Genomic DNA, 57,671 nt, shown 5'->3' with positions numbered 1-57,671 from the left:
CGCTAATTCGTTTTCAGCATCACGAGTTTTCACTTTCAGTTCTGCGTCTTTCTCGATCAATAAACGCTCTGCTTTTTCTTTCGCTGCGTCTTTTTCAGCGCGCGCCGCAACAAGTAACTCGAGTTGCTTCGCTTCTGCAATGGCTTCAGCCTCAACCATAGAAACGCGCTTCTTACGGTTAACTTGCTCATTGACACGCAAGTTTTCAGTCTCTTCCTCTTCACGTGCAATCTTTCTTTCAATTTCTACGCGTTGTGAACGAGTTTCAGCGACGGATTTAAGTGCTTCTTCGACAGATGTTTCTTTTTCCATCTCTTTTTGTACCACTTCAGAAGAAGTGCGAACTTTTTCAGTTTCCACCGCACGGCTTAGCTCTTCTTCTTGAATCGCTACCTGACGCTTATTCGCGATACGCGTCATTTCGACTTCCATCTCTACGCTTTCACGTTTCTTAGAGACTTCTTCTTCGGTTTCTAATTTCGCGAGCTGAGAGACACGTTGGTATTCTTGGCGCTTCTCTTCAGAAAGTGCATTTTCTTGCGCTTCAATAATTTCAATTTCACGCTGAGTACGTGCAATGCTTTCTTTTTCTTGCTTGTCTAGTTGAAGGCGGTTTGCTTCTGCTTCAACGTCTTTTTTCTTGATGGTTGTGCGCTCGTCTTGGCGGATCGCATTGGTTTCCGTGTTCTTCTGAGCAGTGATAGAAGAAATTTTGCGGATACCTTCAACATCTAGAATGTTATCTGGGTTGTGGGCTTCAAGTGATGTTTGGTCAATCTTATCTATAACCACATCATAGATTTTGAAACCATCCATTTCGCTACCGATAACTTGAACAACAGCATCACGGAATGTGCGTCGGTTGGTCAACAGCTCTACAAATTCAAACTGCTTAACCGCTGTTTTCAGTGCTTCAGAGAATTTAGGTTGGAAGTGTTCTTTAAGGCGGTCGAGATTAGAGGCTTCATTCGCTGTGAAAAGTTTCGCTACGCGAACAATATCGTCTTCTTCATGGTTAACACCAATATAGAAATCCACTTTCAAGTCAGCACGGATATTATCGCTGCAATGCAAACCTTCGTATTCTTCGCCTTCTTGGTCTTTACGACCACTGCGAACAACCGATATTTTCTTACGTGTGATATCCATATATTCGAATCGGTTCACAACCGGCCAAACAAAGGTACCCGTTAGCGATGCTCTTGTTCTGTCGATGCCATTTACGATTAAGGCTTCACCTTCAATTCTGACTTTTTTATAGCGAGAAGTAAGAAAAATAAGAACCATTAAAAATAGCACGACACCGGCTAATATGAACACCATACTGGGTGATAAAACCATGACCAACTCCTTAAAGGGTTTTAATTGTATTTATGCTTTCGCAACGAAGTAGCGCTGCGATTCATTATCTTTAGACACGATGACCACTTCATCGCCATATTGAATGTCTTGCTGACTGCTGGATAGCACATCCAACAATACTTCATTGCCGTTATGCAGAATAATGACCTCTCCACCAACATCTTGGCTGACTTGGCTACTGTGCACTTTTGCTCTGAGCCCAATGTAGTCAATCTTGGCAAAGGCGTTTTCTTTGTTAAAAAACGGAGCCAAGGGTTTAAGCAAGATCGAGGCTATGTATAAGGCTATGTAAGCAACAATCGGCAATGAAATAACACCAAAGACAATAGACAGCGTATCGGACAAAGAAGAAAGTAGAAGCGTATCGAGGTAGTACTCGATAATCGTTGCGACAAACAGGCTAACGCATAACGCAATAGGTAGTGGAACTTTGGTTAATATGGGAGGCAAAATGAGACTGCCACCTGTCATATTATCCAAGTCAACGATATCCAGTTCACCCAATAAACCTTCAAATACATCAAAGACCAAATCAATGAGCATGATGACAAAGAAGATGATAAAAGGAATAAAAAAGACGTTCGTCGGAAACGAGAGTAGTACCGACAAAAACAGTTCAAAAGCCATGCGTTTATCCAATTTGTTGTTAGTCACTGCCTAGCCGGGCTAATGCTAACGTTTATCTATTTAAGATTTATTTTCAAAACGATACAGAACGACCTATTAAAATAAAAGTCAGTTACAGGGTTTATTGATGCGCTTCAAAAAAATACATTGAATTTACTATCAATGAGAAATCGGTTCAGAATTCCTATTGAAGAATTGCTATCCCATGGAACGAAATCGTGTTCCATTTAAGCTCGCGTTAAAATCTATTTTTCTCATCCTGTCTGTTGGATTACAACCAAGCCCAAAACGCCATTGCTTTCTGGCTGGCTGGTTAATATCATTTACGCCACATTTTTGTCTGATAAGACAATCAAAAAGGAAAAACCAGTGACAACCAGCACCGCTACGCAAAAACACACGCCGATGATGCAGCAATACATGAGGCTCAAGGCGGAAAACCCTGACATCTTGCTTTTTTATCGCATGGGCGATTTTTACGAACTCTTTTATGATGATGCAAAGCGGGCGTCTCAGTTACTGGATATTTCTCTGACGAAACGTGGTGCCTCTGGCGGTGAGCCTATCCCTATGGCGGGGGTTCCTTTCCACGCTGTAGAAGGCTACTTGGCAAAACTGGTTCAACTCGGTGAGTCGGTAGCGATATGTGAGCAAATTGGCGACCCTGCCACCAGCAAAGGACCGGTAGAGCGTAAAGTGGTTCGTATCGTAACACCGGGTACCGTCACAGACGAAGCCCTTCTTGCTGAACGAGTCGATAACCTCATTGCCGCCATTTACTACCACAATGATAAATTTGGGTACGCAACACTCGATATGACATCGGGCCGTTTTCAGCTCATGGAACCCGATACAGAAGAAGCCATGGCGGCAGAACTGCAGCGTACCACCCCTAAAGAATTGCTTTTCCCAGAGGATTTTGAACCTGTTCATTTGATGGCAAGCCGAAATGGTAACCGCCGTCGCCCTATCTGGGAATTTGAATTGGATACCGCAAAACAGCAGCTTAATCAGCAATTTGGTACGAAAGACCTGGTTGGCTTTGGTGTTGAAAAAGCGGAGTTAGGCTTATGTGCCGCGGGATGTCTGATTCAGTACGTAAAAGACACGCAGCGTACCGCTCTGCCACACATTCGATCATTGACTTACGACCGACAAGATCACTCAGTGATCTTAGATGCCGCCACTCGACGTAACCTAGAAATCACTCAAAACTTGGCAGGCGGGTCGGAAAATACTCTCTCGGAAGTGCTCGATTATACGGCAACTGCAATGGGTAGCCGTATGCTCAAACGTTGGCTGCACCAACCGATGCGTCAGTTAGATACCTTGAACCAGCGATTAGATGCGATTTCTGAAATAAAAGAGAGCGCACTGTTTGGTGAACTGCACCCTGTGCTAAAACAGATCGGTGACATAGAACGAATTTTGGCAAGGCTGGCTATTCGCAGCGCGAGACCACGGGATCTAGCTCGCCTTCGCCATGCAATGCAGCAACTTCCCGAGCTTTCAGAGATCCTCGAAAGTGTGGCTCATCCTTACCTTAAAAAGCTTGCCGGTTTTACCTCTCCTCAAGATGAACTGTGTGAATTACTTGAGCGTGCCATTAAGGAAAACCCACCAGTGGTTATTCGTGATGGTGGTGTGATTGCGCAAGGCTACAGTGTTGAACTTGATGAATGGCGTGATCTTGCTGATGGCGCAACAGAGTACTTAGAAAAACTCGAAACTGAAGAACGTGATCGACATGGTATCGATACACTCAAAGTCGGCTATAACAATGTTCACGGTTTTTTCATTCAAGTGAGTCGTGGTCAAAGCCACCTTGTTCCACCTCACTATGTTCGCAGGCAAACATTGAAAAATGCCGAACGTTACATCATTCCTGAGCTAAAAGAGCATGAAGACAAAGTTCTGAGTTCGAAATCTAAAGCGCTTGCGATAGAGAAAAAACTTTGGGAAGAATTGTTCGATCTACTTCTACCTCACCTTGAAGCAATGCAAAACCTTTCCTCTGCATTATCACAGCTGGATGTTTTGCAAAACTTAGCCGAGAGAGCAGAAAGCCTAGACTATTGCCGCCCGACGTTGAAAGACGAAATTGGCATACACATTCAGGCAGGTCGTCATCCAGTGGTTGAGCAAGTGATGGATGATCCCTTTATCGCCAACCCGATTGTTCTGGGTGAAGAGCGTAAAATGCTGATCATTACCGGTCCTAATATGGGTGGTAAATCCACCTATATGCGTCAAACTGCGTTAATCACGCTACTGGCGCACATTGGTTCTTATGTGCCTGCTGAATCTGCTGTTATCGGGTCAACAGATAGAATCTTTACCCGAATTGGCGCATCGGACGATTTAGCCTCTGGTCGCTCAACCTTCATGGTCGAGATGACTGAAACAGCCAACATTCTCCACAATGCCACGGCACATAGTTTGGTGTTAATGGATGAGATTGGACGCGGAACCAGCACCTATGATGGCTTATCGTTAGCATGGGCAAGTGCGGAGTGGCTGGCAAAAAACATTGGCGCGATGACTTTATTCGCGACACACTACTTCGAATTGACCGAACTACCAAACCAGTTGCCAGCATTGGCTAACGTACATTTGGACGCCGTCGAGCATGGTGACACCATTGCGTTTATGCATGCTGTTCAAGAAGGTGCCGCGAGCAAATCTTATGGTTTGGCGGTTGCGGGTTTAGCTGGTGTGCCAAAAACTGTCATTAAGAATGCACGAGCCAAATTGAACCAGCTGGAGCAGTTGAGCAACCAACAACCCAATTCACCTAACCAAGTGGATGTGGCAAATCAGTTGAGCTTGATTCCGGAACCAAGCGATATTGAATTAGCACTTTCGGATATCGACCCAGATGACCTTACCCCAAGACAGGCTTTGGATGCGCTGTATCGACTGAAGAAAATGTTGTGATTGAAAAATCTGTTGCGACTTAGCAATTAAAAAGGGCGTGAATTTTCTCGCCCTTTTTCACATTTATTATTCGAAAGAGAGATTTACCTTGTTTGTCACCCCTCTTTCAATGTCTACGTAACCTGTTGCAACAAGTTTGTTTCCTGCATAGGCTTCCGCTTTTACATAGTAGCGACCGCTATTGACAACCGCCAAAGCACTCATTCTGAAGAAGGTCACTGGCTTATCAACGATATAACCTTCAGACGTAATTGGGAATAGGTACATCTTCGCATCCAATTCCCCTCCACTATCCAAATGTATCGCTTTACCAATTTTCACTTCTGTTAACCCTTTTGGATTTTTCGCTTTAGATACAGACACCTTGCCAAAATCTGGTGAATGAACGGTTGCATCGGTGATGTAAAACGACGTCTTTTTAGTGGAACGTGTTTCTGTAATCGCGTTATCTGTTGATGACGAAGAACCACCAAACACCGCATCAATCGTTGAGTTACTAATATCCTTAACAATTTGATTTTGTTGTGTAGAAGAACATCCTGTTAGAACTAAAGCCGATACAATCGTGGGGAGAATTAAGCGTTTCATTGAAGTCCTTTGAATATTTTTAATAATATCGCGAAACATTTTGCTTAAAAATCACACTTAGATCAAACATACATTTAATAAATACATTAAGAGTGTTAACAAAATAAGACGACTTAGATCCCAAAAATACAAATTCTATGCACAAACAAAAAGAGCTGCCGTTGGCAGCTCCTCCTTCACATTTCAACGCCTAGTCGTTTTCGACATTAAATAGCGATTCCATGTTCAGACCTTGTTTCACTAAGATCTCTCTTAAACGGCGAAGCCCTTCAACTTGGATCTGACGAACGCGTTCACGAGTTAGATTGATTTCTCGCCCTACTTCTTCCAAAGTGGATGGTTCATAGCCAAGAAGACCAAAACGTCGTGCAAGCACTTCTTTCTGCTTAGGGTTTAGATCATCAAGCCAGTCAATTAAAGAATGTTTTATATCGTCATCCTGCGTACAAACTTCAGGATCAGAATTATTGATGTCTGGAATGATGTCGAGTAGTGCTTTTTCACTTTCGCCGCCAATTGGCGTATCCACAGAACTGACTCTCTCATTAAGACGAAGCATCTTACTCACGTCATCAACAGGTTTATCAAGTTTTTGTGCGATTTCTTCAGCCGTCGGTTCGTGATCAAGCTTCTGAGAAAGCTCTCGAGCTGTTCTAAGATAAATATTCAGCTCTTTTACAACGTGAATAGGCAGTCGAATGGTTCTTGTTTGATTCATCAACGCCCGTTCAATGGTTTGACGGATCCACCAAGTTGCGTAAGTTGAGAATCGGAAACCTCTCTCTGGATCAAATTTCTCTACTGCACGGATTAAACCTAAATTACCTTCTTCGATAAGATCGAGCAGTGCAAGACCACGGTTACCGTAACGGCGTGAAATTTTCACAACTAATCGCAGGTTACTTTCGATCATTCGTTTGCGGGCAGCTTCGTCACCGCGAAGTGCGCGACGCGCATACAAAACTTCTTCTTCGGCGGTAAGCAGTGGAGAAAAACCAATCTCTCCTAGGTAAAGTTGAGTGGCATCTAAGCTTTTCGACGTGACTTCAAAGTCTTCTTTTTGCTCAGATTGTTTTTCAGGTGTCAGAGCTCTTGTTTCTGCGGCAGGTTGTTCCATTGCAACCGCTTCAACTTCAAACTCTTCTTCGACTTTCGTTACTGCATTGCTGATACTCATAGTGCCTCCCCCTGGCGAGTTCGCAAGACATTACTACTATCAATGTCGTTGAATTGTAACTAGGGCAAGTAGCGCTTAGGATTCACTGACTTTCCCTGATAGCGAATTTCGAAGTGTAAACGAACACTGTTGGCGCCAGATGAACCCATTGTTGCGATTTTCTGACCAGCTTTTACACTTTGTCCTTCTTTTACTAGCAAGCGTTCATTATGGGCATAAGCACTGAGATAGTTGTCATTATGTTTGACGATGACAAGATTGCCATATCCGCGCAGCGCGTTACCTGAATAAACGACTGTTCCTTCCGCAGTAGAGACTATGGATTGACCTCGCTGTCCCGCAATGTCTATCCCTTTATTTCCCTGCTCTCCTGTGGAAAAACCTTTTGTGATTCGACCCTTAGTAGGCCATAACCACTTAGAAATCTTAGTATTATTCTTTTTTGTTGTCTTAACAGGTTTGTTAACAACCTGTTTACTTTTATTTTCAACATACTCCTTTGATCTGGATTGATCAAGCTTCTTTGTTGATTCTTTTTTAACCTGTGACTTTTCTTTCTTTTTCGGCTCACTCACTTTTGATTTGGGAACACTCGCAGCTGTCGCTGTTGCAGCCCCTGCTGTCGCCACCGTTGCTGCCGATGCAGTAGTCACTGCCGCTACTTTAACGGAGTCAGAACCCGAGCCAGCTAAATCTGGTGCGACATAAGCAGGTTGCCATAATCGGATTTTTTGACCGGGGTGAATCGTGTAAGGAGAGGAAAGTCTATTGTATTTAATGAGTTGATTAACGTCTTTGCCCGTTACATAAGCAATGAAATATAGGGTGTCACCTTTTTCGACTTCGTAATAACTACCACGATAGCTGCCACGTTCTACTTGCTCATAATTCTTCCCTAAGCTAGAAACTGGTGCAGGGCTGTGCGCTGCACACCCTACCAGTGTAGTAGCGAGAATTATTTGAAAAAGCGAAGCTGTTATTTTCAGTGACACTCAATACCCTTTAAGCTAAATCACCTGCAACCAATGGTACAAATCTAACTATTTCAATTACTTCTGTAACTATCTCATTGTTAAATTTTTGTACTTTGATCAAGGTTTGTTCGGCTTCGCCGACAGGGATCACTAAGATCCCACCTTCATTTAACTGGTCCACTAGTGCTGTTGGCACTTCACTGGCTGCCGCTGTAACAATAATGGCATCAAATGGCGCTTTTGCTGTCCAGCCTTTCCAACCATCACCATGCTTGGTTGAAACATTATAGATATCCAGTTGCTTCAACCTGCGTTTCGCGTCCCACTGCAATGACTTGATACGCTCAATAGAATAGACATGCTCCACCAGCTGGGCCAATACTGCAGTTTGATACCCCGATCCCGTCCCCACTTCAAGTACCTTACTGTCAGTACGAAGATTTAAGAGTTCGGTCATTTTTGCCACAATGTAGGGCTGAGATATTGTCTGTCCTGCTCCAATGGGCAACGCGTTGTTGTCATAAGCCTGATGCATCATTGCTTGTGAAACAAAGGACTCTCTTGGCAATCGTCGAATAGCATCCAATACATTGATATCTTGGATACCCATTCCCTGCAAAAATTCAATTAATTTATTGGCTTGTGGATGACTCATCTACTTATTCCCCTTTAACCAATGCTCCATGCTTGGTAAAGATTCATGCGCCGTCAAATCTACTTGGAGCGGCGTTATAGACACTAATCGATTTGAAATTGCATGGAAATCGGTTCCTTTCCCTGCATCCTGTTCTTTTCCAGGAGGACCTAACCAATAAATTTCATGTCCTCTTGGGTCCTTTTGCTTAATCATGTCTTCGGCATGATGGCGAGCCCCGAGCCTTGTTACTTTGAAAGGCTCAAGATCATGAATCGGAATATCTGGAACATTCACATTAATCAGTCTGTTGGTCGGAATAGGATGGATAAGATGCTGCTCAACCAATTGTTTTGCGACATATGCAGCGGTTTCAAAATGATGTTTGCCCGCCAACGATATTGCAATCGACTGAACCCCAAGAAAGTGCCCCTCCATCGCTGCTGCGACAGTTCCTGAATACAGGACATCATCACCTAAGTTTGCACCATGGTTTATCCCCGAGACAACAAGGTCTGGCTTATCCTCTTTCAACAGTTCATTCAACGCAAAGTGCACACAGTCCGTTGGTGTTCCTTGCACTGAATACACGTTTTTTTCTAGTTCAATGACTCGTAAGGGTGTTTCAAGCGTCAGGGAGTTAGAAGCACCGGAACGATTCCGATCTGGAGCAACAAGAATAACGTCAGCAATATCTGACAGTGCACGCTTTAGTTCATGTATGCCTTGAGCATGAACACCATCATCATTGCTCAATAATATTTTCATCTATATCTCTACCCAATACCGAAAGGGTTAATACGCTACAAAGATTATACGCTTTTAAGGTTATGTACTTTCTCTGTTAAGTGCTTTCTAGATTAAGTACTAAGAAGGCGAAAATTGACGCTCTTCTTCCTCAGCATTCACCAATTCACGCATAATAGAAGTAGCAAAACATCCGGAAGGTAACCAGAATTTGAGTGCGATCTCATTATCCTGTACATCCCACGCTAATTCTTTAGGGAAAAGCTGCACTGCCCGACGTTCATGTCGCATTCTGTTGCCGCGAATAAGTGCCATCAAATCAGGCTCAGCTTCCATGCAAGGCTGCTCTATATTCAGTGCAGCATCGGATGTTGGCAGTGCGTTATCACCAGCCATTGCCGCTGTTATTTCGGCTTTTCCGTTAGAGACAAGTTGCTCGCTGTCTGCAAAGTTGTCCTCTGTCACTTTAAGCGTGCCTTCTGCATTTAAAAGGATGTCGCCAATCAGTGGAGATTGCCACACGCCCGATTCAATTCGCTTGGAAAGAATGTGATTGAATATCCACGAACGTGCACTAGAAAGATACAAGCTGCGCTTGTTTTGATTGCGAGTGCGCACATTTTCTCGTCCCCAACGTCGAGCCTCTTCTACGTTGTTCCCATCACGCCCGAAACGTTGTGCACCAAAATAGTTTGGCACACCATGGCGAGTAACATTCTCCAAGCGTGATATCACACTCGGAATATCCGTCACTTGAGTCAGTGTTATCTCAAAGAAATTGCCTTTCAAATCGCCCGGTCTTAATTTTTTGTTATGGCGGGTTATATCGAGAATTTCGATGCTGGGATACTGCGTTAAAAATGCAGAAAAGTCGGGAGTATCGCCTTTGGGCAAATGGATACTTAACCATTGTTCAGTCACGGCATGTCTATCTTTTAAGCCTGCCCAGCTGACGTCTTTTGATTTCACGCCACATGCTTTAGCCAATTCATTCGCAACAAAACTGGTATTTTCACCCGTTTTTCGAATTAGCAGCATTAAGTGCTCTCCAGCACCTGTAAATGAAAAACCCAAGTCTTCTTTCACAACAAAATGTTGCGGCTGTGCTTTTAACTTTGCCTCTGCTTGAGGCTTTCCATTTGAATACGCAAATGGGGTGAGAATATCGTTCATAATTTACTTCTTGATGATTAAAGCCACTGCTTCTGTCGCAATGCCTTCTTTTCTACCAGTAAAACCAAGACGTTCAGACGTCGTCGCTTTCACATTAACGTTGCTGATCTCGGTTTCTAGATCTTCTGCTATGGATTCACACATTGCGTTAATGTGAGGTGCCATTTTAGGCGCTTGAGCAATTATCGTGACGTCGACATTGCCAATGACATAGCCTTTTTCTTTCACGAGGCGGTACACGTCTCGCAGCAATGCACGGCTATCTGCACCTTTCCATTTATCATCGGTATCAGGAAAATGACGACCTATATCACCTTCAGCGATAGCACCAAGTAGTGCATCGGACAGAGCGTGAAGCGCCACGTCACCATCGGAGTGAGCAACAAGACCAAATTCGTAAGGCACCTTGACCCCACCAATGATAACCGGTCCTTCACCACCAAATTTATGTACGTCGAAACCGTGTCCAATTCGAATCATTTTGTATTCCTTAATCATTCCGGCTCAGATAGAACTCAGCGAGTGCTAAATCTTCTGGTTGAGTAATCTTAATGTTGTCAGAGCGACCTGTTACTAATAGAGGCTGATAACCACATCGCTCCATAGCCGAGGCTTCGTCTGTAATAAGCGCACCTTGTACAAGTGCCTCATTAAGAACTTCTTGCAACTTTTTGCAGCGAAACATTTGTGGTGTTAGCGCATGCCACAGGTTTTCACGTTCCACTGTATTTTTAATTTGTTGGCTAGCATCGCTGCGTTTCATAGTGTCTTTGACAGGCGCAGCCAAAATACCGCCAACAGCGTGTTCTTTACATGCCGCTATAAGCTTATCAATATCACTAAGTGTGATACATGGACGCGCGGCATCATGTACCAGAACCCACTCGTTTTGTGCAAAGTGAGTATTTATATGATTCAATCCAGAAAGAACCGAATCGGCTCTCTCAACGCCACCCGCCACTCGTGTTATTTTCGAGTGTTCCGCAATAGCAAGGTCAGAAAAATACTCATCATTTTCGCTCACTGCTATTACGATATGATCGATCTGTGGATGAGAGAGAAGAAGGCGAACCGTGTGCTCTAGTATGGTTTGATCACCAATGGTGAGATATTGCTTGGGGCAATCCGCTTGCATGCGGCTACCAATACCTGCAGCAGGAACGATGGCTATCACACCATCGGCTTGAGAGCCTGTTTGAGAATCTGTTTTTGTCATTACTTTATCTGATTATCTGGAACTGCTTTCTTCGCTAATAATACGGAAGAAAGTTTCGTCATCTTTAATTAACCCTAGCTCATTTCGTGCTCGTTCTTCGATGGCATCCAAACCTTGGCGAAGATCATCAATTTCCGCGAACATTTCTTGGTTCCGTTGACGCAGCTTCTCATTCACATCTTCTTGGATGGCGATGTCTCTTTGAGTTGACGCCAGATCTAGCTCGCCATTCTTGCTGAACCAAACAGCATATTGCAAAGCAATCAGTAATCCGATTAAGACAATGGCAAAGAATCGCATGGTGTCATCCAAGAAAAAAACGTAGGGGCATATATACCATATTCAGGCGGTTAGAGCGAAGAGAACGGCAGAGGTTTGGTCGAGCAGATACAAAAATGCCCCGCACGTGCGAGGCATTTTTTAAAGCATGAAAGCTAAGCGTTTAATTCAGTTAAGAATTAAGCTTGACCTTTAACTTCTTTAAGACCGTTGTAAGGTGCTTTTTCACCTAGAGCTTCTTCGATACGAATTAGCTGGTTGTACTTAGCAACACGGTCAGAACGGCTCATAGAACCCGTCTTGATTTGACCTGCAGCAGTACCTACCGCTAGATCAGCGATAGTTGCGTCTTCAGTTTCGCCAGAACGGTGAGAGATTACAGCTGTGTAACCTGCGTCTTTAGCCATCTTGATTGCAGCTAGAGTCTCAGTTAGAGAACCGATTTGGTTGAACTTGATAAGGATAGAGTTAGCAACGCCTTTCTCGATACCTTCCGCTAGGATCTTAGTGTTAGTAACGAATAGATCGTCACCTACTAGTTGAAGCTTGTCACCTAGTAGTTCAGTTTGGTGCTTGAAGCCAGCCCAATCAGACTCGTCAAGACCGTCTTCGATAGAAACGATTGGGAATTGGTTAGCTAGCTCAGCTAGGTAGTGGTTGAACTCTTCAGAAGAGAAAGTCTTACCTTCGCCTTTCATGTTGTAGATGCCAGCATCTTTGTCGAAGAACTCAGATGCAGCACAGTCCATAGCTAGAGTTACGTCTTTGCCTAGCTCGTAACCAGCATTAGCAACAGCTTCTGCGATAACTTCTAGTGCTTCAGCGTTAGACTTAAGGTTAGGAGCGAAACCACCTTCATCACCAACTGCAGTGCTGTAGCCTTTAGACTTAAGAACTTTAGCTAGGTTGTGGAATACTTCAGCACCCACACGTAGCGCTTCTTTAAGAGTCTTAGCACCAACTGGTTGGATCATGAACTCTTGGATGTCAACGTTGTTATCTGCATGCTCACCACCGTTGATGATGTTCATCATTGGTAGAGGCATAGAGAATTGACCAGGAGTGCCGTTAAGCTCAGCAATGTGCTCGAACAAAGGCATGCCTTTCGCTGCTGCTGCTGCTTTAGCATTCGCTAGAGAAACCGCTAGGATAGCGTTAGCACCGAACTGAGATTTGTTCTCTGTTCCGTCTAGGTCGATCATGATGCCGTCAACGTCAGCTTGAGCTTTCGCATCTTTGCCCACTAGAGCTTCAGCGATTGGGCCGTTTACAGCGCTAACTGCTTTAAGAACACCTTTACCTAGGAAACGTGCTTTGTCACCGTCACGCAGCTCAAGAGCTTCGCGAGAACCAGTAGATGCGCCTGATGGTGCAGCCGCCATACCTACGAAACCGCCTTCTAGGTGTACTTCAGCTTCTACAGTTGGGTTACCACGTGAGTCGATGATTTCACGACCTAGAACTTTAACGATCTTAGACATTAATGTTTCCTCTCGTTCAAATATAAATGTCAAATTTAAAGGGTAGCCGCACTACGTTCGCGACTGCCCGTATCCTTTTACTTCTCTAATTCGTCACGCTGGAATTCACCAGCCGCTTTTACGAAACCTGCGAATAGTGGGTGACCATCGCGAGGTGTTGAAGTGAACTCTGGGTGGAATTGAGCCGCTACAAACCATGGGTGAGCTGGGTTCTCAATCACTTCGACCAGTTTCTTGTCTGCTGACAAACCAGATACTTTTAGACCTGTTTTTTCGATTTGTGGACGAAGATTGTTGTTCACTTCATAACGGTGACGATGACGCTCATGAATCGTTGCGCTACCGTACATTTCACGTGCTTTTGTCCCTTTCGCTAAGTGACAAAGCTGTGAACCAAGACGCATAGTACCACCAAGATCTGAAGTTTCGGTACGTTCTTCAACTTTACCTTCACCGTCAACCCACTCAGTGATCAAACCTACCACAGGGTACTGTGTCTCTTTGTTAAATTCTGTTGAATGCGCACCTTCCATACCCACGACATTACGTGCATATTCAATCAATGCGACTTGCATACCTAAACAAATACCTAAGTAAGGTACGTTGTTCTCACGTGCATACTGCGCTGCACGGATTTTGCCTTCGATACCACGATCGCCAAATCCACCAGGAACCAAGATAGCATCCAAACCTTCAAGCGCTTCTTCGCCTTTGGTTTCGACGTCTTGAGAGTCGACGTATTTGATTTTCACGCTTAGGCGATTCTTAAGACCCGCGTGTTTCAGCGCTTCGTTCACCGATTTGTAGGCATCAGGAAGTTCGATGTACTTGCCCACCATGCCGATAGTAACTTCTGCAGTTGGGTTCGCTTCTTCGTAAATAACCTGTTCCCATTCAGACAAATCAGCTTCTGGAGCATCAATGCCAAAACGAGTACACACAAGATCATCAAGACCTTGAGCTTTAATTAACTGAGGAATCTTGTAGATAGAATCTACGTCTTTCATCGAGATAACCGCTTTTTCCGATACATTACAGAAAAGGGCAATCTTCTTACGCTCGTTTGCAGGAATGATACGATCACTACGGCAAACAAGAATGTCTGGCTGGATACCGATAGACAGCAGCTCTTTAACAGAATGCTGAGTAGGTTTAGTTTTCACTTCGCCCGCTGCTGCAAGGTATGGTACAAGAGTCAGGTGCATAAACATTGCACGCTCACGACCTAATTCAACAGCTAGCTGACGAATGGCTTCCATAAACGGTAGAGATTCAATATCACCTACTGTGCCACCCACTTCAACGATAGCCACATCGTGACCTTCAGAACCTGCAATTACACGGTCTTTGATTGAGTTGGTGATGTGAGGGATAACCTGAATCGTTGCACCCAAGTAATCGCCGCGACGTTCTTTACGTAGAACATCTGCATAAACACGACCTGCAGTAAAATTGTTACGCTTAGTCATTTTGGTGCGAATGAAACGCTCATAGTGACCAAGGTCTAGGTCTGTCTCTGCGCCATCTTCCGTGACGAACACTTCACCATGCTGAGTAGGGCTCATTGTGCCTGGATCAACGTTGATGTAAGGGTCAAGCTTCATCATAGTCACTTTAAGACCACGAGCTTCAAGAATAGCGGCCAAAGAAGCTGCTGCAATACCTTTACCTAGAGAGGATACAACCCCACCAGTAACAAAAATGTAATTTGTCGTCATGTTTAACCTGAAATTGGTTGAATGAGGGAAATGGAATTCTTCTGGACGGGATGCAAATATACCAGAAGGCCGTTACCGCCACAACGTGAAACTTATCACACTCAATATTTTTATTTTTTGCTTCAAATCAAATCAGCAAACTTCAATACGTTAGATAACATTACGTGCTACTACAAAAGAAATTCGTGTTTTTCAGCATTGTAGAACCAGTGAATTATCCGCTTTTTCTTTTTTCATCCACTTTAACTTCGTCCCAAAGCGTATCGAGTTCTTCAAGAGAACACTCCCCAAGGACTTTGCCTTCCGCTCGTACTTTCTCTTCCACCAGCCTGAAGCGGCGTTCAAATTTAGTGTTGGCTTTGCTGAGCGCAGATTCAGGATTTGCGTTCAAATGACGAGAGAAATTGACTACAGCAAAGAGTAAGTCACCCAATTCCTCTTCCACTAAATTTTGATCGGGCGTGACTTGCAGCGCTTCTTCCATGACCTCATCGATTTCTTCTTGAACCTTATCAACGACGGGACCTAACGTTTTCCAGTCAAATCCGTATTGGGCGCATTTTTTCTGAATTTTATTTGCTCGGGACATCGCGGGTAAAGACGTGGGCACGGCGTCGAGAATGCTGGCGTCAGAGATGCCTTTCTCCGCTTTTTCCTTGGCTTTCTCTTGCTCCCAGTTCGCATTGATTTCAGCGTCGGTGGCAAATTCTGCATCAGAAAAAACATGTGGATGACGTCGAGTCAATTTTTCATTCACACCTTCTACTACATCATCAAAATCGAACAAATCTTGTTCTTTTGCCAATTGACTGTAGAAGATAACCTGAAACAGTAAATCACCCAACTCTTCTTTCAAGTTGCTCCAATCACGCTTATGAATGGCATCCACCACTTCGTACGTTTCTTCAATGGTATGAGGCACAATACTGTCAAAGTCCTGCTTCAAATCCCAAGGACAGCCCCCATCCGGATCTCTTAGCTGTTCCATAATTTGCTTAAGCTGTTCAATTGGATGACTCATTTCTCTGTCCTTTAAATACAAATTTTCTAAATTAGGAAATCTCTAAACAAAAAAGGTGAGCAGCATAACCACTCACCTTTATTTTTTCATTCTTCCCGTACTTTAGGGAAAGACTACTTTCATTTTTACTAAGTAGTTGGTTCTTCTAACAAGGTGGTAATCTTGTAAGTCTCCTGAGCATAGCTCGCCTATGTGATGGAGCGAAACAAGTGAAACCAACGCCGTTAGAAATCCAAATACGACGTAAACATTAGCCGAGACGTTTCACCGACATCACATCCTTGATCTGCTCAACTCGCTTCGTCACTCGCGTAAATATTTCCACATTGGTGACTTCTAAATCGAAATCCATTATCGACATTTGCTTTTTGTAATCCGTCCGGCTTTTCATGCTGGTGACTTTGATTTTCTCATTGGCAAACAAGGTGGTGATGTCTTTTAGCAAGCCACCTCGCTCTAGACCTTCAACCCGAACTGTAATGATGTAGGAACCAACGAAACCACTTCCCCAGACGGTATCAATGATACGCTCTGGCGCATGGTGCCTTAGCTCCTCAAGTTGTTCACAGTCACTTCGGTGAACAGAAATACCACGCCCTTGTGTGATGTAGCCTGAGATTTCGTCTCCGGGAATGGGCTGGCAACAACGTGCCAAGTGGGTCATTAGGTTGTCCACACCTTCAACAACCACTGCGTCCTTTTTCGGGCGGCTTTGGGCTGGGGCTTTGTTCTCTTTTTCCTGAAGGCGTTCTAGCGCTTGTTTATCTTCTTCTTCGGCGGTGGGTTTATTCACCAATGCATTGATGTGATTGACGATTTGATTGATTCTCAAATCGCCGCTGCCGATACCGGCATAGAGCTCATCTGGCGTATTCACATTGAATCGTTTCAGCGCATATTGGTCGGCATCTTTTAGAGATGCACCGATTTTCGCTAATTCGGTTTCTAATATTTCACGCCCTGCCTCAAGGTTTTTCTCTCGGCTTTGCTTACGGAACCATGCATTTATTTTGGCGCGTGCACGACCAGAGTGCACGAATCCTAGTGAAGGGTTTAACCAGTCACGAGACGGATTTGGCTCCTTTGAGGTGATGATTTCAACTTGGTCACCCATGGTAAGTTTGTGCGTAAATGGCACAATTCGCCCCGCCACCTTTGCGCCGATACAACGATGCCCGACTTCTGAATGAATGTGATATGCAAAATCTAGTGGCGTTGCGCCCATCGGCAAATCGACCACATCACCTCGTGGGGTAAAGGCATAAACGCGGTCATCAAAGACCTGGCTTCGTAATTCATCCAGCATTTCACCGGAATCGGACATTTCTTCCTGCCAATCCAGAAGTTTACGTAGCCATGTGATCTTCTCATCATAGCCACTGCGACCGCTTGACGCGCCTTCTTTGTATTTCCAGTGCGCTGCGACTCCAAGCTCCGAATCTTCATGCATTTGCTTGGTTCGGATTTGGATCTCGATGGTTTTGCCTTCTGGGCCTAAAATCACCGTATGAATGGATTGGTAGCCGTTAGGTTTCGGGTTGGCAACGTAGTCATCAAATTCACTCGGTAAGTGTTTGTATTTGGTGTGCACGACCCCTAGAGCGGCATAGCAGTCTTGCAGTTTTTCGGCAATAATACGTACTGCTCGAACATCAAAGAGCTCATCAAAAGCTAAGCTCTTTTTCTGCATTTTTCGCCAAATACTGTATATGTGTTTCGGACGACCACTGACTTCTGCATTGATACTACAGACTTTCATTTCTTTGGATAGATCCGTGACAAAATCATCAATGTATTGTTCACGAACAATGCGTCTTTCTGACAGTTGTTTGGCAATTTGTTTGTAGGTTTTTGAATGCTTATAGCGAAAAGCGTAATCTTCAATTTCCCACTTTAGCTGACCAATGCCCAAGCGGTTGGCTAAAGGGGCGTATATGTTGGCACATTCTTTTGCTGCAGCCTGACGCACTTCATCAGACTCGTCTTTCACTTCGCGTAAATTACAAATCCGCTCAGAGAGCTTAATGACGACGCACCTGAAATCGTCAACCATTGCTAGAAGCATTCGTCGTACGTTATCAACTTGTCCAGACGCTGCCGAACCATCCAGCGTGACATTGAGTTGTCCGATTGCCGCCATTTCTTCGACACCATCGATCAGCTTTAATGTCTCTTTGCCATATTTTTCTGTTAACTCTTCGCGGTCATAAAAGCCGGATGTGACCACTGGGAATAGTTGAGCAGAAATGAGCGTCGGCGCATCCATAGACAAAGTGATGAGAATTTCGATCATCTCTCGACCGCGCCACAGTAATAGCTGCGCTTGGGATTCATCACTGAGAAGCTCTTCACAGTGATGATAAACCGCCAGCAACTTATGACTGGTTTTTTCATCTTGTTTTAAGCTGGCTATCCAACTGTCTAATTCAAATTCTTCAGTATTTAAATGCGCACCGCGTACAGCGACCATGTTTCTTTCCTATCTAGCAACAGACATACAGGTAAGTCACCTGTCGATTCTCCAGCAAAATATCCAAGCGGCGGAACATTACCGTGCTTTGACAGATATTAGGGTTTGTTGACCTAGTATGCGTGAAGTTAATCTTTTTCAAATAGCGCCATGCTTTCTAAATGGCTGGTATGGGGAAACATATCAAGCATCCCGATTTTTTTAAGTTTGTAGCCTTGTTCAAGTAAGCTCTGACTGTCACGTGCAAGCGTAGCAGGATTACAGGAAACATACACGACCGCTTTCGCTCCTAATCGCGAAAGTTGATCGACAATACCTGCTGCACCTGCACGTGCGGGATCGAGCAATATTTTATCAAATCGCTTGCTTGCCCATGGCGCTTTGGACATGTCTTCTTCTAAGTTAGCTTGATAAAATTGGACATTGCTGAGCTGGTTTAAGGTCGCATTGTTGGTAGCAACATCCACCATATCTTGAATACCTTCCACACCAATGACGGAGCCCGCTTGTTTCGCTAACGGCAAACTGAAATTACCAAGCCCACAGAATAGGTCCAACACACGCTCATCAGCTTTTGTGTTCAACCATGTTAAGGCTTGAGCAACCATTTTCTCGTTCACTTGAGCATTCACTTGAATGAAGTTTGTTGGCTCAAACGGCAATTCAACCCCCACTTCTTTATAGAAAGGCTGCACGCCAGATACTTTGTTCAACACATCTGCTGCTGGCATTAGATATAGGGTAAGAGCGTGCTCTTCTGCAAATGCCACCAACTGTTTCTGGTCTTTGTCACTCAATTCAGAAGTATGGCGAAGCAAAAATACTAGAGTGTTGTCTGCTTTTACGAGTTCAACATGCCCAATACTTTCCTTTCGAGAAAAAGAACTGAGTAAGTTTTTTGTGGGCACCAATAGCGCTTCTAGTTCTGGGGCAAGCACAGCGCAGCTATCAACATTCGCAATGCGTTTACTCATTTTTTCACGAAAGCCAAAATTCAGCTCACGCGTTTTTTTATCTACCTGCACACTAATTCGAGCGCGGCGGCGGTAACCCACACTTGCGCCTGTTACTTCTTTTTCAAGGGCTAGCTCACTGCCTGAAAACTTTTTCATCAGCTGTTGTAGTGTCTGGTTTTTGTATTCGACTTGAGCCGTTTGCTCCAAATGCTGAAGGTTACAGCCACCACATGACTCATAGTGTTTGCAAAACGGGCTGACTCGCTCTGGGCTGTCTTTCTTTATCTTGATGAGTTTTGCGCGTGAAAATTTACTTTTTTGCTCGGTAAACTGGCCCACAACCGATTCACCGGGCAACGCACCATCAATAAATACAGGTCGCTTGTTATGATAAGCAATGCCCGCCCCATGATGGTCGAGCTTTTCGATGTTGAAAACCTGATGCTTAGTTTCAACAGATGATTTTTTCTTTGGCTGATAAAAACGCGCCATACTTTAATTGCCTATTTTGCTTCAGTGTTTTCTCATTCAGGGTCACTATTTCCCCCCTCAGAGATTGTCGAATTCGGCAGACTTGATTAAGCTAACCGTTTCTTCGTTTATAATGGGTTGTATAGCTTAACTGGTCTTACGTAATGCAAGAAAGCTTGAGCCATTAGCTTCTATTTTCCCATATCCAGACAGTAATGAGAACATGACACGATACGGCTTAAGAGCACGCGTAATTACCCTCACCTTAGCCCCAACTCTTATTGTCGGTCTATTGCTGAGCGCCTTCTTTACGTCCAATCGCTATAACGACCTTGAATCACAACTGATTTCAACCGGTAAAAGCATTATTGAACCTATCGCTATCGCCAGTGAAATCGGCATGGATCAGCGCAGTCGAGAGGCCGTTCGTCGATTAATAAGCTACGCCCACCGAAAGAATTCCGACATCGTTCGGAGTATTGCCGTTTTCACATCCGATCATGATTTGTTTGTAACATCTAATTTCCACCCAGATTTCGAGTCGTTAACGTTTCCCAAAGATCAGCCCATACCATTACTCAGCACGATTGACTTGGTCGACACCGACTTGGTTATACGCACACCTATTCTGGCAGAAGGAAAATACGCCGATTCCAATGGACCTCAAACCGAGCTTAACCAAGCGTTGGGCTATATCGCGATTGAACTCGACTTATCTGCGGTTCGATTGCAGCAATACCAAGAAATTTTTGCCGCGTTATTGGTGTTAATTTTGGGGTTAGGTCTGTCGGCTCTATTTGCTTACCGCCTTATGCGCGATGTGACCTTGCCTATCACTCATATGAAGAACATGGTGGATCGAATTCGACGCGGTCACTTAGATGTGCGAATCGAAGGGAAAATGCATGGTGAGTTAGACGCCTTAAAAAACGGCATCAACGCGATGGCGATGTCACTGTCTGAATACCATGTTGAGATGCAACACAGCATCGATCAGGCAACGTCGGATCTGCGTGAAACACTCGAACAGCTTGAGATTCAGAATGTTGAGTTGGATATTGCGAAAAAACGTGCGCAAGAAGCCGCACGAGTAAAATCCGAATTCTTAGCGAATATGTCTCACGAACTCAGAACGCCTTTAAATGGTGTGATTGGCTTTACCAGACAAATGCTAAAAACTCGCTTATCGTCTAGCCAGCAGGACTACCTCCAAACGATTGAGCGCAGTGCCAACAACTTACTGAGTATCATCAATGACATTCTCGATTTCTCGAAACTTGAAGCAGGGAAGTTGGCGCTAGAAAATATTCCATTCGATTTCCAAGAATGCCTTGAAGAAGTCGCGAGTTTGCAAGCCACCAGCGCTCATGAGAAAGGGCTGGAACTTACACTTAAGATTGATCCTAAGATTCCTGCGGGTGTCGTAGGCGATCCGTTGCGAATTCAGCAAGTACTGACCAACCTTGTGGGTAACTCTATCAAATTTACCGAGCGCGGTAATATCGATATCAGCGTCGAGCTACGCACGTTCAAAGAAGACTTCATAGAACTCCAATTTATGGTGCGTGATACGGGTATTGGTATTTCTGAGCGTCAACAAGCGCAGCTATTCCAAGCATTCAGCCAAGCCGATGCCAGTATCTCTCGCCGATATGGTGGAACGGGGCTGGGTCTAGTCATCACTCAGAAGTTAGTAGGTCAAATGGGGGGGGAAGTCAGCCTAACAAGTCGACTGCACCAAGGTTCGACATTCTGGTTTACTTTGCGTTTAGCCACCAGCGATATGCCTGTTGCTAGCGATATAGACACGCAAGTACTCAAAGGCAAAAAGCTCTTACTGATTGAACCAAACATGCAAGCTGCTTCCGTAATTCAACAGCAGCTAATCAACGAAGGGCTGCTGGTCACCTACCGTTCAAGTATGCCTGAGCACATAGAAAGCCATGAGTTCGTGTTGCTAAACCTGCCACCAAACCAAAAATGCGATATCACTTCTGTTGAGCATTGGATAGCAAGGGCTCGTGAAATTGCGAGCAACATAATACTAGGTTTACCAAGTACCGAGTTGGCATTGTCTGAACAATTGGTTACTGAGCACCATGTACAGTGCATAACCAAACCCCTTTCGCGACGCAAGTTATTGCAAGCACTCACTCAGTACCATTCTTCTCCAGAGTTGGCCCTTCCTATTATTGACTCAGTCGATCATCAGCAAAAGCTTCCGCTTAAAATCATGGCGGTGGACGATAACCCAGCCAACCTTAAACTCATTGCAGCATTGCTAAAAGAAAGAGTGGACCATGTAGTAACGTGTAGCAATGGCGAACAAGCCGTCGCTGCTGCACAGCAACAAGCGTTTGATATTGTTTTAATGGACATTCAAATGCCGAAAATGGATGGAGTTATGGCGTGTTTGGAAGTAAAGAAAACCAAGCTTAACTCTCATACACCTGTCATTGCTGTAACCGCCCACGCCATGGCTGGAGAGCGAGATCGCCTTCTAAAAGCAGGAATGGACGACTATTTAACCAAGCCAATCGAAGAGCATATTCTTCAGCAAGTGCTGGTGCATTGGAGCCCCCACACTGACGAAAACCAAGTCGATAAATTGGAAATTAGCGAGCAAGTTCAGCCAGACAATTCTGCCGATGAAAGAAACAGTACGGTCATCATTGATTGGAACCTTGCATTGAAGCAAGCGGCAAACAAAGAAGACTTAGCTCGAGAGATGCTGCAAATGCTGGTGGATTACATTAAAGAAGTGGATCAATTTGTTGAAGGCGTCATTAATGGTGACGAGCAAGATAACGAACAACTGATTCATCACATTCATAAACTCCATGGCAGCTGTTCTTACAGTGGCGTACCAAGGCTCAAAAAAGTCTGCGCTGAAATAGAAAAAGCATTGAGATCCGGCTCAGATATAGAAACGGTTGAACCGGAGCTGTTTGAACTTCAAGATGAGATGGAAAAAGTCATTGCTAGCGCACAGCATTATGTCAATTAGGCGTACAATAGCTAGTTGGCTTTAGTGACGGATTTGTTTGCATCATTAAACGAGCATAACCAAACTTTACGTTATGCTCGACGCAGCTCTGGGCGATAAAATGCATACCCATTCTTGCCGTTTTGCTTCACGTGGTACATTGCCTCATCCGCCTGCTGAAGCAACGCGTCGAATTCAATATCAGCAAGACGTGCATAAGAGACACCGACGCTGCCACCTATATTCACAAAAGAGCGAGAGGGTAGCTCTATAGGTCGAGCACAAATTTCAACAATCTGTTCAGCGATGTCGGTCAATACATCTGTGGTCATATGCTCTAACGCTAAAATAACGAGCAACTCGTCTCCCCCTAATCTTCCGATTACGTCCTGCCGCCCCCTCGCGACTCGCTTGAGTCGCCGAGCAATAGTACAAAGTACCTCATCGCCCGCAGCGTGACCATGCGTGTCGTTAACGTCTTTAAACCCATCTAAGTCCACCATCATTGTCGCGATGTAGCCCGCCTCTTTTTGGCTGACCAATCGGGCAAAGAAGCGCTCACAACCACGACGATTTTTTAGGCCCGTAAGGTTGTCTTCTAAGGCGAGTAACATGGTATCTCGCTCTTTTTGCACTCGAACGGTTATGTCGTACATGATTCCTTCAATGACCCATTCACCGCTGTGTTCATCCTTGTGGGCAGACAGCAGTATATGCACCCATTGCTCATTGTTGTATTTTTTATTGATGCGCAAATCGCCTGCCGCCACATCCCCACTAGAAATAGTTTGCTCCGACATTTGCCATGCCAATTCTGGGTTTTGGAAAACATGTTCAAAGAAGGGCTGAGTTTCTAAGATAGCGGTTAGTTCAAAGCTTTCTTTTATCAGGCGACCAAACAACGTGGGGTTACTATGGATTAGGTGACCGTTCTTATCTAACACAAGAATACCAACTTGCGTCGTTTCAAATATGTGGCGATAGTGACGTTCCATTCGCTCAATGGTGGCTCGCAAATTTCTCTCAGTCTCGATAGCTTGATGAGACGCCTCTACAAAGCGGTTGACGCTTGCGGTTACTAGACCTATTTCATTGTCTCGGTTTTCACTGTTGTATGGCAGCATGTCGTCCCGACCAGGCTCCACCTTAGATAGATTTTCAGCTAACTCCTTTAAAGGGGCACCCACGACTTTACGAACAGCAAACGCGGTTACCACCATTAGCATCAACAACTGACTGACCAACATTACCAGCTGAATAAACACTTTCTCTTGCGTTACGAAATCCAAGTATTTCTGGTTAACATCAAGAAGAAGATGCCCTATCACTTCATCTTTGACGGGGGATACCAAGGGAAATCGAGTCAAGTTTTTCCACTGTTCATCACTGCTCGCAAGCTTAGAAAGGCTAAACTCAACACCATCTAACCCCTTCAATTTCACGCCATTAAACTCGTCATGAAGAAGTAAAGAGCTCATCACTTCGTCAGCTATTTCTGGGTTATCAACATAAAGAGCGATGGAGGCAGAATTAGAGACGGTGAGTACCAACTTTTCTTCCATCCCTTTAACATTCAAGCTCGCTCTCTCAAAATAAAAAAGTGATAAGAAGCTTGCCGCCAGTATTAAATACATAAGCGAAAACAAAATCACAGTAACCAAAAGCCGATTGGCGAGCGCTTGTCTATTCATCATCATTGATCGTTAAAATCACTTTTAATTGTGAATGCGAGGGTTTATTCCGTACATATCCAAGAGCTGATTTATCTCGTAATAGACGCTCTATCAACTCTTCTTCACTTTTCATAACCAAGGGCGCACGTACTCGACCTGAGAATTTTAATTTTGCCCAGTGTGCATTTACCTGACTCAAAGATAGATCGCTGATCTCTTCATAAAATGATTCTCTCACTTCGCCATTTCGCTCTAGAATCGTGATCCTTCGGTTCAACTTTCCTCTACTTCGTCCAAGATACAGCCCAGCAACTTGCTCTTTTGTGATGCTTTCAAGCTCACTGCGATCACTGACCACAATGTAAAGTTCAGCAAACACACAAGGGCTTATCAACAATAAGGCAAAGCTCAGTAATCTCATTTCACCACCTAGAAGAGGAAACTGGCTGATAATGAGTACACCTGCACCCTTGTTTCGGGTTTAGGTTCTAGTAAATTTGTCGCCCAAAGCCCATGGCCTGTATCTTCAATATGCACCCAATCAATTTGTGCCTTAAGGCTTATCTGCTCGCTGATGTCCCAACGTGTACCCAAAGACCATATAGATTGATTAATCAAAGTCGCATTAATTGAAGTGATTGCCCCTTGCTGTAATTGCACTAATTGAGGGTCCGGTAAAATGCTCCAATCGTATTGTGCTTCCAACTTGTCGGTTTCCGGATTAAACCATGAGCGAATCATATAGGGCGTAAACTCATTGAACCGGCGACCAAGACTGATATACCCTCCTTGTCCTTCAGGCAACAAATCTTTATCGGTTTTTACCTTTACAAGTTCACTCAACAGATGCCAAGTGCCATCATTGTATTCAATCCCGATTTGACCATATCTAACCATGCCGCCAGTCACACTCATTTTTTCATTCAGAAGATTGGCTTCATCACTAATTGGTCCTAATCCTGAGTTGCCAATTTTGTCTAGACCACCTTTCAAGTCACCTATCTGCGGAGGAAGATCTGAATCAACCCGTAACTGCGCGTAAGAAGCACGTGCTCGCCACACGTCCCAATTCGCAACCAAGCTCAAGGAAAGCGCACTGTTGCTATAGAATCGGTTAGGTTCATAGCCCTCGTGCAAATCGGTTGTCGCCTGCGTTGAACCGTATTGAAAAGCAGAAGAAAAGCTGACATCGTCGACATAGAAACGATAGGTGAAATCGATTCCATCAATATTTTGCAAAGGGATCCAGCTGTATATTTCTTGAGGTAGTCGCACCCAGAGATGACCGAAGTCCACACGGCGGGTTTCTGCGAACCAAAATACGTTGTACCCCAATCGACCAACACGAATATCGAAATCAGATGTTGGTCGATATGCTAAGAAGGCAAGCTCTAAGCCGTCCAACAACTCGTCCCCCGCCCTCTCTGCGATAACATACTGAGCAGTGACATCCCATTCAAAATTGATGTTGTAGTTTATCTGAGCACCGATTTTGGAATCAGGTAGAAATGACCCATCACTATCGGGGTCGGCTTTTTGCGTAAGGTCACGCATATAGCCAAAGCTGTCGCTGGTATCGTAGCTATAGCCAACGTTACCAAATCCTGAAAAATCCCAGTCGTCAGCAAGAGCCGAAGAAGAAAGCAATGCGAATAGTAAACTTATCCCTGTTAACCTCATACGCCCATCTCATAGTATTAATTTTGGCTCAACTACATGAGTCACCACTAATATGAGTGTAGAACAGTGATTGAGTTATCGCTCAAAGATTACGGTAGCAACCGCGTAATGACGTTCGTCAGAAATAGAAAGGTGGATGTGGGTCACACCAGCGCTCGTTGAGTATGCTAGCGCTTGATTATGAAGAGAAAGTATAGGTTTTCCGTTGGCGTCATTCGAGACAATAAAATCATGAAAGGTCACTCCCTTCGCAATTCCTGTGCCCAATGCTTTGGACGCCGCTTCTTTTGCGGCAAAACGCTTAGCGAGAAAGCGAGATTGCTGTTTCGTCGCATGAAACGTGACTAACTCAGGCTCTGTTAGAATGCGTTTCGCAAATGCTTCTCCAAGTTTGGATAAGGATTTTTCGAAGCGATCTATTTCCGCTATATCCGTTCCTAATCCAACGATGGCCATAAATTCTCCGCTTTAAAAACTAATGCTAGATAACAAACAGCCACTGCTGAATACAGTGGCTGACGTTATGAATGGAAATTAACGACGAGCTTCAAGCATAACCGCTTTCATATCAGCAACCGCTTTATGCAAACCATCAAAGACCGCACGACCCATGATGGAATGACCGATATTAAGTTCATACACTTCTGGTAATGCTGCAATAGGCGCAACGTTGTGGTACGTCAAGCCATGTCCGGCATTGACTTTAATACCAATGCTGTCGGCATAGCTTGCACCAGCAGCGATCTTTTTCAGCTCGTTGGTTTGCTCGCATTCCGTCGTCGCATCGGCATAATGACCAGTGTGAAGCTCAATGTAAGGTGCACCACATGCTTTTGATGCATCAATTTGCTCACGATCAGCGTCAATGAATAAAGACACTTTAATGCCTGCTTCCGTCAATTTTTGCGTCGCAGCTTTTACTTTTTCCAGCTGACCGACCACGTCTAAACCGCCTTCCGTTGTCAGCTCTTCACGTTTTTCAGGCACTAAGCAAACGTATTCAGGTTTCGTTTGCAACGCGATTTCGACCATTTCATCTGTTACCGCCATTTCCAGATTCATTCTGGTTTGCAGCGTTTCACGTAGAATCCTGACATCACGATCTACAATATGACGGCGATCTTCACGAAGGTGAATGGTAATACCGTCGGCACCAGCACGTTCTGCAATTTCTGCTGCGTGCACTGGATCTGGATATTTGGTTCCACGTGCATTACGCAAAGTGGCGATATGATCAATGTTTACCCCGAGTAGAATTGAGCTCATTTTTCAATACTCCGTGCTCCGGGAAAGCCTGTTCTTGGGAGAAACAGTTCCCTACTTTTTAGTGGTTTGCCGCCAAGATAAGGCTTTAGTGCTATACGTGTAAAGCGTTTTGCTGCTTTAAGTTGCTCTTTGGTAGTGAAGCGCCGTTCACTAATTGCAATTAACTCATTTCCCATAAATGTCAGATTGTCTCGCCTCACACTGGCAATGAAACCTTTTTGCTCTCGATAACGGTAAGTCATTTCTGGCTCGACCATTTCCCCAGTTCCCGCGCAATGCATAAAATCTACGCCGTAGCCTAAGGACGACAGCAAAGCGAGCTCAAATCGCCGTAATGCTGGTTCGGGATTATCGGCTTGCGCCAGTTCGGTCAAAGCGAGTAAATAGTCGTGGAATAATGCAGGGTAAGGTGTTTCGCTTTCCAATACTCGCCCAATCAACTCATTCACATACATTGCAGAATAAAGATGTATACCTGAAAGAGGAAGCCCAAGGCTGATAGGCTCGGCTTGGCGCAATGTCCGCATACTTCCTTTGCCCGACCACTTCATCAAAAGTGGTGTAAACGGCTGTAATGCACCTTTTAGGTTGGAGCGTTTGCTTCTCGCGCCTTTTGCCATAATAGACATACGACCATGCTCTTCACTGAACACATCCAAAATCAGGCTGGTTTCACTGTATGGTCGACGATGCAAAACAAAACACCGCTGTAACCCATCAGACATACACGACTCTCTTAAGTAACCTTGAACAGTATTAATTAACCTTGGACAAAAAATTGTGCGTTATATCAGCAAACATAAAGCTCGTATAGCAGGCACAAAAAAGGGAGCATTACACTCCCTTCTAACTTACACCAATTTCGCTCTAAAGGTCATCAATGTAACCGAGGCTTCGGAGAGCACGTTCATCATCCGCCCAGCCAGATTTCACCTTCACCCAAGTTTCTAGGTAAACCTTACGTTCAAAAAGCTCTTCCATATCAAGGCGAGCTTCACGACCAATGGTTTTGATTTTCTCGCCACCTTTCCCGATTACCATTTTTTTCTGACCAGTGCGCTCAACTAAGATCAACGCATTGATGTGGAAACCATCGGTTTCAGGATTGTAATCAAATCGCTCGATCTCAACAGTTACCGAGTAAGGCAACTCTTCACCAGTGAAACGCATGAGTTTCTCCCGGACAATTTCAGACGCCATAAAACGCTGAGAGCGATCGGTTACATATTCTTCTGGGAAGTGGTGCGTCGCTTTTGGCAAATGCTCTCGCACGTGCTTACGCAGCACATCAATGTTTTTGTCGTGTTTCGCCGAAATAGGCACGACGTCCACAAAGTCCATTTTTTCCGACAAAGACTGCATATGAAGCATCACTTCGTTGCGATCTTTTACGTTATCAACTTTGTTCACACACAACACAACTGGGAAATTTGCCTTGCTGAGCTTGGTAAACACCATCTCATCATCATTTGTCCAGTGTGTGCCATCTACCAAGAAAAAGACTAGGTTAACATCACTCAACGAGCTGTTCGCGGCTCGGTTCATCAACCTGTTAATTGCACGTTTTTCTTCAATATGAAGCCCTGGCGTATCAACAAAAATGGCTTGATAGTCACCTTCCGTATCCACGCCCATAATGCGATGGCGCGTCGTTTGCGGTTTACGAGAGGTAATAGAAATCTTCTGCCCCAACAATTGGTTGAGCAATGTTGACTTGCCCACATTTGGGCGACCAACAATCGCGATAAACCCGCAATGTTGGTTTTCAGCCGACGATTCCTGTTTCTCAGATTCGAAATACGCATCCAAATCAAATTCTTTTTCATCAGACATTGGTTAGAAGTCCTAATGCTAATTCAGCCGCTGCTTGCTCCGCTTTGCGTCGACTTGTACCTTTGCCGATAACAGGCTCATCCAGTCCTGCAATTTCACACGCCACCGTAAATTCTTGGTTGTGTGCTTCACCTTTAATTTTAGTCACAGAATACGCAGGGAGAGGTTTTCTTCTACCTTGTAGGAATTCCTGTAACCGCGTTTTAGGATCTTTTTGCGAGACACCTGGCTGAATAGCGACCAATCTTGAGTGATACCAACTCAGGACAACCTTGCGAACCATCTCGAGATCACTATCAAGGTAAACCGCGCCAATAATAGCTTCTACGGCATCCGCAAGAATGGAGTCTCGACGGAATCCGCCACTTTTCAGCTCACCTGGACCTAATTTTAAGTACTCTCCCAAATCGAATTCACGACCTAGTTCAGCAAGGGTATTGCCACGAACTAATGTTGCACGCATGCGGCTCATATCACCTTCGTTCACTTTCGGGAAGCGGTGATACAAATCATCAGCAATGACAAAACTTAAAATTGAATCGCCCAGAAATTCAAGACGCTCATTATGTTTACCATTGGCGCTACGATGGGTCAGCGCCAAATGGATCAGCCCAGCATCATTAAATTGATAGCCGAGCTGTTTTTCTAATTTACTGATAGGAGTATTCATACTCTCTCTATTAATGTATGCCACCGATGCGGTTGAACCTCACACCAGTTGGAATCCAAGACGGCAGTACGCTGTCTTGATCTCGTTCAAATTCAAAGCTAATCCAAATTCCGACCGCTTTGCCTACTAAATTGCCTTCAGGGACAAAGCCCCAAAAACGGCTGTCAGCACTATTGTCACGGTTATCGCCCATAACAAAATACTGACCTTGTGGTACTACCCACTCACGAACACCTGGACGTGGCTGGTAAGCTCTCACGTCATCGCGAGTTAATGGATGTACCAAAATTTGGTGAGTTTCTTCACCCAATTTCTCATCAATCTGAATCATCGGAATACCGATTCGTTCATCTTGAAAAATACTTTCTGTCACATTAGAGGTTTCAATCGCATTGCAACTATCATCCCCTTGACGTTGCACGCACAGTTCTTTATTTTCGCTGTAACGAACCACATCACCCGGCAGACCGACCACACGTTTGATGTAATCAATACCTGGATTAGGTGGGAATTTAAACACCACAATGTCACCGCGCTCAGGTTTACCAGTTTCAACCAATTGAGTACGCCATACAGGATCTTTCAGTCCGTAAGCGTATTTTTCAACCAAAATGAAATCACCCACGAGTAACGTCGGCATCATTGAACCTGATGGGATTTGAAACGGTTCATAAATAAAAGAACGCAGAACCAAAACAAAGGCAATCACAGGGAAGATAGAGACACTGTTTTCTACCCACCAAGGTTGGGCAGCCACTTTCGCTTGTAAAGATGCATCAAGGCCTTCGTTAGTCTGACCTTCAATCGCACCCAGTTTTTCTTGACGCTTTTTTGCCAAGACCAGTTTTTCAAGCGCCCATACCATGCCTGTCACTAATGTAACGATCACAAGTATAAGTGAAAATGTATTTGCCATTTACTTCCCTTCGTATTCTCTAGTGAAAAAGAAGAAAGGGTATCCGATACCCTTTCTGCCTAAGTCTTTGTTTGAGTGTAAAAGTACGAAAAAGTTTAATCTTTTCCTACATGAAGAATGGCAAGGAATGCTTCTTGTGGAAGTTCAACATTACCAATTTGCTTCATGCGCTTCTTACCTTCTTTCTGCTTCTTCAGAAGTTTCTTCTTACGGCTCACGTCACCACCGTAACACTTTGCGATAACGTTCTTACGAAGCTGCTTCACTGTTGAGCGCGCGATGATATGGTTACCAATCGCTGCCTGAATAGCGATATCAAACATTTGACGAGGAATGAATTCTTTCATTTTCTCTACAAGCTGGCGACCACGTGTCTGCGAATGAGCCTGATGCGTGATCATTGCCAATGCATCCACTTTGTCACCATTTAGAAGAACGTCAACACGTACCATGTTCGATGGTTCAAAGCGTTGGAAGTTGTAATCAAGTGAAGCATAACCACGAGAGGTTGATTTAAGACGGTCGAAGAAATCAAGAACCACTTCTGCCATCGGAATATCGTAAGTTACGGCAACTTGGTTACCGTGGTAAACCATATCTACCTGAGTACCACGCTTTTCAACACACAGCGTAATCACGTTACCCAAGTAGTCTGCTGGAACCAAAATGTTACAGCGCGCGATTGGCTCACGAATTTCTTCGATATCATTGATCGCAGGTAACTTAGCCGGACTATCGACATAAAGCATCGTGTTATCTGTCTTTTCGACTTCATAAACTACTGTCGGTGCGGTCGTGATCAGATCCAGATCGTATTCACGCTCTAAACGTTCCTGAATGATTTCCATGTGTAACATACCAAGGAAACCACAACGGAAGCCGAAACCTAATGCTGCGGAGTTTTCTGGCTCGTAGAACAAGGACGCATCGTTTAGGCTCAATTTTCCTAACGCATCACGGAAGTTTTCATAGTCGTCTGACGATACTGGGAATAAGCCCGCGTAAACCTGAGGCTTAACTTTCTTAAAGCCAGGAAGCGCGACTTCAGAGCCATGCTTTGACAATGTTAGCGTATCACCTACAGGGGCGCCGAGAATGTCTTTAATACCACAAACAACCCAGCCTACTTCACCCGTACTAAGGACATCTGTGTCGACTTGTTTTGGTGTAAAGATACCTAGACGATCTACACCCCAAATCTGTCCTGTACTCATTACTTTGATTTTGTCATTTTTCTTGAGCTCGCCATTTTTAATACGAACCAAAGAAACGACACCAAGGTAGTTATCAAACCAAGAATCAATAATAAGAGCTTGCAGTGGCGCGTCCGGATCACCTTCTGGAGCAGGGATTGAAGCGACAATGTTTTCTAGAACATCGTCAACACCAATACCAGTTTTGGCGCTACAGCGTGTCGCTTCCATAGCGTCAATGCCGACGATTTCTTCAATTTCTTCAGACACACGTTCTGGATCCGCTGCAGGAAGGTCAATCTTATTCAAGATTGGCACTACTTCCAAATCCATCTCAATGGCTGTGTAACAGTTTGCTAGGGTCTGAGCTTCTACGCCCTGCCCGGCATCAACTACCAATAGCGCACCTTCACAAGCGGCTAATGAACGGGAAACTTCGTAGGCAAAATCTACGTGTCCAGGGGTATCGATGAAATTAAGTTGGTAGGTTTCACCATCATTTGCGGTGTAGTTTAGCGTCACACTCTGAGATTTGATGGTGATGCCACGCTCTCGCTCTAAATCCATGGAATCAAGAACCTGAGCTTCCATCTCACGATCACTGAGTCCACCACAAACTTGGATTAAGCGGTCTGAAAGGGTCGACTTACCGTGGTCGATATGGGCGATTATCGAAAAATTACGAATGTGCTTCATAGGTTGGTGTGACTAAACTCTTACAAAAATGGATGGGAGAAATACCGTTCATTTGTTGGTATTTCGATCAAGTTGGCAGATTCTACCCAATTTCAGGGCTTGTCGCTATCAGGAAATGTAGCAATTCCTGTCAAAGGACTCCCTAGCACGCGAATTAGGGACACTTTATCCTCAGATTCTCGCTCTAATTTCCCAGTCCAATGCTTAGCGCAAAGGGTTCCTACCCATGCAAACAACGCTGATACTGCTATGACAGCCAGTTCACCAGAACCTAGCATTGGCTGAAGCCAGAAATGCCCCAAGAGTGCCCCTAAAAACAAAAATGCGATGGGAGACAAATAAATTAAAGCAGCCGATTGCAACAACTGTTGTTCTGGCAAACCGATCTCCACGACTTGCCCCGGAGTCAAAGACTGCTTTGACTCCAAATACCAAGCATGTGCTTTATTGCCAAAAGCTTTAGATACGACACCAGTGCCGCAGCTTTTTTGAGATGAACAGCTGGAGCAACTGGTTTGTTGCTCGCAGCTTAATTGGATTCGGAATCCAGACTTGGAAGGGTTACTCGCGACCACCGTCGCTAGTGCCGTCATCATAATGTGTTACTGGGTTTTGTTAGCCGTCATAGTGACAGATTGTGCCACACGTTTGGCCGTTGAGGGAGGAATATCACCGACGACCGAAACCTCTACGTTACCGCTTACAAAACTATGTAGAGTACGGCGACCTTGGCGAACCAGTTGCCCTTTCAAAGAAAGGTCATCTTTTTCAGATACATACACAGAAAAGCTAAAAAGGCCATCGTTAAACATTTGGCTTTCAACTACTTTATTGGTCATCCCCATTCTGTATCGATTCATTGGGTTCGCTTTAAACCCATTGGGAACCCAGCCCACTTGCCAGAACGAACTTTTGGCTTCACTTTCAGGCAAAGAAATAGCGTCGGGTAATTGAGCTTCACCCAACCTTGAAAGCAGATCAAAAATCTTATCGTTTACTGCGTAGGAAATGGTGCGATATTGCTCTAAGACTTCGCCATCACGATCAACTAAATCTGCACGAAGAGGAAGATGTGTGCGTTCATCGACCCAAAGAACATAAGAGTATCTTTGCCCATCTTTCGGGACGATACGAATGACTTGGCAAGGCGTCCCAGCTTCGCGTGCTCGCCCCAGCTTGACAAAATCATAGTGATCTTCCAATACCGTTACATTGGTATTGATCAATGGGATCAGCGGCGCAACCATTTCTCCAGATTCGATTGAAAATGGATCCACTCCTGGTTCAAAGTAACTTATCTCATTATCTCGTCGAATAACTTCACGAGAAGGACCGCTAAGGTATACCAAGCGAGCAAATTGCTTATCATCTCGGCGACCATGTCGGTAAAGGAGAGGTTCTATACTGTTTTTCTTGATTTGAATATAAGACAGCTCATAGCTCAATTGCTGACTTGCTTCGTTCATTTGATGCAACAACGCCTCAGCAGAGATCTCCTCTGCAGAGGCGGCGTGTACATTCAAACTGAACAGTGCCAGCACACTGATCAGGATTTTTTTCATTCTAGATCCGATTTAGTAGGGTGCGCGACTTCTTCTTCCATAACTGCACTATTTAGGCGCAATTGCATACTGTAATCTTGAAGTAAAGCGTTCACACGCTTACGTTGCTCCATCAACTGTGCTTCATTAGAAGAAGGAGTAATCGGCTCCTGTGCCAAGCTTACAGGTTCTGCGCTGCCAATCACTGGGATAGTTTGCAGTACTGGAAGTTCATTTTCTGACTGTAAACCACTCTGACCGTTGTATTGCTGCACACCCAGAATCACAACCAGTGAAACACAGGCTGCCATGGCAACTTGACCAAATTGAGTCATCCAACCTGGCATACTTACACGTGCAACCTCAGGAGTCGGCTGTGACTCAATAGCAGGTGTGACAACATGATCCGATACGTGCATTGGAGAATGAACCGGTTCCTTGTCTAACGCCAACGCAACACTGTTTGCAATATCCCAATCAGCGCGTTTTGGATCTTCCCCCCTCATTACATCACCAATTAAGTGATAGTTCTGCCAAGACTCCAGACCTTCTGCATCGTGCTCCAGTTCTGAAATCAGAGCCTGATCCACGCTTTCTCCATCCATGAGTGCTGAAAGTTGTTCTTTGTCAGCCATTATTTTCACCATTTAACTCATTGGTCTAACGCTGTAGAAGTGGTTGAATTTTCTTCTCAACCGCCTCACGAGCACGGAATATACGAGAACGAACCGTCCCGACAGGGCAATCCATAACCTCGGCTATCTCTTCATAGCTAAGACCATCCAATTCTCGTAATGTCATTGCTGTTTTTAAATCTTCTGGTAACGCTTCAATCGCTTCGAAAACAACCTGTTTCAATTCTTTGGACAGCGTAATGTTCTCTGGGTTCGATATTTCTTTTAATGCGCTACCGCTTTCGTAATATTCGGCCTCTTCTGCATCCAAATCGGTTGCGGGAGGTCTGCGCCCTTGGGCAACAATATGATTTTTAGCTGTATTAACGGCGATCCGGTATAACCAAGTATAAAACGCACTTTCTCCCCGAAAATTTGGGATGGCTCTATACGCCTTAATAAAAGCCTCTTGTGCAACGTCTGCAACATCACCAGAGTTGTTTATATATCGAGAAATCAAGTTGCAAACTTTGTTTTGATATTTGATAACCAAAAGATTGAATGCTTGTTTATCTCCTCGTTGGACACGCTCAATTAGTACTTGATCAGTTAACTGCTCGCTCATTCGAGCGTCCACTCCTATTGTTATTTGCCCCTACCTTCACAGGTATGAACATTAAGTTCTGTCAAATGTAGTATTGACACCACCGCCTACATGAGCACTATTGTGACTGATATAGTCAAAGAAAGTTCAATCCGACGAATTTTTTTTAACAAATTTGTCTGGCAATGTGATGTAACCTTCATTGTATTTGCTCAAACGGGTGCAGATAAAGATAATAAACACCACCAAGAAGATATGCGTTATGGGATTAGCCAAAAGCTAATTGCTTATAGAGTCAATTTGGGCAGGCTCTAAGATAACCTGGGATTTTTAAAGTTATATGAACGATAACCGAGAACATCAATGCGATGTATTAGTGGTTGGCAGTGGTGCGGCAGGATTGTCCCTCGCATTGCGAGTAGCGCCACATGGCAAAGTCATTGTGTTGAGTAAAGGACCTCGTAGTGAAGGGGCCACATACTATGCTCAGGGCGGTATTGCAGCTGTTTTTGACGAATCGGACAGCATTGAATCGCATGTTCAGGACACCCAAATCGCTGGTGGTGGAATATGCGAAGAAGATACCGTTAAGTTCATTGCCGAGAATGCAAAAGAAAGTGTTCAGTGGTTAATCGACGGTGGGGTTCCCTTTGATCGTGAAGAAAACGATTCAGACGAAAGCCCACGCTACCACCTAACTCGTGAGGGTGGTCATAGCCACCGACGCATTCTGCATGCGGCAGATGCAACAGGTATGGCAATGCAAACATCTCTTCAGGATAACGCACACAGCCATCCAAACATTCATGTATTGGAACGCCACAATGCCTTGGATCTGATCACCGAAGACAAAATTGGCGGTGATAAGAAAAAAGTCATTGGTGCGTATATATGGAACAGGAATCAAGAACACGTCGAAACTGTCAGGGCTAAGTTTGTTGTGTTGGCCACGGGTGGCGCTTCTAAAGTGTATCAATACACTTCTAACCCTGATGTATCCTCTGGAGATGGAATTGCAATGGCATGGCGAGCAGGTTGTCGCGTTGCCAATTTAGAATTCAATCAGTTCCACCCAACATGTCTCTTCCACCCTGAAGCTCGCAATTTCTTGCTGACTGAAGCTCTGCGAGGGGAAGGAGCGTATTTAAGAAGACCAGACGGCTCGCGTTTCATGCAAGATTTTGATAAGCGAGAGGAACTCGCGCCGCGTGATGTCGTTGCACGTGCTATTGATTTTGAGATGAAGCGACTGGGTGCAGATTGCATGTACCTCGACATAAGCCATAAAGACCCTGAATTTGTCACGAAACACTTTCCAACCATCGATATGCGCCTGAAAGACCTTGGTATCGACATGACTAAGGAGCCGATCCCCATAGTCCCAGCCGCCCACTACACTTGTGGTGGTGTAATGGTTGATCAACAAGGTGTAACGGACTTAAACCATCTTTATGCAATAGGCGAAGTGAGTTATACCGGTCTGCACGGTGCAAATAGAATGGCCTCTAATTCTCTTCTCGAGTGTGTTGTGTATGCACGTTCTGCTGCGGAAGACATCATTAACAAAATTAGTGACGCCGAACTGGCGGGCTCCTTACCTGAATGGGATGAGAGCCAAGTTCTTTGTTCAGATGAAGAAGTTGTGATTCAACATAACTGGCACGAGTTGCGATTATTTATGTGGGACTACATGGGAATTGTACGAACCGATAAGCGATTAGAGCGCGCATTGCGCCGCATTCAATTGCTGCAACAAGAAACTCATGAGTATTACAGCAATTTCCGTGTATCCAATAACCTATTAGAGCTTCGTAACCTGCTGCAAGTAGCAGAGCTCATGGTTCGTTGTGCTATGGAACGAAAGGAAAGCCGTGGTCTGCATTACACATTGGATTATCCAGAATTGGCTGACAATAGTGGACCGACTATTTTAATCCCCGAAAAGTTTTAGTTTTTACTATTTTTCGGTGTAATGAATATACCCAAGTGATCTCAAGATGTATGATTCAGAGCAGCATATTCTGGTCCAATTCAAGGAAGAGAACGCAGCGTAATGACAGGTCCTTTCCAAGTTCTTTGACGATGAAGTGGTACAGAATATGTGCTCCCAAGGGCGAGTTTAATAGGCTTTCATGCTGCGTTATCGACTCTTGATTTAGACTTCTAGATCTTCAAACCGATGCCTTGCCTGAAAGCCTATTAATTCTCGCTGAACCAAGCATCTTGAAGTCACTTGGGTATACATTTAAAGAGCACTTGATGAGTGCTCTTTTTTATTGCCTTTTTGCCAACGTAAATGGCGGAGCAACGCTCGATACTCCTTGTCAGAACAGGTATCTCGCCAAACCAATAGTCTCGATTTGTCGTCAAAAATGAGTAAAGTCACTAAAGCAGAACATTCTAACCAAGCGCGATCCAAAATCTTCTTTTCTTGATTGATTCTGAATTCACTGCTCTCGTTCCATGCCAGCGTAATTTCCGAGGAAGGACGGATGAATTGGGATAACAAAGGGATCAGAATTGCTGTGAACACAAATAGCGTTAGGACAATTGGTGCTGGGGAAGCAGCAAGTGCCCAACTAAGCATTGCCAGAACAAAAAGCTGGCATAGCCGGGCACTTAGGGATAATTTTAAATTAGCGAACTTTGCTGAGGTTGTATGCAACGACTTTGTCTATCATAGAAGCATGACTTAAATTGTCACTTCTTCCGTGCCCCATAATCCAAGTAAATAAATCAGGATCATCGCACTCAAGAAGAGAAACAAAATCTTTTTGTTCTTGTTCCGACAAGCTTTCAAATTGCTCTTCAAAAAATGGCATGATAACTACGTCAAGTTCTAACATCCCACGGCGACATGCCCATTTAATTCGGGCTTTTTCTTCGGCGGTGTACATTATTATTCCTTTGATGACTCCTTTGTGGGGGCAGTGTATCAATCTCATTACCCTACAGCTATTATGCGAGTCACAGAGTGTGATTTGCTCTCGTCATTTAGATTAACCAACCTCAACTTCCCCTCTGCTAATGAAAAGTATAGAAAGCAAAGTTGCTTCGTTCTGAGCATCGAACGCCTTGAGGTTGCTTAGGTATAGCATTAACATACTGACATCAAACATCTCTTAAGGTTTAGAAACAATGGATTGGCTTGAAAACTTATCTTCCATCTCATTATCCACTCAGACTGAGTTACCAGAATTCGCTATTTGCCCTCTACCTTCTTGGGGCATCATTACTTTTGTAGGCGAAGACAAAAAGTCGTACCTTCAAGGTCAAGTTACGTGTGATGTGGTTTCATTAGAACTTTCTGAGTCGACTTACGGTGCTCATTGTGATGCAAAGGGAAAGATGTGGAGCATTTTTAACATGTTTCACCACAATGAAGGTTTTGCCATAGTGCATCGTAAAAGTGCATTAGCAACCGAGCTTACCGAGATTAAAAAGTACGCAGTATTCTCAAAAGTCACCATCGAGGAAGGGGCTGATGTACTGGTTGGTATTAGCGGTAACGACGCCGAAAATTGGATTGACACCCTCAGTGACAGCCGCAGTAATGTGCGTAGTATAGAAGGTGGAACTGCCGTTCGCATAAGCAATAAACGTTGGTTATTGGTGCTCGAATCATCAATCGCGGAACGCTTATTTGAAGATCAACGCGATGCTGTGGTTCATGAGTCACTGTGGGATAAATACGATATTGAAGAAGCGCTTCCTCGTGTCGATGAAAAAGAGCAATCTCAACATATCCCACAAGCAATGAACCTCCAAGCCTTGGGAGGTATTAGTTTTACCAAAGGCTGCTATACCGGTCAGGAGATGGTTGCACGAGCGAAATACAGAGGAACCAACAAGCGAGCACTTTACCGTGTAGCCGGCAATATTCTTGAGGCTCTTCCTGAACAGGCAGAAATAGAGCGTGCAGTAGGTGAAAATTGGCGTGGTGCTGGTCACCTAATCACGCAATTTGAATATCAAGACGGTGCTGCTGAGGGGCTGATTATTTTGCCAAACAACCTTGAAGAAGGGACACAACTTCGAGTGAAAGGGCAAGAAGGAACAACTTGGTCAATACTGCCTTTACCTTATTCCTTAGATGAAGACTAATCCGATAATACAAACTCGTATTACTCAATACTTAAGTGAGCAGCAAGTGCCCTTTCACTTGCTCCCTCACAAAACTCCAGCCATCAGCATTGAAGATGCAGCCCGCCAACGAGGGATTTCACCAAATATGATGGTGAAATGCGTTCTACTCAAAGATATGGGGGGACGTTATGTACTCGCATGCGTCTCAGGCAATGATCAAGCCGACCCTAGAAAAGTACGCGCCGTATTGAGCTCTAGGCGAATCACTTGTGCATCCGCTCTGGAAGTTGAATCTGTGACTGGCTATTCAATTGGCTGCGTCGCCCCTATTTTGTTAGATACGACAATACCCATTATTTTTGATAAGAAGATCATTTCATTAGAGCATGTAACCATCAGCAGTGGTTCTAATATGGCAGGGATTGAGCTTAATTTGGATGATCTTTTGAAGCTAGCCTCACCGACGATCAGTGAAATTTCGCGTCAAAATCCAACCCAAAAATAATAAAACCCTATCAAATTTCACCCACCATGAGACCTAAGTCACATTTAATAATTTTACCAAGTGAATTTTTATCTTATTTAAATGAATAAATAGTGATCTTGATAATTATAATGTAGTGTAAATGTTACTTGTTATTATGAGTTCCCCTTGCTCAATTGAGCTTAAAGCCCTCATTTAACAAGGAAAGTGAATCCGCTGAATTAATCAGTTAAATCCACTTTTTGTGTAATGCATCTGTGACTATTCGCCCGATATTTATATCGGGCTTTTTTTTCATGAAACTTTTTTATTTCTGACATGGTCTATTCTTATAAATGTCATAAAAACATGACACGGTATTGCTGCATTTTTCACAGGGGCTAGCGGCATAAAATGAGGAGAGCGTCACACCAGTGAGACGTTTATATCACCAAAATGCCAAGGGCGGCACAAAACGCTGAAAACATAGCATTAAGCTGTATTTAACCCCTGTTCAGTCACAATACTGACACACGAAATTTCGTATAATTCGTGGCGCAACACATAATAAGGATAAAAGTATGAGACTGTTTAAGCGCTATACACCAAGTATGATAGCTAAACACGTAAGTCGGTTGTTTAAAGGTAGGATTTATATTTATGGCGTGGGGAAATTTGAATTTGATAATGGCAAGTTAATTCTTCCTGAAAAAGCGGAGAAAAGACATTTCAAAACCGTTAAAGAAATTAATCAAGAAATCATGCGGTTAAGATGCGCACATGCATAATTATTGAATGTGTAAAAAGAATTTTTAAGGGTCGACTTGTCGACCCTTTTTCATGCTTGTAACTTTTTAATGATTCGTTTTTTAGAGCGTAATTTTCTTAGCGCTTAGCTTTGGTCGCGTCAGGTAAATTTCCTTTCAACCCCATAGCATGCTGTATCAACTCATTTTTGACCAAAGGCACAGTATTACCTATTGTCAAACCAACGCCTCGAACCCATTTCTTGATGGGATGTTCGCCAGAGAATAATTCTTTAAAACCTTGCATAGCTGCAATCATTTTTGCTGCTTCTGCTTTTCTCCAACGTTCAAATGGGCGTAAATTGCGTCTTAGACCAATATCCTCACCGCTTTGCCACAGCCGCTCTACCTCTTGCACCAAACTAGCAGCATCGAGCAAACCTAAGTTTACCCCTTGCCCCGCCAATGGATGGATGGTGTGAGCTGCATCTCCGACCAGCGCGATTCGATCACGCACAAAATCACGCGCGTAACGCATCTTAAGGGGATAGGCTTGCCGCTCCCCTTGCACTTCACATAATCCAAGTTGCCCATCAAAAGCGGTTGCTAGGGCTTTATTGAATTCGGTACTGTCCAAATCCATTAACAGTTCGGCTTTTAAAGGGTCAATAGACCACACAATCGAGCAAAGATTTGGCTCGCCTAAAGGCAAAAATGCCAGAGGTCCGTCCGGTGTAAATATTTGCCGCGCCACACCACCATGAGGTTCTGCCGTCTTGATGTTTGCGACAATAGCGGAATGACCATAATCCCAATGTGTTAATGGAATTTCGGATTTACTACGTAGCCAAGAGTTCGCACCATCAGCCCCTACCAACAACTTAGTCGTAAATGATTGACCAGACTCTAGAGTAACCCATGCTTCCGTCTCTCCCATCACCACATCTTTACATCGTTCTGGTGCGAAAAGAGTGACATTATCTTGGATCTTAACTTGCTCAAGTAAGGCTAACTGAATCACTCTGTTTTCGACGATGTGCCCTAGATCTTTTTGATGGATTTCTGAAGCTGAAAACTCAATCTTCGCGAAACTGTCTTGCTCCCATACCGTCATGGCGTCATACGCCGAAGACCGACGGGCTTCAATGCCAGCCCATGCACCAACATTTTTGAGGATGTTTTCACTGGCCCGGCTCAATGCAGATACACGAACATCTGGCAGTTCATTTAAGTGCTCTTCTGGCAGCTTCCCTTCAACGACAGCAATTCTTAAATCACTGTCTTGAAGTAACGCTGCAACCGTTAGCCCTACCATTCCGCCACCAATGATGGCGATATCAAAACTTTGCATCATATTATCTTTCTACCATACCGAGTGTTCGCGCCAACAAAGGGCTTTTCATCGAACCTAAAGCCTCAAAACCCATCAGTCCAATGTTTCGCCCTACTCTCATTGGAATGAAATCATTCGAAAAGAGATGAACCAGACCAGATGTCAGTTCAATCGTTCGTTTTCTATCTTGTTCTCTTCTCTTTCGATAAGCACTAAGAACGCTATAGTGACCAGGGTCCTTCATATTAACTAAGATTTGTTCTGCAAGGGTCGCCACGTCTCGTATACCCAAGTTGAACCCTTGTCCGGCGATAGGGTGCAAGGTTTGCGCTGCGTTGCCCACAGCAGCAAATCGATGCGATACGATGGGGTCACGGGAACGCAACAGCAACGGGTAAGATGTCCGCTCACCAACTTTTATAAATTGGCCCAATCGCCAGCCAAAGCATTGCTGTAATTTGGCAAGGAATTTCTCATTAGAAAGCTTGGCAACATCTTCAACTGTTTCAGGAGATAAGCACCATACTAATGACATTCGGTTGTCTGACATAGGCAGTAATGCAAGAGGACCCGATTCAGTAAATCGTTCAAACGCACGCCCAAGGTGAGGTTGGGACAAACTGACATTCGCTATCAGTGCAACTTGCTCAAAGTCGTGCTCTTGCAATGGTAAGCCAACATTCTGAGCAGATGGCGACAACGCACCGTCTGCCGCCACGAGCAGCTTCGCTTCAATTGAAGCCCCTGACGACAATGTAACTGTCACCGCATTACTTTCTCTCGACACATTACTCACGGAATCAGGGCAAAGAAAATCAATGTTATCGGCTCTATCCAATAGCGACTGATAAACTCGTCCAACATCCGCCAGTTCAACAACATACCCAAGCGCGTCCAAACTCAGAGCGTGCTTAGTGATATCGGCTAGACCAGCATGCCCTTTGTCGGATACGTTTATATGCTCGATGGGAGTCGTAAAAGGCTGAATTTGCTCCCAGAGCCCGACGTCTTCCAGTATCAACGAAGTGCCATGGGAAAGCGCAATAGAGCGAGAATCAAAGCCAGGGTGGAGAGTATGCTCGACTTGAAAAGGTTCAATAACAGCAATAGACAATGCACCGTTGCTTAGTCGATTCAATGCCAATGCTAGTGTTGCACCCGCCATTGCTCCACCAGCAATGACCACATCATATTGTGTCATTAGGCTTTCCTACTTAGTGAATCGTCGGCTTTTTGTTTTCACTCGGTTTCACACCATACTCGGCATGCACCGTAAATACGCACGCTTTAACGTGCTCGATCACTTGCTCCAGCAAATCGGCTTGCTCTTCTAGATCGTCTTCTTCATCAATGCCCAACTTAGAAATTTCTTCCAAATCACCCAATGCTTCTTTTACATCTACCGGTGCTTTGTTGATCGCTTGATTGGCTAACCCTAAACCAGAAATAAAGTGGTTCACCCATTCAGATAACCCATCAGCGGTAGCAAACAGATCAGAATCCGATTCCGATAACATTAATGTCAATTCAAATTGATCATTTGCCAGCTCACTTAATGTTGCTTTTAGCAAGCTTTCAACAACACCGACGGTACTTATTGGCCAACCTAGCCCATCATTTGTGTAATCAAACAATAGAGGCTGCCAGCTGTTATCGTTAATCGCTAATCCGCCGCTTAGCATTCCAGTCAATAAGCCATGTAACTCAGCGGGTGATACCGCAAGTTGTGCTGTCTTAAGTTCATTAACGAGTTGCGGAAAAGCAGGATAATTCACTTCACTCATAAGGGATTCGCTATAATGTAAGTTAGTTGGGCTAATCCTATCACTTAAGGCGCTTAGCGAAAATGTATAGCTGAACATAGCGTGTTCAATTTGTTGATTTCGTGTGTAGTTAGTCCCGCAATATTAGGAAACAAAGATGGAAGGGCTTGAATCTTAAGGTCGGTTTACCTATAGTTTCCTCCCTGACAGAAGTGAGCTTGTACTCCCTGTCTTTGGTTTGGTCGAGAGTGTACCGTAATGAGTAGTCAAGCAGTTGAAGTTGAAATATTGGGGAAGCTTACGCGAGTGAATTGTCCACCTGGGCAAGAAGAGTCACTGCTAAAAGCCGCCGAAGATTTGAATACGCGATTGAATGAAATGGCGGAAAGAACTAAGGTAACCAATACAGAAAAGCTATTAACGATTGCTGCTTTGAACATCTGTTACGAATTGCAAATCTCTAAGCAAGAAGTACATGGTCAAACCACTGAAATAACAGAGCGAATGGAATTGCTCTCGGCGTCACTAGATGGTGCGCTCAAACAGCTAGGACGCGAATAAAAGTTTTACCCTGGAGTGTGCGTCAGCGGATTTAAGTCCCTGAGCCGATAAGCAATAATTAAGGGTTAGTACTTGAAAACTATTGAGCAAGCTCGGCTCGTACCGAGAAGCCTACGGTTATCATTGCTGATCCGCCTTGAACCAGCTGGTTCAAGGGCCACAATCCTCAACGGCACTCTGGGGTTCCTCATATGAAATCTTTTACTCCTTCAAAAGCATCAGCTGAACAGCGACAATGCATCCGAAAGAACATACGCAGCAAAAGGCGAGAACTTTCCAATGCAGAACAAATCGAAGCCTCTCATTGTTTGCTGACACAACTAAAAAAGCACTCTGGCGCTACCGATGCCAACACCGTCGCACTATATCTTGCCGTTGATGGTGAGCTCGACCTGACACCAGTTATCGAATGGTACTGGAGCATGGGGAAAAAGGTCTGCTTACCCGTGCTTCACCCTTTCTCCAGCGGGCATTTACTTTTCTTAGAATACACACCAAAGACAGATATGATTGCCAATCAATACAAGATTGCAGAGCCCAAGCTGAACATGTCTCAAATCGTACCTGTTAACGAAATTGATATTATCTATACCCCACTAGTCGCGTTTGACGCTCAAGGGCAAAGGCTTGGTATGGGTGGGGGTTACTACGATCGAACCCTAGCGTCTTGGGAAGCGACATCAGGTAATCAGGCAATTGGCTTGGCTCACGATTGCCAGCAAGTTCCTCTTCTTCCAGTGGAAGCTTGGGACATTCCTCTACAAACTATCGTTACCCCTTCAAAAACTTGGCGGTGGAATAGCGTTAAGCCATAAACAAATACGTTAGCTAGTCGAATTCAGTATCAATATATTCACGTAGATCACTGCACCTTTGTATAACTTGCAGGTATAATCGCGCGACTTTAATTTGTTCACCTAAATTCTGGAGAAAGGCATGACTCAAGATGAAATGAAAAAAGCCGCTGGCTGGGCCGCACTGAAGTATGTAGAAAAGGGCAGCATTGTTGGCGTTGGTACGGGTTCGACCGTCAATCACTTCATCGATGCACTTGGCTCAATAAGAGAAGAGATTAAAGGTGCTGTTTCTTCTTCAGAAGCCTCAACCAAAAGGCTGCAAGAGCTTGAGATTGAAATCTTTGAATGCAACGACGTATTCGAGCTAGACGTATACGTTGATGGCGCTGATGAAGTTAACCCAGGTCGCGAAATGATCAAAGGCGGCGGTGCTGCCCTGACGCGTGAAAAGATTGTTGCAGCTATCTCAAAGAAGTTTGTGTGTATTGTTGACGGTACAAAAGCCGTAGACGTATTGGGCGAATTCCCACTTCCAGTGGAAGTGATTCCGATGGCTCGCTCCTATGTTGCAAGAGAGTTGCTCAAGTTAGGCGGAGATCCGGTTTATCGAGAAGGTGTGGTAACAGACAATGGCAACATGATTTTGGATGTGTACGGATTAAAAATAACAAATCCAAAAGATCTAGAAGACAAAATCAATGCGATCGCGGGTGTCGTGACAGTTGGTCTATTCGCACACCGAGGTGCAGATGTCGTGATTACAGGCACGCCTGATGGTGCAAAAATCGAAGAGTAAAACCATACATTTTAGTATTCGATAATTGCATTTTTATGCGATGGTTAGCACTAATTTCCGTCATTTGATTACAAACGGTACCTATAGGTGCCGTTTTCTCTTATTTTTCTTTAAGAAATTATTCCTTATTCCGTAATTTTCTTACCCAAAGCGAATATTTTTTGTTACTTTATTGTTCAATATATACAGAAGGTAAACGTTTGCGTACCTCTTCTGTACTCAGCTTATAGCCCGAAGTTTAAGGACGATAATCAATGGCCAAAGTATCACTGGATAAAGATAAGATAAAAATTCTCCTTCTTGAGGGGCTTCACCCTTCTTCAGTTGAAGTTTTTCAAGGGGCTGGTTACAGCAACATCGAGTATATAAAAGGCTCAATGGCGGAAGAAGATCTGTTAGAGGCCGTTAAAGACGTGCACTTCATTGGTATTCGTTCCCGTACTAACCTGTCGGAAAAAGTATTCCAAGCGGCAGAAAAATTGGTCGCTGTTGGTTGTTTCTGCATCGGAACCAACCAAGTTGATCTTGGCGCTGCGGCAAAACGTGGTATTCCAGTGTTCAACGCCCCTTTCTCCAACACTCGAAGTGTGGCTGAGTTGGTATTGGGTCAAATCCTTCTGTTACTTCGTGGTATCCCTGAAAAGAACGCATTGGCACACCGTGGTATTTGGAAGAAGAGTGCAGACAGTTCTTATGAAGCACGTGGTAAACGTTTAGGTATCATTGGTTACGGTCACATAGGTACTCAACTAGGTATTATTGCTGAAAACTTAGGCATGCGTGTCTACTTCTACGATATTGAGAACAAGCTTTCGTTGGGTAACGCAACCCAAGTTCACACTATGAGTGAACTGCTAAACAAATGTGATGTGATTACGCTGCACGTTCCTGAAACGGACGGTACTAAAAATATGATGGGCGAAGCTGAATTCGCTCGCATGAAGCCAGGCTCTATCTTCATCAATGCTGCTCGTGGTACTGTCGTTGATATACCAGCCCTTGCTTCAGCATTAGAAACCAAACATCTTTCTGGTGCAGCCATCGACGTATTCCCTGTTGAACCAAAAACCAATGCTGACCCGTTTGAGTCTCCATTGCTTAAATACGATAACTGTATCCTGACTCCTCACGTTGGTGGTTCTACGCAAGAAGCACAAGAAAACATTGGTGTTGAAGTTGCAGGGAAACTTGCAAAATACTCAGATAACGGCTCAACACTGTCTAGCGTCAATTTCCCGGAAGTGTCGCTGCCAGAGCACAGAGGAACATCTCGTCTACTGCACATCCATGAAAACCGCCCAGGTATTCTGACGCAAATTAACACCATCTTCGCTAAAGAAGGGATTAACATCGCGGGTCAGTACCTACAAACCAGCTCAGAAATGGGGTACGTGGTTATTGATGTTGAAGCGGATCGCTCTGAAGAAGCCTTACTGAAGCTGAAAGAAATTGAAGGAACTATTCGAGCTCGTATTCTTCACTAATTTCGCATTCTTAGTTAAATTAATAAAAAGGGGGACGCCAACTGGCGTCCCCCTTTTTAGTTTAAAACTTGCGTCGCTTACTCTTTCAGCTTGTAAATCACATCCACTCTATCACGGATAACAATGCTGGAATCTTGATAAGTATTGGATGCCTTCTCTGCCCCAAGAGCCATGCTTCGCATTAGCATCGGACGGTTTGAATTATTGTCGTAACTAATTCTCCAAACGCCACCCACTTCACGCTCAAAACCTTCTGCGAGAAATTTTGCTTTCTGGGTCGCGTCTTTGATTGCCGCCAAACGCGCTTGCTCTTGATACTTGGATTCATCTTTTACTTTCAATTGAATATCGTCAATGCGATTAATCCCATCGCCTAAGGCACCATCAAGATAACTGTTTAAGTTACCTAAGACTTCAACGGTCACCGTGACACTACGGGAAGCTTGATACCCAACCAGTTCGACCTTGCCACTTTTAGGGTAGTGATACTGCGGCGCCAAATACAAATTAGTGCTGGCGATGTTGTCTCTTTTCACTCCAGCAGCGGTTAAACGCTCAACAAAAGAGCTCACAGCTTTATCTACCGCTTGCTTCGCTTGCTCTGCTGTCAACATGGTTTCTACCACTTGAACAGTAAACTCAGCCATATCTGGCACAGCGGTCACTTCGCCGTGCCCCGACGTAGAAATATGCGGAAATGATAGCTCTTCTGCTTTAACAGGAGCCATCATTACTCCCATGAGCAATACACCGATCATCGATAACTTTTTCATGCCGTTCTCCTAAGGGTTCGTCGCTATAATAGACGCTAACATCAGAGATTGATTCCATTCATATTCATATTTGACACAAAGTTTACTGAGGGAGATGTTGTCTCGCATATTGAATAATTGATTGGGATATTTCTTTTAGTACCCCACTCTCTAACTGCCAATGATGCCAATACATGCGGTGAGAGAGGAAAAAACTCGGTGTGATGTCTATCAACACTCCTTGCTTGAGTTCAGATTCAATTTGCTGCCTAGGGATCAAACAATAAGCCACACCACTGATCGCCAATTTAACAAAAGCTTCTGAGCTGCGCACTGTATGCTTCAATACGCTTCCAATGGGTAAATTAAAATGCTGGTGGACAAATCTTTCATGCATATCATCATGCTGATCAAAAGCCACTGCTGGCGCTCGTTTTAGCGCTTCTCTATTCACACCTTCAGGAAAGTACATCTGACAAAAATCTGGACTAGCGACACACAAATAATCCACTCTTCCTAGGTAGTCAGCATCACATCCAGACATTGGTTGAGAATCAAGGCTTATTGCCCCGACCACTTCACCACTTCGAAGCTTATCAATGGTTCTTCCTTCATCATCTACCACCAAATTCAGCTCAATTCGCTTTTGTTTTAGCAGAGGTGACAAGCTAGGTAAAAGCCAAGTTGCAAGGCTATCGGCATTCGTAGCCAAAGCGACAGACAATGGGCGCTCACTGTTTTCAGTGCTAAGCTCGGGCAAAAGCTCCTCTTCTAGTAAGCAAACTCGTCGGTACAGCCCAAGTAATTTTTTTCCAGCTTGAGTCGCTCTGGGAGGTTGCTCCCGAACTAATACGGGCTGTGCCAACCATTTCTCTAACTGTTTAATCCTTTGAGATACAGCCGATTGGGAGATGCATAACTGCTCCGCCGCTCGTTCAAAACCTCTTTGATTAAGCACACTGTCTAGCGCTTCAATCCATCGATAATCTAACCCTCTCATACTTCCCTCTACTTACACACCCAGAATATAAGTTTAACTTATCATTCATTAAAATTATTAGTTTAATTTATTTTCTTATTCCCCTTATCCTTGCGGCTCATTTTTTGATATTTCTATTTTTAAGTAAGGGCAACGTTGTGAACTTCTGGGTGTTATTGCAAGGTTTTGGGTTAGGCGCAACGATGATCATTCCGATTGGGGCGCAGAATGCATATGTGCTGAACCAGGGCATTAAGCGCAATCACCATCTTACAACCGCGACGATCTGTAGCTTATTGGACGTTTTTTTCATCTCTCTAGGCATTTTTGGTGGTGGAGCAATCCTTTCTCAAAACGAATTACTACTTACTTCTGTCACTCTGGGTGGGATCGCGTTTTTAACCATCTATGGTCTTATGTCTCTAAGAAGTGCTTTTGCTCCAGCAGAGCAAAGGGAATCTAACGCCCAAATCACGGCAAGAGGAAAGCGTGCGGTCGTTTTAGGAGCGCTTGCTGTTACTGTTCTTAACCCTCACTTGTATTTAGATACGGTCGTCATTTTGGGCTCTATCGGAGGACAATACGAAGGACAAGATCGTATTGCTTTTGCTGTAGGTACAGTACTGGCGTCGTTTGCTTGGTTTTATAGCTTATCCCTTGGCGCTGCAAAATTAGGTCCTACGCTCTCTAGACCTAAAGTGAAAAAAGGGATTGATATAGGTGTGGCTGTAATGATGTTTACTATTGCGATTATTCTCGCAAATGGGTTGTGGCAGCAATACATGTAGATGCTTGTTAAGACATAAGGATATGACATGGATGTAATTCAACAGATTTACCAAAGGAACATCGACCTTTTAAACGAACTCAACATCCCATTCAATGAATGGCAACATCGACCAATTTTGGATTTTGCGACAGATGAAGCGGTTGCCGAGGAATTGGGCTGGACAGGTACGTTGTCTAAAAGCTTATTTCTGAAAATTAAAGGTAGTGGTTACGCACTTTACTTAACCGATAAAGACAGCCGCCTCAATGCTAAAGGAATTAAAGGGCTTTTAGGCAAACGTGTATCTATCTGTGATAATGAAGAAATGACAGCGAAAACAGGCTGTTTAGCTGGGGCTGTTTGCCCATTCACATTACCCACCTCAGTCCCCATTATTTTGGATACTGCACTTCTGAAACATGACGAGCTGCTTTATACACCTGGGGATCCTGCTGTAACGATTGGAATTAGTGTTGTCTTTTTAGAAAAACTGCTGGAGTCTCTAGAAAACCCGATTTATAAGCTATCTGAATAGCTGACACTCAACATAAATCACAAAACAAGATTCAAAAATAAAGGCGCTTAACTGAGTAAGCGCCTTATTTCAATGGAAGTGTTTTGATCTACAAAGAAAATCAATCAACTTTGTTCAAGTGCACATCCATTTGAGGGAATGGAATTTCGATACCTGCGTCATCAAGCGCTTCTTTAATGGCCTGAAGAGAGTCGAAATATACATTCCAGTAGTCCGCGGTTTTCACCCAAGGACGAACAACAAAGTTAACTGAAGAATCAGCAAGTGCAACCACACCAATGGTCACGCCTGGATCTTTCAGAATACGCTCATCTTTTGCCAATGTTTCGGCAATGATTTCTTGAGTTTTCTTAAGATCAGCGTTGTAAGAAACACCAATAACATGATCAATACGTCGTGTTTGGTGGCGAGAGTAGTTTGTTATTGGACCACCAATAACACCACCGTTAGGCACTACAACCATCTTGTTGTCTGGTGTAGTAAGAACGGTTTGGAAAATCTGGATGGACTCAACAGAACCAGATACGCCGCCAATTTCAACGTAATCGCCCGATTTGAATGGACGGAACGCAACGATAAGTACACCTGCCGCGAAGTTAGACAGAGAGCCTTGCAGTGCCAAACCAACCGCTAAGCCAGCCGCACCAATAACCGCAACTACTGAAGCAGTTTGAACACCCAAACGACCTAATGCCGCAATAAGAACAATAACGAACAACAAGTAACGAACCAGCGCGTGGATAAACTCCACCACCGCTTTATCCATATTCTTCTTCTTCATCACCTTCGCTACGCTGTTTGCGATAGCTTTAACGATAATGTTACCGATAAACAGTATCAGTACTGCTGAAATGATGTTTACACCATATTGAATGATCAGATCTGAGTTGTTTGTCAGCCAAGATTCCATTTTACTGACTCCTCCTGCTAAGTTTAGGTTATCAACCACTGATGGTTCGCTTGCCATTCCTTTTTACCTCTAGGTTTCTTATTTTGAATATGTGTGCCTTATCCAAGTTAGTGACTTCACTAATTTAGGGCGGTGCATCTCTGCGACAGAATTTCGACAAAATATCTTACAATTGAACTCAATGAAAGTCATCGCCACATTAATATTGAGACTACAACTTAAAAACTTGGGCTTTTAGCGAAAGGGTTATGTAATCAATGGAATAACCCTCAACCAACTTTAGCGGGGTTTAAAAAGATAGCAAGCATAAAAAAGCCCGCTCAATGAGCGGGCTTTTCAGTTCAATTCGAAAGAATTAAAGAACGTCTACAGCATTCAGGTCAGCAAATGCTTGCTCAAGGCGAACAACCATTGACGCTTGCGCTGCACGTAGCCATACACGTGGATCGTAGTACTTCTTATTAGGCGCATCATCACCAGTAGGGTTACCAATTTGACCCTGTAGGTAATCGTGCTTGTCCGCTTCGTATGCACGGATACCATCCCAAGTTGCCCACTGAGTATCAGTATCGATGTTCATTTTGATAACACCGTAGCCGATAGACTCTTGAATTTCTTCTTGAGAAGAACCAGAACCACCGTGGAATACGAAGTTTAGAGCGTTAGGTGCAATACCAAACTTCTCTGCACAGTATGCTTGAGAATCACGTAGGATTGTTGGAGTCAGTACAACGTTACCTGGCTTGTATACACCGTGTACGTTACCGAAAGATGCAGCAATAGTGAAACGAGGGCTGATAGCATTCAACTTCTCGTAAGCGTAAGCTACGTCTTCTGGAGAAGTATATAGCTCAGACGCATCCATATCAGAGTTGTCTACGCCGTCTTCTTCACCGCCAGTACAACCTAGCTCGATTTCAAGAGTCATGTCCATTTTAGCCATGCGCTCTAGGTACTTACCAGATATTTCGATGTTTTCTTCTAGAGACTCTTCAGAAAGGTCAATCATGTGTGAAGAGAATAGAGGCTTACCAGTTTGAGCAAAGAACTCTTCACCAGCATCTAGCAGACCGTCGATCCAAGGAAGTAGTTTCTTAGCCGCGTGGTCAGTGTGTAGGATTACTGGTACACCGTAAGCTTCAGCTACAGCGTGTACGTATTTTGCACCAGCAACAGCACCAAGAATTTGTAGACCTTGGCCTTCAAGTTTTAGACCTTTACCTGCGAAGAAAGCAGCACCACCGTTAGAGAACTGAACGATAACTGGCGCTTTAACTTTTGCAGCTGCTTCTAGTACTGCGTTTACAGAGTCAGTACCAATACAGTTAACCGCTGGAAGTGCGAAGTTATTTTCTTTAGCAACTTCAAATACTTTCTGAACGTCATCACCAGTGATAACACCTGGCTTTACGAAGTCGAAGATCTTAGACATGGATGTAATCCTATTTATCTGTCGTTTTAAAATAAAACTGATTAAGTTTAAATTCTTGCAAACGTTTGCTCACAACGCGAGGTATTCTAACAGAGAACCATTTGGCGTGCAGCAAACAAGAAAGCGGGATTCACTCCCGCTTTCAGTTATTCTTACTTAGCGCGCTCTTCAAGCATAGCTACTGCTGGCAGTACTTTACCTTCAACGAATTCAAGGAATGCGCCGCCACCTGTAGAGATGTAAGAAACGTCAGCCTTGATACCGAACTTGTCGATTGCTGCTAGTGTATCGCCGCCACCTGCAACAGAGAAACCTGCAGATTCAGCAATTGCTTTAGAAATACCCGCTGTGCCCGCTTCGAAGTTCTTGAATTCGAATACGCCTACAGGGCCGTTCCAAAGGATAGTTTTTGCGTTGCCGATGATTTCAGCAAGAGCAGCAGTTGAATCTGGACCAAGGTCGAAGATCATGTCGTCGTCTGATACTTCAGAAACGTGTTTGATTTCAGCTTCTGCGTTTTCGTCAAATGCCTTAGCACATGCAACGTCGGTCGCTACCGGAATAGCACACTCTTTCATTAGCTTCTTAGCAGTATCCACTAGGTCTGCTTCGTATAGAGACTTACCTACGTTGTGGCCTTCAGCAGCGATGAATGTGTTTGCGATACCACCACCAACAACAAGTTGGTCTGCAACTTTAGATAGAGACTCAAGAACGGTCAGCTTAGTAGAAACTTTAGAGCCACCAACGATAGCAACCAGTGGACGCTCTGGGTTATCCATAGCTTTACCTAGTGCTTCTAGCTCTGCCGCAAGAAGAGGACCAGCACATGCTACAGGAGCGTGAGTACCAACGCCGTGTGTAGAAGCTTGTGCACGGTGAGCCGTACCGAATGCGTCCATTACGAAGATGTCACATAGAGATGCGTATGCTTTAGATAGTTGTTCTTCGTTTTTCTTTTCGCCTTTGTTGAAGCGAACGTTTTCAAGAACAACAAGTTCACCAGCGTTCAGCTCAAGACCATCTAGGTAGTCTTTAGCTAGTTTAACGTCGCAGTCTAGTGCGTCATTTAAGTAGTTAACTACAGGAGCTAGAGAGAACTCTTCGTTGTATTCGCCTTCAGTAGGACGACCAAGGTGAGAAGTAACCATTACTTTTGCACCAGCTTCTAAGCAAAGCTTGATAGTTGGTAGAGATGCTAGGATACGAGCATCTGAAGTTACTTTACCGTCTTTTACTGGTACGTTTAGGTCAGCACGGATAAATACGCGTTTACCTGCTAGTTCCAGGTCAGTCATCTTGATTACAGACATGATTTGTCCTCTCAATGTTTCAATTTTAAAGTTTGGTAGCCCAGCATCACGCTCAGCCAATAAATTCTTGCTCTGGTGCTTACTTTGGGGCAAAACACATTTATTTCAAGCCCCAAAATTAAAACTTTTACTGCTTTATATAACCCAATTCGTGCATGGTCATCGCAGTATCCAGCATCCGGTTAGCAAAGCCCCATTCGTTATCACACCACACCAACATCTTAACAAGATGTCCGTTGCTCACTCGTGTTTGCGAGCCGTCCACTATGGCACTGTGGGAATCGTGATTGAAGTCGATAGAAACTAACGGCGCCTCAGTATAGTCAACAATGTTGTCTAATGTACACCGAGAAGCGTTAATAATGGTTTGATTTACGTCATTAACTTTCACATTTGTATTTATTGTTACACTCAAATCCATTGCAGTGACGTTTACAGTCGGCACTCGAACCGAAATTGCTTCAAATTTGTTAGAAAATTTCGGGAATATACGTTCAATACCCAAATGCAATTTTGTATCGACTGGAATAATAGATTGGCTGGCTGCTCGAGTACGTCGCAAGTCTGGATGGTACGCATCAATCACTTGCTGATCGTTCATAGATGAATGGATGGTCGTGATGGTTCCCGAATCGATACCAAAGGCATCATCAAGTACCTTTATAATGGGTACGATGCAGTTTGTCGTACAGGATCCATTAGATACCACTTTGTGCTCTGCCGTTATAGATTCATGATTCACACCATAAATAATGGTGTTGTCTAAATCATTAGCACCAGGGTGTGAAAACAGGACTTTCTTGGCACCTGCCGCAATATGTTTTTGCCCGTCGGCTTGAGAGCCATACACACCTGTACAATCCAGTACGATATCGACCTCTATATCTCGCCAAGGAAGTAATTCAATATCTTCTAAATGCAGAATGCGTACAGAATCACGCTCACCGCTCTCGTGATGAATAAAAAGATGCTCTTGGTCGTGAGATATCTTTTTAAAAAATCGACCATGCGAGGTGTCATATTGGAGAAGATGCGCCATGGCTTCTGGTTGCGCTAGCTCATTGACCGCAACCACTTTGATCTGCTGGTTTTTACTGCTTTCATAAACCGCGCGCAACACGTTGCGCCCTATTCGACCAAATCCGTTGATCGCGACTTTTAGCATCTCTGCTGCCCTCACATAAATTGCGTGGTACAGATAGTAACTGATATTACTGAAACTTCACAGGCAGCCATAGTATTATCAGGTCCTTTCTTTCCATAAAAATGACTTGCGGAAAGAATGCTAATCCCTCCCATGAAAGTAGTGGCTGGTCGTAATCTTTGATGTAACAAAGCGACTCTTAAAGTTGAAGTCACTCGCATTCAAATATGCCACTAGTTGTGCTTGTTAACATTAAAGTTTATAAAACCAAGTAACGTTCCTTTGGCGCTTTCTACCCTCATTTTCTCACCAAAGGACAAATACATGACTGAATGGTCTGCCGAACAGTATTGCAATACGTGCCGAAAAACGACATCACATACAGAAACCTTGGTACGCAAGCCAAGTAGTTATGACAGCGATGCTTCATTACTAGGCAGAATAAAACTCTCTCTTCATACCATTATTAATGGCGGCAGTTACTACGATATGGATCGCTATGTCACTTGTAAAACGTGCCATACAAAAGAGCTAAAGAATCAGGGTAACGAATTCGAATAGACATAAAAAAACCGAACCAGCGATGGTTCGGTTTTTTCTTTATAGGCTTGGGAGAGGTTTACGCCAACAGTTCGTTAGCGGTCTCGACTACGTTTTCAACCGTGAAGCCGAACATCTTGAACAGCTCGCCCGCTGGTGCAGATTCGCCGAACGTTGTCATACCGATGATACGACCGTCGAAGCCCACGTACTTGTACCAGAAGTCTGCAATCCCCGCTTCCACTGCAATACGAGCGGTCACGTCTGAAGGCAGTACCGATTCGCGGTAAGCGGCGTCTTGCTTGTCGAACGCATCGGTTGATGGCATAGAAACGACACGTACTTTCTTGCCTGCTGCTGTCAGTTGCGCTGCGGCTTCGATGGTTAACTCAACTTCAGAGCCCGTTGCAATTAAGATTAGCTCTGGCTTGCCATCGCTGTCTTTCAGGATGTAACCACCTTTTGCAATGTCAGCCACTTGTGCCGCGTCACGCTCTTGCTGTGCTAGATTCTGACGAGAGAAGATAAGCGCCGTTGGGCCATCTCTGCGTTCGATAGCCAGTTTCCAAGCCACTGCCGATTCCACTTGGTCACATGGACGCCATGTGCTCATGTTTGGTGTTAGGCGTAGAGAGGCGATTTGCTCAACCGGTTGGTGAGTCGGACCGTCTTCACCCAGACCGATAGAGTCGTGCGTGTACACTTGAATGTTCTGCACTTTCATTAGTGCTGCCATGCGCATCGCGTTACGTGCGTATTCCATGAACATAAGGAAAGTCGCGCCGTATGGTACGAAGCCACCGTGCAGAGCTATACCGTTCATGATGGCTGTCATACCGAACTCACGCACACCGTAGTGGATGTAGTTGCCCGATGCGTCTTCCGCCGTCAGTGATTGAGAGCCCGACCACATGGTCAGGTTTGAAGGCGCAAGGTCAGCCGAGCCGCCCATGAATTCAGGCAAGATAGTCCCGAACGCTTCCAACGCATTTTGCGACGCTTTACGTGACGCAATGTTAGCAGGGTTAGCTTGAAGGTCTGCAATGATTTGGCTTGCTTTCGCTTCCCACTCGGCAGGCAGTTCGTTGTTTACTCGACGTTTGAACTCGGCGGCAAGCTCTGGATATGCTGCTTCATAAGCTGCAAATTTCTCGTTCCACGCTGCTTCCTTAGCTGCGCCTGCTTCTTTCGCAGACCACTCTGCGTAAACTTCCTGCGGAATTTCAAAAGGACCGTGCTCCCAACCTAAAAACTCACGTGCTGCTGCAATTTCTTCATGACCCAATGGCGCGCCGTGACAGTCGTGCGAACCCGACTTGTTTGGCGAACCGAAACCGATGATGGTTTTGGTACAGATAAGGGTTGGACGTGGGTCTGCTTTCGCGGCTTCAATCGCTGAGTTGATGGCGTCGGAATCGTGGCCGTCTACCGCAGGAATGACATGCCAGCCGTACGCTTCAAAACGCTTAGGGGTGTCGTCAGAGAACCAGCCTTCTACTTCACCATCGATAGAAATGCCGTTGTCATCCCAGAAAGCAATCAACTTGCCCAGACCTAGCGTGCCCGCAAGAGAACATGCCTCGTGCGAAATACCTTCCATCAGACAGCCATCGCCCATGAAAGCATAGGTAAAGTGGTCCACGATGTCGTGACCGTCTTTGTTGAACTGCGCGGCAAGCGATTTCTCTGCCAGTGCCATGCCCACGGCGTTAGTGATGCCCTGACCAAGCGGACCTGTCGTGGTCTCGATGCCTGGGGCGTAACC

The 57,671-nt window shown here is 44.4% G+C and carries 55 protein-coding genes and 1 other RNA gene (1 of these 56 running past the window's edge); 14 read left to right on the top strand and 42 right to left on the bottom strand.

Annotated features, from left to right (window positions below):
- Window positions 1-1,341: the 5' portion of a peptidase gene (locus tag Q8W40_RS26030; RefSeq protein WP_305401409.1), read on the bottom strand. It extends 813 nt beyond the left edge of the window; 1,341 of the gene's 2,154 nt are visible here — the first part of the coding sequence; its start codon is at window positions 1,339-1,341; its stop codon lies beyond the left edge, outside the window.
- Between the two features lie 30 nt (window positions 1,342-1,371).
- Window positions 1,372-2,016 carry a DUF1449 domain-containing protein gene (locus Q8W40_RS26025; protein WP_305401407.1) on the bottom strand — a complete coding sequence of 215 codons (645 nt, stop codon included), beginning with the start codon at window positions 2,014-2,016 and terminating at the stop codon, window positions 1,372-1,374.
- Window positions 2,017-2,394: 378 nt separating this feature from the next.
- On the opposite strand from Q8W40_RS26025, the gene mutS reads away from it, so the two are divergent.
- Window positions 2,395-4,926, top strand: coding sequence for a DNA mismatch repair protein MutS (gene mutS, locus Q8W40_RS26020; RefSeq protein WP_305401422.1), 2,532 nt, complete (start codon window positions 2,395-2,397; stop codon window positions 4,924-4,926).
- A 66-nt stretch (window positions 4,927-4,992) separates the two neighbouring features.
- On the opposite strand, the gene Q8W40_RS26015 is transcribed toward mutS, so the two are convergent.
- From Q8W40_RS26015 to rlmD, 14 genes are all read right to left on the bottom strand, one after another.
- On the bottom strand, window positions 4,993-5,514 hold the full coding sequence (locus Q8W40_RS26015; protein ID WP_305401405.1) for a hypothetical protein: 522 nt from the start codon (window positions 5,512-5,514) through the stop codon (window positions 4,993-4,995).
- Between the two features lie 190 nt (window positions 5,515-5,704).
- Entirely contained in the window at window positions 5,705-6,691 is a 987-nt protein-coding gene (rpoS, locus tag Q8W40_RS26010) for an RNA polymerase sigma factor RpoS (protein WP_104401354.1), read from the bottom strand.
- 59 nt (window positions 6,692-6,750) lie between these two features.
- Window positions 6,751-7,677 (bottom strand): peptidoglycan DD-metalloendopeptidase family protein, encoded by a 927-nt coding sequence (locus Q8W40_RS26005; protein WP_305401421.1) that lies wholly within the window; start codon window positions 7,675-7,677, stop codon window positions 6,751-6,753.
- 16 nt (window positions 7,678-7,693) lie between these two features.
- A complete protein-coding gene (locus Q8W40_RS26000) occupies window positions 7,694-8,320 on the bottom strand; it encodes a protein-L-isoaspartate(D-aspartate) O-methyltransferase (RefSeq protein WP_305401402.1) in 627 nt (208 codons plus the stop codon).
- A complete protein-coding gene (gene surE / locus Q8W40_RS25995) occupies window positions 8,321-9,067 on the bottom strand; it encodes a 5'/3'-nucleotidase SurE (protein ID WP_305401401.1) in 747 nt (248 codons plus the stop codon).
- 99 nt (window positions 9,068-9,166) lie between these two features.
- Window positions 9,167-10,219, bottom strand: coding sequence for a tRNA pseudouridine(13) synthase TruD (gene truD / locus Q8W40_RS25990; protein WP_305401400.1), 1,053 nt, complete (start codon window positions 10,217-10,219; stop codon window positions 9,167-9,169).
- Between the two features lie 3 nt (window positions 10,220-10,222).
- Window positions 10,223-10,699 (bottom strand): 2-C-methyl-D-erythritol 2,4-cyclodiphosphate synthase, encoded by a 477-nt coding sequence (gene ispF, locus Q8W40_RS25985; protein ID WP_305401398.1) that lies wholly within the window; start codon window positions 10,697-10,699, stop codon window positions 10,223-10,225.
- A 10-nt stretch (window positions 10,700-10,709) separates the two neighbouring features.
- Window positions 10,710-11,435 (bottom strand): 2-C-methyl-D-erythritol 4-phosphate cytidylyltransferase, encoded by a 726-nt coding sequence (ispD, locus tag Q8W40_RS25980; protein WP_305401396.1) that lies wholly within the window; start codon window positions 11,433-11,435, stop codon window positions 10,710-10,712.
- A 12-nt stretch (window positions 11,436-11,447) separates the two neighbouring features.
- The gene (gene ftsB, locus Q8W40_RS25975) at window positions 11,448-11,735 is read right to left on the bottom strand and encodes a cell division protein FtsB (RefSeq protein WP_305401394.1); all 288 of its coding nucleotides are present in this window, start codon (window positions 11,733-11,735) and stop codon (window positions 11,448-11,450) included.
- Window positions 11,736-11,893: 158 nt separating this feature from the next.
- Window positions 11,894-13,195, bottom strand: coding sequence for a phosphopyruvate hydratase (gene eno / locus Q8W40_RS25970; protein ID WP_305401392.1), 1,302 nt, complete (start codon window positions 13,193-13,195; stop codon window positions 11,894-11,896).
- A gap of 77 nt (window positions 13,196-13,272) precedes the next feature.
- Window positions 13,273-14,913 (bottom strand): CTP synthase, encoded by a 1,641-nt coding sequence (locus Q8W40_RS25965; protein ID WP_305401391.1) that lies wholly within the window; start codon window positions 14,911-14,913, stop codon window positions 13,273-13,275.
- 214 nt (window positions 14,914-15,127) lie between these two features.
- Window positions 15,128-15,934 (bottom strand): nucleoside triphosphate pyrophosphohydrolase, encoded by an 807-nt coding sequence (mazG, locus tag Q8W40_RS25960; protein ID WP_305401389.1) that lies wholly within the window; start codon window positions 15,932-15,934, stop codon window positions 15,128-15,130.
- A 250-nt stretch (window positions 15,935-16,184) separates the two neighbouring features.
- Window positions 16,185-18,404 carry a GTP diphosphokinase gene (relA, locus tag Q8W40_RS25955; protein ID WP_305401388.1) on the bottom strand — a complete coding sequence of 740 codons (2,220 nt, stop codon included), beginning with the start codon at window positions 18,402-18,404 and terminating at the stop codon, window positions 16,185-16,187.
- Window positions 18,405-18,532: 128 nt separating this feature from the next.
- Window positions 18,533-19,852 carry a 23S rRNA (uracil(1939)-C(5))-methyltransferase RlmD gene (gene rlmD, locus Q8W40_RS25950; protein WP_305401387.1) on the bottom strand — a complete coding sequence of 440 codons (1,320 nt, stop codon included), beginning with the start codon at window positions 19,850-19,852 and terminating at the stop codon, window positions 18,533-18,535.
- Between the two features lie 202 nt (window positions 19,853-20,054).
- Between rlmD and barA the strand changes: the two genes are divergently transcribed.
- The gene (gene barA / locus Q8W40_RS25945) at window positions 20,055-22,838 is read left to right on the top strand and encodes a two-component sensor histidine kinase BarA (RefSeq protein ID WP_305401386.1); all 2,784 of its coding nucleotides are present in this window, start codon (window positions 20,055-20,057) and stop codon (window positions 22,836-22,838) included.
- 71 nt (window positions 22,839-22,909) lie between these two features.
- Here the strand turns inward: barA and Q8W40_RS25940 are convergent, their stop codons facing one another.
- From Q8W40_RS25940 to rpoE, 14 genes are all read right to left on the bottom strand, one after another.
- Window positions 22,910-24,511 (bottom strand): sensor domain-containing diguanylate cyclase, encoded by a 1,602-nt coding sequence (locus tag Q8W40_RS25940; RefSeq protein WP_305401384.1) that lies wholly within the window; start codon window positions 24,509-24,511, stop codon window positions 22,910-22,912.
- Window positions 24,501-24,911, bottom strand: coding sequence for a hypothetical protein (locus tag Q8W40_RS25935; protein ID WP_305401382.1), 411 nt, complete (start codon window positions 24,909-24,911; stop codon window positions 24,501-24,503). The genes Q8W40_RS25940 and Q8W40_RS25935 overlap by 11 nt, the downstream gene beginning before the upstream one ends.
- A gap of 8 nt (window positions 24,912-24,919) precedes the next feature.
- Complete coding sequence (locus Q8W40_RS25930; protein ID WP_305401381.1) at window positions 24,920-26,170, bottom strand: hypothetical protein; 1,251 nt, start codon at window positions 26,168-26,170, stop codon at window positions 24,920-24,922.
- A gap of 75 nt (window positions 26,171-26,245) precedes the next feature.
- A complete protein-coding gene (acpS, locus tag Q8W40_RS25925) occupies window positions 26,246-26,626 on the bottom strand; it encodes a holo-ACP synthase (RefSeq protein ID WP_305401379.1) in 381 nt (126 codons plus the stop codon).
- Window positions 26,627-26,704: 78 nt separating this feature from the next.
- Entirely contained in the window at window positions 26,705-27,436 is a 732-nt protein-coding gene (pdxJ, locus tag Q8W40_RS25920; RefSeq protein ID WP_101112524.1) for a pyridoxine 5'-phosphate synthase, read from the bottom strand.
- Complete coding sequence (gene recO / locus Q8W40_RS25915; RefSeq protein ID WP_305401377.1) at window positions 27,433-28,161, bottom strand: DNA repair protein RecO; 729 nt, start codon at window positions 28,159-28,161, stop codon at window positions 27,433-27,435. Before recO ends, pdxJ begins: the two co-directional genes overlap by 4 nt.
- A gap of 142 nt (window positions 28,162-28,303) precedes the next feature.
- Window positions 28,304-29,269 carry a GTPase Era gene (gene era / locus Q8W40_RS25910; RefSeq protein WP_305401376.1) on the bottom strand — a complete coding sequence of 322 codons (966 nt, stop codon included), beginning with the start codon at window positions 29,267-29,269 and terminating at the stop codon, window positions 28,304-28,306.
- Entirely contained in the window at window positions 29,262-29,939 is a 678-nt protein-coding gene (gene rnc / locus Q8W40_RS25905) for a ribonuclease III (protein ID WP_101112527.1), read from the bottom strand. Before rnc ends, era begins: the two co-directional genes overlap by 8 nt.
- 10 nt (window positions 29,940-29,949) lie before the next feature.
- Window positions 29,950-30,855: a signal peptidase I gene (gene lepB / locus Q8W40_RS25900; RefSeq protein ID WP_305401375.1), complete on the bottom strand. Its 906-nt coding sequence runs from the start codon at window positions 30,853-30,855 to the stop codon at window positions 29,950-29,952.
- Between the two features lie 95 nt (window positions 30,856-30,950).
- The gene (gene lepA / locus Q8W40_RS25895) at window positions 30,951-32,744 is read right to left on the bottom strand and encodes a translation elongation factor 4 (protein WP_305401374.1); all 1,794 of its coding nucleotides are present in this window, start codon (window positions 32,742-32,744) and stop codon (window positions 30,951-30,953) included.
- A gap of 92 nt (window positions 32,745-32,836) precedes the next feature.
- Complete coding sequence (locus Q8W40_RS25890; RefSeq protein ID WP_305401373.1) at window positions 32,837-33,340, bottom strand: SoxR reducing system RseC family protein; 504 nt, start codon at window positions 33,338-33,340, stop codon at window positions 32,837-32,839.
- 6 nt (window positions 33,341-33,346) lie between these two features.
- A complete protein-coding gene (gene rseB / locus Q8W40_RS25885; RefSeq protein WP_101112531.1) occupies window positions 33,347-34,306 on the bottom strand; it encodes a sigma-E factor regulatory protein RseB in 960 nt (319 codons plus the stop codon).
- Window positions 34,303-34,920 carry an RseA family anti-sigma factor gene (locus Q8W40_RS25880; protein ID WP_305401372.1) on the bottom strand — a complete coding sequence of 206 codons (618 nt, stop codon included), beginning with the start codon at window positions 34,918-34,920 and terminating at the stop codon, window positions 34,303-34,305. Before Q8W40_RS25880 ends, rseB begins: the two co-directional genes overlap by 4 nt.
- A gap of 25 nt (window positions 34,921-34,945) precedes the next feature.
- Entirely contained in the window at window positions 34,946-35,524 is a 579-nt protein-coding gene (rpoE, locus tag Q8W40_RS25875) for an RNA polymerase sigma factor RpoE (protein ID WP_101112533.1), read from the bottom strand.
- A gap of 319 nt (window positions 35,525-35,843) precedes the next feature.
- Here rpoE and nadB point away from each other — a divergent pair, with 319 nt between their 5' ends.
- Window positions 35,844-37,454, top strand: coding sequence for an L-aspartate oxidase (gene nadB / locus Q8W40_RS25870; protein ID WP_305401371.1), 1,611 nt, complete (start codon window positions 35,844-35,846; stop codon window positions 37,452-37,454).
- 294 nt (window positions 37,455-37,748) lie between these two features.
- On the opposite strand, the gene Q8W40_RS25865 is transcribed toward nadB, so the two are convergent.
- Window positions 37,749-38,168, bottom strand: coding sequence for a protein YgfX (locus tag Q8W40_RS25865; protein WP_370693434.1), 420 nt, complete (start codon window positions 38,166-38,168; stop codon window positions 37,749-37,751).
- Window positions 38,140-38,400, bottom strand: coding sequence for an FAD assembly factor SdhE (locus Q8W40_RS25860; protein ID WP_101112536.1), 261 nt, complete (start codon window positions 38,398-38,400; stop codon window positions 38,140-38,142). Before Q8W40_RS25860 ends, Q8W40_RS25865 begins: the two co-directional genes overlap by 29 nt.
- A 241-nt stretch (window positions 38,401-38,641) precedes the next feature.
- On the opposite strand from Q8W40_RS25860, the gene ygfZ reads away from it, so the two are divergent.
- From ygfZ to Q8W40_RS25845, 3 genes are all read left to right on the top strand, one after another.
- Complete coding sequence (gene ygfZ / locus Q8W40_RS25855; RefSeq protein ID WP_305401368.1) at window positions 38,642-39,607, top strand: tRNA-modifying protein YgfZ; 966 nt, start codon at window positions 38,642-38,644, stop codon at window positions 39,605-39,607.
- Window positions 39,597-40,094, top strand: coding sequence for an aminoacyl-tRNA deacylase (locus Q8W40_RS25850; RefSeq protein WP_305401366.1), 498 nt, complete (start codon window positions 39,597-39,599; stop codon window positions 40,092-40,094). Before ygfZ ends, Q8W40_RS25850 begins: the two co-directional genes overlap by 11 nt.
- Before the next feature lie 539 nt (window positions 40,095-40,633).
- Window positions 40,634-40,840 (top strand): DUF1107 domain-containing protein, encoded by a 207-nt coding sequence (locus tag Q8W40_RS25845; protein ID WP_126608898.1) that lies wholly within the window; start codon window positions 40,634-40,636, stop codon window positions 40,838-40,840.
- 97 nt (window positions 40,841-40,937) lie between these two features.
- On the opposite strand, the gene Q8W40_RS25840 is transcribed toward Q8W40_RS25845, so the two are convergent.
- From Q8W40_RS25840 to Q8W40_RS25830, 3 genes are read right to left on the bottom strand one after another with little or no spacing between them, the layout of a single operon-like run.
- Entirely contained in the window at window positions 40,938-42,152 is a 1,215-nt protein-coding gene (locus Q8W40_RS25840; protein ID WP_305401365.1) for an FAD-dependent 2-octaprenylphenol hydroxylase, read from the bottom strand.
- A 1-nt stretch (window position 42,153) separates the two neighbouring features.
- The gene (gene ubiH, locus Q8W40_RS25835) at window positions 42,154-43,332 is read right to left on the bottom strand and encodes a 2-octaprenyl-6-methoxyphenyl hydroxylase (protein ID WP_305401364.1); all 1,179 of its coding nucleotides are present in this window, start codon (window positions 43,330-43,332) and stop codon (window positions 42,154-42,156) included.
- 13 nt (window positions 43,333-43,345) lie between these two features.
- Window positions 43,346-43,915, bottom strand: a complete 570-nt coding sequence (locus Q8W40_RS25830; RefSeq protein WP_305401363.1) for a YecA/YgfB family protein — start codon at window positions 43,913-43,915, stop codon at window positions 43,346-43,348.
- Window positions 43,916-44,152: 237 nt separating this feature from the next.
- On the opposite strand from Q8W40_RS25830, the gene zapA reads away from it, so the two are divergent.
- The 5 genes from zapA to serA all read left to right on the top strand — a co-directional run bounded on the left by zapA (window position 44,153) and on the right by serA (window position 47,532).
- Window positions 44,153-44,455 (top strand): cell division protein ZapA, encoded by a 303-nt coding sequence (gene zapA, locus Q8W40_RS25825; RefSeq protein ID WP_101112543.1) that lies wholly within the window; start codon window positions 44,153-44,155, stop codon window positions 44,453-44,455.
- Between the two features lie 4 nt (window positions 44,456-44,459).
- A non-coding RNA gene (gene ssrS, locus Q8W40_RS25820) (6S RNA) lies at window positions 44,460-44,643 on the top strand.
- Between the two features lie 3 nt (window positions 44,644-44,646).
- On the top strand, window positions 44,647-45,270 hold the full coding sequence (locus Q8W40_RS25815; protein WP_305401362.1) for a 5-formyltetrahydrofolate cyclo-ligase: 624 nt from the start codon (window positions 44,647-44,649) through the stop codon (window positions 45,268-45,270).
- A gap of 121 nt (window positions 45,271-45,391) precedes the next feature.
- The gene (gene rpiA / locus Q8W40_RS25810; protein ID WP_101112544.1) at window positions 45,392-46,048 is read left to right on the top strand and encodes a ribose-5-phosphate isomerase RpiA; all 657 of its coding nucleotides are present in this window, start codon (window positions 45,392-45,394) and stop codon (window positions 46,046-46,048) included.
- 254 nt (window positions 46,049-46,302) lie between these two features.
- A complete protein-coding gene (gene serA / locus Q8W40_RS25805; RefSeq protein WP_305401361.1) occupies window positions 46,303-47,532 on the top strand; it encodes a phosphoglycerate dehydrogenase in 1,230 nt (409 codons plus the stop codon).
- Window positions 47,533-47,609: 77 nt separating this feature from the next.
- Here serA and Q8W40_RS25800 read toward each other — a convergent pair whose 3' ends face one another.
- Together Q8W40_RS25800 and Q8W40_RS25795 are read right to left on the bottom strand one after the other, a co-directional pair.
- Window positions 47,610-48,305, bottom strand: coding sequence for an oxidative stress defense protein (locus tag Q8W40_RS25800; RefSeq protein WP_305401360.1), 696 nt, complete (start codon window positions 48,303-48,305; stop codon window positions 47,610-47,612).
- A gap of 82 nt (window positions 48,306-48,387) precedes the next feature.
- Window positions 48,388-49,284 carry a LysR family transcriptional regulator ArgP gene (locus tag Q8W40_RS25795; RefSeq protein WP_101112547.1) on the bottom strand — a complete coding sequence of 299 codons (897 nt, stop codon included), beginning with the start codon at window positions 49,282-49,284 and terminating at the stop codon, window positions 48,388-48,390.
- Between the two features lie 137 nt (window positions 49,285-49,421).
- Here Q8W40_RS25795 and Q8W40_RS25790 point away from each other — a divergent pair, with 137 nt between their 5' ends.
- Together Q8W40_RS25790 and Q8W40_RS25785 are read left to right on the top strand one after the other, a co-directional pair.
- On the top strand, window positions 49,422-50,051 hold the full coding sequence (locus Q8W40_RS25790; protein ID WP_305401359.1) for a LysE/ArgO family amino acid transporter: 630 nt from the start codon (window positions 49,422-49,424) through the stop codon (window positions 50,049-50,051).
- 27 nt (window positions 50,052-50,078) lie between these two features.
- Window positions 50,079-50,567, top strand: coding sequence for a YbaK/EbsC family protein (locus tag Q8W40_RS25785; RefSeq protein ID WP_305401358.1), 489 nt, complete (start codon window positions 50,079-50,081; stop codon window positions 50,565-50,567).
- Between the two features lie 100 nt (window positions 50,568-50,667).
- Here the strand turns inward: Q8W40_RS25785 and mscS are convergent, their stop codons facing one another.
- From mscS to epd, 4 genes are all read right to left on the bottom strand, one after another.
- The gene (gene mscS / locus Q8W40_RS25780; RefSeq protein ID WP_305401357.1) at window positions 50,668-51,534 is read right to left on the bottom strand and encodes a small-conductance mechanosensitive channel MscS; all 867 of its coding nucleotides are present in this window, start codon (window positions 51,532-51,534) and stop codon (window positions 50,668-50,670) included.
- Window positions 51,535-51,832: 298 nt separating this feature from the next.
- The gene (fbaA, locus tag Q8W40_RS25775) at window positions 51,833-52,909 is read right to left on the bottom strand and encodes a class II fructose-bisphosphate aldolase (protein ID WP_305401356.1); all 1,077 of its coding nucleotides are present in this window, start codon (window positions 52,907-52,909) and stop codon (window positions 51,833-51,835) included.
- 152 nt (window positions 52,910-53,061) lie between these two features.
- Window positions 53,062-54,222, bottom strand: coding sequence for a phosphoglycerate kinase (locus Q8W40_RS25770; protein ID WP_305401355.1), 1,161 nt, complete (start codon window positions 54,220-54,222; stop codon window positions 53,062-53,064).
- A 127-nt stretch (window positions 54,223-54,349) separates the two neighbouring features.
- The gene (gene epd / locus Q8W40_RS25765) at window positions 54,350-55,387 is read right to left on the bottom strand and encodes an erythrose-4-phosphate dehydrogenase (RefSeq protein ID WP_305401354.1); all 1,038 of its coding nucleotides are present in this window, start codon (window positions 55,385-55,387) and stop codon (window positions 54,350-54,352) included.
- Between the two features lie 303 nt (window positions 55,388-55,690).
- Between epd and Q8W40_RS25760 the strand changes: the two genes are divergently transcribed.
- On the top strand, window positions 55,691-55,927 hold the full coding sequence (locus Q8W40_RS25760; RefSeq protein ID WP_305401353.1) for a hypothetical protein: 237 nt from the start codon (window positions 55,691-55,693) through the stop codon (window positions 55,925-55,927).
- Between the two features lie 58 nt (window positions 55,928-55,985).
- Here Q8W40_RS25760 and tkt read toward each other — a convergent pair.
- Window positions 55,986-57,671 (bottom strand): transketolase (tkt, locus tag Q8W40_RS25755; protein WP_305401351.1); only part of this gene is annotated, 1,686 nt, incomplete at its 5' end.

Origin of the sequence: Vibrio penaeicida, from assembly GCF_030689305.1 — a bacterium.
Taxonomy (GTDB): Bacteria; Pseudomonadota; Gammaproteobacteria; order Enterobacterales; family Vibrionaceae; genus Vibrio; species Vibrio penaeicida_B.
Note: the sequence above shows the minus strand (reverse complement) of the source record. Positions and strands in the feature narration are given on the sequence as shown.

What these genes read in the sequence shown, in the direction of transcription:
- mutS (WP_305401422.1), top strand. Translation starts at nt 2,395, where the DNA reads ATGATGCAGCAATACATGAGGCTCAAGGCGGAAAACCCTGACATCTTG.
- Q8W40_RS26015 (WP_305401405.1), bottom strand. Translation starts at nt 5,514, where the DNA reads ATGAAACGCTTAATTCTCCCCACGATTGTATCGGCTTTAGTTCTAACA.
- rpoS (WP_104401354.1), bottom strand. Translation starts at nt 6,691, where the DNA reads ATGAGTATCAGCAATGCAGTAACGAAAGTCGAAGAAGAGTTTGAAGTT.
- Q8W40_RS26000 (WP_305401402.1), bottom strand. Translation starts at nt 8,320, where the DNA reads ATGAGTCATCCACAAGCCAATAAATTAATTGAATTTTTGCAGGGAATG.
- surE (WP_305401401.1), bottom strand. Translation starts at nt 9,067, where the DNA reads ATGAAAATATTATTGAGCAATGATGATGGTGTTCATGCTCAAGGCATA.
- truD (WP_305401400.1), bottom strand. Translation starts at nt 10,219, where the DNA reads ATGAACGATATTCTCACCCCATTTGCGTATTCAAATGGAAAGCCTCAA.
- ispF (WP_305401398.1), bottom strand. Translation starts at nt 10,699, where the DNA reads ATGATTCGAATTGGACACGGTTTCGACGTACATAAATTTGGTGGTGAA.
- ispD (WP_305401396.1), bottom strand. Translation starts at nt 11,435, where the DNA reads ATGACAAAAACAGATTCTCAAACAGGCTCTCAAGCCGATGGTGTGATA.
- ftsB (WP_305401394.1), bottom strand. Translation starts at nt 11,735, where the DNA reads ATGCGATTCTTTGCCATTGTCTTAATCGGATTACTGATTGCTTTGCAA.
- eno (WP_305401392.1), bottom strand. Translation starts at nt 13,195, where the DNA reads ATGTCTAAGATCGTTAAAGTTCTAGGTCGTGAAATCATCGACTCACGT.
- Q8W40_RS25965 (WP_305401391.1), bottom strand. Translation starts at nt 14,913, where the DNA reads ATGACGACAAATTACATTTTTGTTACTGGTGGGGTTGTATCCTCTCTA.
- mazG (WP_305401389.1), bottom strand. Translation starts at nt 15,934, where the DNA reads ATGAGTCATCCAATTGAACAGCTTAAGCAAATTATGGAACAGCTAAGA.
- relA (WP_305401388.1), bottom strand. Translation starts at nt 18,404, where the DNA reads ATGGTCGCTGTACGCGGTGCGCATTTAAATACTGAAGAATTTGAATTA.
- rlmD (WP_305401387.1), bottom strand. Translation starts at nt 19,852, where the DNA reads ATGGCGCGTTTTTATCAGCCAAAGAAAAAATCATCTGTTGAAACTAAG.
- barA (WP_305401386.1), top strand. Translation starts at nt 20,055, where the DNA reads ATGACACGATACGGCTTAAGAGCACGCGTAATTACCCTCACCTTAGCC.
- Q8W40_RS25940 (WP_305401384.1), bottom strand. Translation starts at nt 24,511, where the DNA reads ATGATGAATAGACAAGCGCTCGCCAATCGGCTTTTGGTTACTGTGATT.
- Q8W40_RS25935 (WP_305401382.1), bottom strand. Translation starts at nt 24,911, where the DNA reads ATGAGATTACTGAGCTTTGCCTTATTGTTGATAAGCCCTTGTGTGTTT.
- Q8W40_RS25930 (WP_305401381.1), bottom strand. Translation starts at nt 26,170, where the DNA reads ATGAGGTTAACAGGGATAAGTTTACTATTCGCATTGCTTTCTTCTTCG.
- acpS (WP_305401379.1), bottom strand. Translation starts at nt 26,626, where the DNA reads ATGGCCATCGTTGGATTAGGAACGGATATAGCGGAAATAGATCGCTTC.
- pdxJ (WP_101112524.1), bottom strand. Translation starts at nt 27,436, where the DNA reads ATGAGCTCAATTCTACTCGGGGTAAACATTGATCATATCGCCACTTTG.
- recO (WP_305401377.1), bottom strand. Translation starts at nt 28,161, where the DNA reads ATGTCTGATGGGTTACAGCGGTGTTTTGTTTTGCATCGTCGACCATAC.
- era (WP_305401376.1), bottom strand. Translation starts at nt 29,269, where the DNA reads ATGTCTGATGAAAAAGAATTTGATTTGGATGCGTATTTCGAATCTGAG.
- rnc (WP_101112527.1), bottom strand. Translation starts at nt 29,939, where the DNA reads ATGAATACTCCTATCAGTAAATTAGAAAAACAGCTCGGCTATCAATTT.
- lepB (WP_305401375.1), bottom strand. Translation starts at nt 30,855, where the DNA reads ATGGCAAATACATTTTCACTTATACTTGTGATCGTTACATTAGTGACA.
- lepA (WP_305401374.1), bottom strand. Translation starts at nt 32,744, where the DNA reads ATGAAGCACATTCGTAATTTTTCGATAATCGCCCATATCGACCACGGT.
- Q8W40_RS25890 (WP_305401373.1), bottom strand. Translation starts at nt 33,340, where the DNA reads ATGATGACGGCACTAGCGACGGTGGTCGCGAGTAACCCTTCCAAGTCT.
- rseB (WP_101112531.1), bottom strand. Translation starts at nt 34,306, where the DNA reads ATGAAAAAAATCCTGATCAGTGTGCTGGCACTGTTCAGTTTGAATGTA.
- Q8W40_RS25880 (WP_305401372.1), bottom strand. Translation starts at nt 34,920, where the DNA reads ATGGCTGACAAAGAACAACTTTCAGCACTCATGGATGGAGAAAGCGTG.
- rpoE (WP_101112533.1), bottom strand. Translation starts at nt 35,524, where the DNA reads ATGAGCGAGCAGTTAACTGATCAAGTACTAATTGAGCGTGTCCAACGA.
- nadB (WP_305401371.1), top strand. Translation starts at nt 35,844, where the DNA reads ATGAACGATAACCGAGAACATCAATGCGATGTATTAGTGGTTGGCAGT.
- Q8W40_RS25860 (WP_101112536.1), bottom strand. Translation starts at nt 38,400, where the DNA reads ATGTACACCGCCGAAGAAAAAGCCCGAATTAAATGGGCATGTCGCCGT.
- ygfZ (WP_305401368.1), top strand. Translation starts at nt 38,642, where the DNA reads ATGGATTGGCTTGAAAACTTATCTTCCATCTCATTATCCACTCAGACT.
- Q8W40_RS25850 (WP_305401366.1), top strand. Translation starts at nt 39,597, where the DNA reads ATGAAGACTAATCCGATAATACAAACTCGTATTACTCAATACTTAAGT.
- Q8W40_RS25845 (WP_126608898.1), top strand. Translation starts at nt 40,634, where the DNA reads ATGAGACTGTTTAAGCGCTATACACCAAGTATGATAGCTAAACACGTA.
- Q8W40_RS25840 (WP_305401365.1), bottom strand. Translation starts at nt 42,152, where the DNA reads ATGATGCAAAGTTTTGATATCGCCATCATTGGTGGCGGAATGGTAGGG.
- ubiH (WP_305401364.1), bottom strand. Translation starts at nt 43,332, where the DNA reads ATGACACAATATGATGTGGTCATTGCTGGTGGAGCAATGGCGGGTGCA.
- Q8W40_RS25830 (WP_305401363.1), bottom strand. Translation starts at nt 43,915, where the DNA reads ATGAGTGAAGTGAATTATCCTGCTTTTCCGCAACTCGTTAATGAACTT.
- zapA (WP_101112543.1), top strand. Translation starts at nt 44,153, where the DNA reads ATGAGTAGTCAAGCAGTTGAAGTTGAAATATTGGGGAAGCTTACGCGA.
- Q8W40_RS25815 (WP_305401362.1), top strand. Translation starts at nt 44,647, where the DNA reads ATGAAATCTTTTACTCCTTCAAAAGCATCAGCTGAACAGCGACAATGC.
- rpiA (WP_101112544.1), top strand. Translation starts at nt 45,392, where the DNA reads ATGACTCAAGATGAAATGAAAAAAGCCGCTGGCTGGGCCGCACTGAAG.
- serA (WP_305401361.1), top strand. Translation starts at nt 46,303, where the DNA reads ATGGCCAAAGTATCACTGGATAAAGATAAGATAAAAATTCTCCTTCTT.
- Q8W40_RS25800 (WP_305401360.1), bottom strand. Translation starts at nt 48,305, where the DNA reads ATGAAAAAGTTATCGATGATCGGTGTATTGCTCATGGGAGTAATGATG.
- Q8W40_RS25795 (WP_101112547.1), bottom strand. Translation starts at nt 49,284, where the DNA reads ATGAGAGGGTTAGATTATCGATGGATTGAAGCGCTAGACAGTGTGCTT.
- Q8W40_RS25785 (WP_305401358.1), top strand. Translation starts at nt 50,079, where the DNA reads ATGGATGTAATTCAACAGATTTACCAAAGGAACATCGACCTTTTAAAC.
- mscS (WP_305401357.1), bottom strand. Translation starts at nt 51,534, where the DNA reads ATGGCAAGCGAACCATCAGTGGTTGATAACCTAAACTTAGCAGGAGGA.
- fbaA (WP_305401356.1), bottom strand. Translation starts at nt 52,909, where the DNA reads ATGTCTAAGATCTTCGACTTCGTAAAGCCAGGTGTTATCACTGGTGAT.
- Q8W40_RS25770 (WP_305401355.1), bottom strand. Translation starts at nt 54,222, where the DNA reads ATGTCTGTAATCAAGATGACTGACCTGGAACTAGCAGGTAAACGCGTA.
- epd (WP_305401354.1), bottom strand. Translation starts at nt 55,387, where the DNA reads ATGCTAAAAGTCGCGATCAACGGATTTGGTCGAATAGGGCGCAACGTG.
- Q8W40_RS25760 (WP_305401353.1), top strand. Translation starts at nt 55,691, where the DNA reads ATGACTGAATGGTCTGCCGAACAGTATTGCAATACGTGCCGAAAAACG.